The 57,671-nt window shown below is 67.1% G+C and carries 47 protein-coding genes and 1 tRNA gene (2 of these 48 only partly in view); 39 read left to right on the top strand and 9 right to left on the bottom strand.

Translation table 11 applies throughout. The annotated features are described in order from the left end of the window. The 22 genes from metK to E3O22_RS06920 form a co-directional block, all read left to right on the top strand. Positions 1–1,174: the 3' portion of a methionine adenosyltransferase gene (gene metK / locus E3O22_RS06815; RefSeq protein ID WP_134396115.1), read on the top strand. It extends 20 nt beyond the left edge of the window; only the last 1,174 of its 1,194 coding nucleotides appear in the window; the start codon falls outside the window, past its left edge; its stop codon occupies positions 1,172–1,174. 19 nt (positions 1,175–1,193) lie between these two features. Beyond that, positions 1,194–3,284: a primosomal protein N' gene (locus tag E3O22_RS06820; RefSeq protein ID WP_134396114.1), complete on the top strand. Its 2,091-nt coding sequence runs from the start codon at positions 1,194–1,196 to the stop codon at positions 3,282–3,284. Beyond that, the gene (gene fmt, locus E3O22_RS06825) at positions 3,285–4,202 is read left to right on the top strand and encodes a methionyl-tRNA formyltransferase (protein ID WP_134396113.1); all 918 of its coding nucleotides are present in this window, start codon (positions 3,285–3,287) and stop codon (positions 4,200–4,202) included. After that, complete coding sequence (locus tag E3O22_RS06830) at positions 4,199–5,647, top strand: RsmB/NOP family class I SAM-dependent RNA methyltransferase (protein WP_134396112.1); 1,449 nt, start codon at positions 4,199–4,201, stop codon at positions 5,645–5,647. Before fmt ends, E3O22_RS06830 begins: the two co-directional genes overlap by 4 nt. 671 nt (positions 5,648–6,318) lie before the next feature. Next, entirely contained in the window at positions 6,319–6,987 is a 669-nt protein-coding gene (gene rpe / locus E3O22_RS06835) for a ribulose-phosphate 3-epimerase (RefSeq protein WP_134342455.1), read from the top strand. 12 nt (positions 6,988–6,999) lie between these two features. After that, the gene (locus E3O22_RS06840) at positions 7,000–7,263 is read left to right on the top strand and encodes a phosphoribosyl-ATP diphosphatase (RefSeq protein WP_134396111.1); all 264 of its coding nucleotides are present in this window, start codon (positions 7,000–7,002) and stop codon (positions 7,261–7,263) included. A gap of 78 nt (positions 7,264–7,341) precedes the next feature. Beyond that, positions 7,342–8,181, top strand: coding sequence for an ATP phosphoribosyltransferase (gene hisG / locus E3O22_RS06845; protein ID WP_134396110.1), 840 nt, complete (start codon positions 7,342–7,344; stop codon positions 8,179–8,181). A 51-nt stretch (positions 8,182–8,232) separates the two neighbouring features. Next, positions 8,233–8,994, top strand: a complete 762-nt coding sequence (gene hisF, locus E3O22_RS06850; protein ID WP_134396109.1) for an imidazole glycerol phosphate synthase subunit HisF — start codon at positions 8,233–8,235, stop codon at positions 8,992–8,994. 38 nt (positions 8,995–9,032) lie between these two features. Further along, positions 9,033–9,452 carry a phosphoribosyl-AMP cyclohydrolase gene (gene hisI / locus E3O22_RS06855; protein WP_134396108.1) on the top strand — a complete coding sequence of 140 codons (420 nt, stop codon included), beginning with the start codon at positions 9,033–9,035 and terminating at the stop codon, positions 9,450–9,452. A 2-nt stretch (positions 9,453–9,454) separates the two neighbouring features. Continuing rightward, positions 9,455–10,996: an anthranilate synthase component I gene (locus E3O22_RS06860; protein ID WP_134396107.1), complete on the top strand. Its 1,542-nt coding sequence runs from the start codon at positions 9,455–9,457 to the stop codon at positions 10,994–10,996. Continuing rightward, positions 10,997–11,644 (top strand): Trp biosynthesis-associated membrane protein, encoded by a 648-nt coding sequence (locus E3O22_RS06865; RefSeq protein WP_134396106.1) that lies wholly within the window; start codon positions 10,997–10,999, stop codon positions 11,642–11,644. Positions 11,645–11,744: 100 nt separating this feature from the next. Beyond that, a complete protein-coding gene (locus tag E3O22_RS06870; protein WP_134396105.1) occupies positions 11,745–11,969 on the top strand; it encodes a DUF6704 family protein in 225 nt (74 codons plus the stop codon). Between the two features lie 4 nt (positions 11,970–11,973). After that, the gene (gene trpC, locus E3O22_RS06875; protein WP_134396104.1) at positions 11,974–12,744 is read left to right on the top strand and encodes an indole-3-glycerol phosphate synthase TrpC; all 771 of its coding nucleotides are present in this window, start codon (positions 11,974–11,976) and stop codon (positions 12,742–12,744) included. Continuing rightward, positions 12,745–13,962 (top strand): tryptophan synthase subunit beta, encoded by a 1,218-nt coding sequence (gene trpB, locus E3O22_RS06880; protein ID WP_134396103.1) that lies wholly within the window; start codon positions 12,745–12,747, stop codon positions 13,960–13,962. It abuts the gene before it with no gap. After that, a complete protein-coding gene (trpA, locus tag E3O22_RS06885) occupies positions 13,959–14,795 on the top strand; it encodes a tryptophan synthase subunit alpha (RefSeq protein ID WP_134396102.1) in 837 nt (278 codons plus the stop codon). The genes trpB and trpA overlap by 4 nt, the downstream gene beginning before the upstream one ends. Before the next feature lie 72 nt (positions 14,796–14,867). After that, positions 14,868–15,863 carry a prolipoprotein diacylglyceryl transferase gene (gene lgt / locus E3O22_RS06890; RefSeq protein WP_134396101.1) on the top strand — a complete coding sequence of 332 codons (996 nt, stop codon included), beginning with the start codon at positions 14,868–14,870 and terminating at the stop codon, positions 15,861–15,863. A 123-nt stretch (positions 15,864–15,986) separates the two neighbouring features. Next, a complete protein-coding gene (gene gltB / locus E3O22_RS06895) occupies positions 15,987–20,564 on the top strand; it encodes a glutamate synthase large subunit (protein WP_134396100.1) in 4,578 nt (1,525 codons plus the stop codon). Then, a complete protein-coding gene (locus E3O22_RS06900) occupies positions 20,557–22,014 on the top strand; it encodes a glutamate synthase subunit beta (protein WP_134396099.1) in 1,458 nt (485 codons plus the stop codon). Before gltB ends, E3O22_RS06900 begins: the two co-directional genes overlap by 8 nt. 110 nt (positions 22,015–22,124) lie before the next feature. Next, complete coding sequence (pyk, locus tag E3O22_RS06905) at positions 22,125–23,570, top strand: pyruvate kinase (protein WP_134396098.1); 1,446 nt, start codon at positions 22,125–22,127, stop codon at positions 23,568–23,570. 323 nt (positions 23,571–23,893) lie between these two features. Then, on the top strand, positions 23,894–24,388 hold the full coding sequence (locus E3O22_RS06910; RefSeq protein ID WP_134396097.1) for a hypothetical protein: 495 nt from the start codon (positions 23,894–23,896) through the stop codon (positions 24,386–24,388). A 122-nt stretch (positions 24,389–24,510) separates the two neighbouring features. Then, positions 24,511–25,431, top strand: a complete 921-nt coding sequence (locus tag E3O22_RS06915) for a DUF6545 domain-containing protein (RefSeq protein WP_134396096.1) — start codon at positions 24,511–24,513, stop codon at positions 25,429–25,431. Then, positions 25,428–25,907 carry a hypothetical protein gene (locus E3O22_RS06920; RefSeq protein ID WP_241976546.1) on the top strand — a complete coding sequence of 160 codons (480 nt, stop codon included), beginning with the start codon at positions 25,428–25,430 and terminating at the stop codon, positions 25,905–25,907. Before E3O22_RS06915 ends, E3O22_RS06920 begins: the two co-directional genes overlap by 4 nt. 93 nt (positions 25,908–26,000) lie before the next feature. Here the strand turns inward: E3O22_RS06920 and E3O22_RS06925 are convergent. Beyond that, a tRNA-Leu gene (locus E3O22_RS06925) sits at positions 26,001–26,086 on the bottom strand. A gap of 38 nt (positions 26,087–26,124) precedes the next feature. On the opposite strand from E3O22_RS06925, the gene E3O22_RS06930 reads away from it, so the two are divergent. Then, positions 26,125–26,730, top strand: a complete 606-nt coding sequence (locus tag E3O22_RS06930; RefSeq protein ID WP_104100541.1) for an ANTAR domain-containing response regulator — start codon at positions 26,125–26,127, stop codon at positions 26,728–26,730. A 63-nt stretch (positions 26,731–26,793) separates the two neighbouring features. Here the strand turns inward: E3O22_RS06930 and E3O22_RS06935 are convergent, their stop codons facing one another. Then, the gene (locus tag E3O22_RS06935) at positions 26,794–27,225 is read right to left on the bottom strand and encodes a hotdog fold thioesterase (protein ID WP_134396095.1); all 432 of its coding nucleotides are present in this window, start codon (positions 27,223–27,225) and stop codon (positions 26,794–26,796) included. A 56-nt stretch (positions 27,226–27,281) separates the two neighbouring features. On the opposite strand from E3O22_RS06935, the gene polA reads away from it, so the two are divergent. The 15 genes from polA (at position 27,282) to E3O22_RS07010 (ending at position 47,753) form a co-directional block, all read left to right on the top strand. Beyond that, positions 27,282–29,960 (top strand): DNA polymerase I, encoded by a 2,679-nt coding sequence (gene polA / locus E3O22_RS06940; protein ID WP_134396094.1) that lies wholly within the window; start codon positions 27,282–27,284, stop codon positions 29,958–29,960. Positions 29,961–30,035: 75 nt separating this feature from the next. Beyond that, positions 30,036–31,712 (top strand): DUF885 domain-containing protein, encoded by a 1,677-nt coding sequence (locus E3O22_RS06945; RefSeq protein WP_134396093.1) that lies wholly within the window; start codon positions 30,036–30,038, stop codon positions 31,710–31,712. A gap of 190 nt (positions 31,713–31,902) precedes the next feature. Continuing rightward, on the top strand, positions 31,903–33,360 hold the full coding sequence (rpsA, locus tag E3O22_RS06950) for a 30S ribosomal protein S1 (protein ID WP_134396092.1): 1,458 nt from the start codon (positions 31,903–31,905) through the stop codon (positions 33,358–33,360). Positions 33,361–33,459: 99 nt separating this feature from the next. Then, the gene (coaE, locus tag E3O22_RS06955; RefSeq protein WP_134396091.1) at positions 33,460–34,089 is read left to right on the top strand and encodes a dephospho-CoA kinase; all 630 of its coding nucleotides are present in this window, start codon (positions 33,460–33,462) and stop codon (positions 34,087–34,089) included. A gap of 10 nt (positions 34,090–34,099) precedes the next feature. Continuing rightward, entirely contained in the window at positions 34,100–36,163 is a 2,064-nt protein-coding gene (gene uvrB, locus E3O22_RS06960; protein ID WP_134396090.1) for an excinuclease ABC subunit UvrB, read from the top strand. Between the two features lie 99 nt (positions 36,164–36,262). Then, positions 36,263–39,130, top strand: coding sequence for an excinuclease ABC subunit UvrA (gene uvrA / locus E3O22_RS06965; protein WP_241973243.1), 2,868 nt, complete (start codon positions 36,263–36,265; stop codon positions 39,128–39,130). Between the two features lie 17 nt (positions 39,131–39,147). Further along, positions 39,148–41,016, top strand: a complete 1,869-nt coding sequence (gene uvrC, locus E3O22_RS06970; RefSeq protein ID WP_134396088.1) for an excinuclease ABC subunit UvrC — start codon at positions 39,148–39,150, stop codon at positions 41,014–41,016. A gap of 62 nt (positions 41,017–41,078) precedes the next feature. Beyond that, positions 41,079–41,954, top strand: a complete 876-nt coding sequence (gene rapZ, locus E3O22_RS06975) for an RNase adapter RapZ (protein WP_134396087.1) — start codon at positions 41,079–41,081, stop codon at positions 41,952–41,954. 98 nt (positions 41,955–42,052) lie between these two features. After that, positions 42,053–43,033 carry a DNA-binding protein WhiA gene (whiA, locus tag E3O22_RS06980; RefSeq protein WP_134396160.1) on the top strand — a complete coding sequence of 327 codons (981 nt, stop codon included), beginning with the start codon at positions 42,053–42,055 and terminating at the stop codon, positions 43,031–43,033. A gap of 125 nt (positions 43,034–43,158) precedes the next feature. Beyond that, positions 43,159–43,785, top strand: a complete 627-nt coding sequence (locus E3O22_RS06985; RefSeq protein WP_134396086.1) for a superoxide dismutase — start codon at positions 43,159–43,161, stop codon at positions 43,783–43,785. Positions 43,786–43,869: 84 nt separating this feature from the next. Beyond that, the gene (gap, locus tag E3O22_RS06990) at positions 43,870–44,874 is read left to right on the top strand and encodes a type I glyceraldehyde-3-phosphate dehydrogenase (RefSeq protein ID WP_134396085.1); all 1,005 of its coding nucleotides are present in this window, start codon (positions 43,870–43,872) and stop codon (positions 44,872–44,874) included. Between the two features lie 11 nt (positions 44,875–44,885). After that, positions 44,886–46,100 (top strand): phosphoglycerate kinase, encoded by a 1,215-nt coding sequence (gene pgk, locus E3O22_RS06995; RefSeq protein ID WP_134396084.1) that lies wholly within the window; start codon positions 44,886–44,888, stop codon positions 46,098–46,100. After that, positions 46,091–46,891 carry a triose-phosphate isomerase gene (tpiA, locus tag E3O22_RS07000; RefSeq protein ID WP_134396083.1) on the top strand — a complete coding sequence of 267 codons (801 nt, stop codon included), beginning with the start codon at positions 46,091–46,093 and terminating at the stop codon, positions 46,889–46,891. Before pgk ends, tpiA begins: the two co-directional genes overlap by 10 nt. Before the next feature lie 162 nt (positions 46,892–47,053). Further along, on the top strand, positions 47,054–47,305 hold the full coding sequence (secG, locus tag E3O22_RS07005) for a preprotein translocase subunit SecG (RefSeq protein ID WP_104170978.1): 252 nt from the start codon (positions 47,054–47,056) through the stop codon (positions 47,303–47,305). A gap of 79 nt (positions 47,306–47,384) precedes the next feature. Beyond that, on the top strand, positions 47,385–47,753 hold the full coding sequence (locus tag E3O22_RS07010) for an RNA polymerase-binding protein RbpA (RefSeq protein ID WP_134396082.1): 369 nt from the start codon (positions 47,385–47,387) through the stop codon (positions 47,751–47,753). 95 nt (positions 47,754–47,848) lie between these two features. Here the strand turns inward: E3O22_RS07010 and pgl are convergent, their stop codons facing one another. The 6 genes from pgl to tkt form a co-directional block, all read right to left on the bottom strand. Further along, entirely contained in the window at positions 47,849–48,619 is a 771-nt protein-coding gene (pgl, locus tag E3O22_RS07015; protein WP_134396081.1) for a 6-phosphogluconolactonase, read from the bottom strand. Beyond that, on the bottom strand, positions 48,616–49,584 hold the full coding sequence (locus E3O22_RS07020; protein ID WP_134396080.1) for a glucose-6-phosphate dehydrogenase assembly protein OpcA: 969 nt from the start codon (positions 49,582–49,584) through the stop codon (positions 48,616–48,618). Before E3O22_RS07020 ends, pgl begins: the two co-directional genes overlap by 4 nt. Beyond that, positions 49,581–51,122 carry a glucose-6-phosphate dehydrogenase gene (gene zwf / locus E3O22_RS07025; protein ID WP_134396079.1) on the bottom strand — a complete coding sequence of 514 codons (1,542 nt, stop codon included), beginning with the start codon at positions 51,120–51,122 and terminating at the stop codon, positions 49,581–49,583. Before zwf ends, E3O22_RS07020 begins: the two co-directional genes overlap by 4 nt. A gap of 69 nt (positions 51,123–51,191) precedes the next feature. Then, the gene (locus tag E3O22_RS07030; RefSeq protein ID WP_134396078.1) at positions 51,192–52,799 is read right to left on the bottom strand and encodes a glucose-6-phosphate isomerase; all 1,608 of its coding nucleotides are present in this window, start codon (positions 52,797–52,799) and stop codon (positions 51,192–51,194) included. Further along, complete coding sequence (tal, locus tag E3O22_RS07035; protein ID WP_134396077.1) at positions 52,796–53,932, bottom strand: transaldolase; 1,137 nt, start codon at positions 53,930–53,932, stop codon at positions 52,796–52,798. Before tal ends, E3O22_RS07030 begins: the two co-directional genes overlap by 4 nt. A gap of 59 nt (positions 53,933–53,991) precedes the next feature. Beyond that, entirely contained in the window at positions 53,992–56,085 is a 2,094-nt protein-coding gene (gene tkt, locus E3O22_RS07040) for a transketolase (RefSeq protein WP_134396076.1), read from the bottom strand. Between the two features lie 283 nt (positions 56,086–56,368). On the opposite strand from tkt, the gene E3O22_RS07045 reads away from it, so the two are divergent. Beyond that, on the top strand, positions 56,369–57,289 hold the full coding sequence (locus E3O22_RS07045; RefSeq protein ID WP_241976547.1) for a heme o synthase: 921 nt from the start codon (positions 56,369–56,371) through the stop codon (positions 57,287–57,289). Between the two features lie 76 nt (positions 57,290–57,365). Here the strand turns inward: E3O22_RS07045 and E3O22_RS07050 are convergent, their stop codons facing one another. Then, positions 57,366–57,671, bottom strand: partial view of a heme A synthase gene (locus tag E3O22_RS07050; protein WP_134397085.1) — the 3' portion only. 636 nt of this gene lie beyond the right edge of the window; only the last 306 of its 942 coding nucleotides appear in the window; the start codon falls outside the window, past its right edge; its stop codon occupies positions 57,366–57,368.

The raw sequence follows: 57,671 nt of genomic DNA on the forward strand, positions 1-57,671 counted from the left end.
CACTTCGGAGTCGGTAACCGAAGGTCACCCCGACAAGATCTGCGACCAGATCTCCGACAGTATTCTGGACGCGCTCCTGACGGAAGACCCGCACAGCCGGGTCGCCGTCGAGACCCTCGTCACCACCGGTCTCGTGCACGTAGCCGGCGAGGTCACCACCGAGGCCTACGTCGAGATCCCCTCAATCGTGCGCAAGTGCATCACCGATATCGGCTACGACTCTTCGGACGTCTGGTTCGACGGCCGTTCCTGCGGTGTGGAGATCTCCATCGGCGGCCAGTCGCCCGACATCGCGCAGGGCGTGGACAACGCCTTCGAGCGTCGGGAAGAGTCCAGCGTCGAGGACTTCGACCGCCAGGGCGCCGGCGACCAGGGCATCATGTTCGGATACGCCACCCGGGAGACTCCCCAGCTGATGCCGATCCCGATCTGGATCGCACACCGCCTCGCCGAACGCCTCGCCGAGGTGCGCAAGTCAGGCGAACTCGACTATCTCCGTCCCGACGGCAAGACCCAGGTCACCATCGGCTACGACGGCATCACGCCGCGCTCGGTCGAGACCGTCGTGCTGTCGACCCAGCACTCGCCGAAGGTGTCCAACGAGCAGCTGCGCGCGGAGGTCGAGGAACTCGTCATCCGACCGGTGCTCGCCCGCGTGGAACTGGACTCGTCCGAACTGAACACGCTGATCAACCCGACCGGGCGGTTCGAGATCGGCGGCCCTCAGGGCGACGCCGGCCTCACCGGGCGAAAGATCATCATCGACACCTACGGCGGTTCCAGCCGGCACGGCGGGGGCGCGTTCAGCGGCAAGGACCCGTCGAAGGTCGACCGCTCCGCAGCGTACGCGATGCGCTGGGTGGCCAAGAACGCCGTGGCGGCCGGGCTGGCCGACCGGCTCGAGATTCAGGTGGCCTACGCCATCGGCAAGGCCTCGCCCGTCGGGCTCTACGTGGAGACCTTCGGCACCGGGGTGATGGCCGACCGGGACATCACCGCGGCGATCCGCGCGGTCTTCGACCTGCGCCCGGCCGCGATCATCCATTCCCTCGACCTGCTGCGCCCGATCTACGCGCAGACCGCCACCTACGGCCACTTCGGCCGCGAGCTTCCCGACTTCACCTGGGAGCGCCTCGACCGGGTCGACGAGCTGAGAAGCGCTGCCGGACTGTGACCGGGCAGGCGCGGCGCCGATGACCCGCTCCGGCCTCGTGGCCCGGGTGCTCATCGACTCGCCGCTGCCGCAGCTCGACCACCTGTTCGATTACAGCATTCCCGACGAGCTCGCCGGCACCGCCCGACCCGGCGTGCGCGTGCGGGTGCCGCTGCGCTCGGCCGGTCGCGTCGCCGACGGATACCTGATCGAGGTGCTGGGTGCGGCCGAGGGGCGCGGTGCGGTCGGACCGGCCGCAGGCCCGGAGGTGCTGCCGGGTCTGGAGGCCGGCACCGACTTCCGGGGCGCGCTCAGCCCGATCGAGAGCGTGGTCTCCGCCGCCCAGGTGCTCACCCCCGAGGTCTGGGAGCTCGCCCGTCGGGTCGCAGACCGGGCCTCCGGGAACGCGAGCGACATCATCCGTCTGGCTGTGCCCCCGCGCCAGGTGCGGGTGGAGAAGGCCTGGCTGGCGGCGCGAACAGCGGATCCGTCCGCCCCGGCCGACGGGACGGCGGGTGCTGCTACCGTGGCCGAGCCTGGCACTGTGGCCGACCCCGCCACCCCCGCCGGGCCGGCCTGTGCCGACTACCCGGCCGGTACCCTCGACACGGCCGTCGCCACAGGGGCGCGCCTCTGCGTGGCCGCGGTGCCCGAGCTGCAACGGCTGCCGGACGGGCAGACCATCGGGAAATGGGCGCTCACCCTGGCCGAGCTCGCGGTGGCCGGCCTGGCCGCCGGGCGAAGCGCCATCCTCGTCGTGCCGGACTACCGCGACCAGGACCAGCTTCAGGCCGCCCTCGACCTGCTGGCCCCGGCCGGCTCGGTCAGCCGGGTCGATGCACGCCAGCCCAACCCGGAACGCTATCGGGCCTTCCTGGCCGCCCTCGCCCCGGAACCCCGGATCGTGCTCGGCAATCGGTCGGCCGTCTACGCGCCGGCCCACGACCTCGGTCTGATCGCGCTCTTCGACGACGGCGACCCGCTGCACGGCGAACCGCTCAGCCCCTACGCGCACTCCCGCGACGCCGCGCTCGTGCGCCAGGGCCAGTCCGGCTGTGCCCTCGTCTTCCTCGGCCACACCCGCACCGTCGAGGTGCAGCGCCTGGTCGAGCTGGGCTGGCTCACTGCCGTGCACCCCGCGCAGAACCGGCATCCGCGGATCATTCCCACCGACTTCCAATCCGAGCCCGACCAGCAGGCCCGCGCCGCGCGCATCCCGACGGCCGCGTGGCGGGCCGCCAAGGAGGCGCTGGCCCACGGCCCCGTGCTGGTGCAGGTGGCCAGCCCCGGCTACGCCCCGATGCTCGCCTGCCAGAGTTGCAAGAAGGCCGCCCGCTGCACCACCTGCCAGGGGCCGCTCGGTTTGGCCTCCAAGGACTCCACCCCGTCGTGTCGCTGGTGCGGGGCGCTGGCCGCCAACTGGAACTGCACGCACTGCGAAGGGCGCGCCCTGCGGGTCGTCACCCTGGGAACCGGGCGAACCGCCGAAGAACTCGGCCGGGCGTTCCCCGGCGCGCGCATTATCGTCGCCGACGGCGACCATCCGCTGCAGCACCTCGGCGACGCCCCGGCCCTGGTGATCGCCACCCGCGGCGCGGAACCCATCCCGACGGGTGGGTACCGGGCCATCCTGCTGCTCGACGGCGAACGGATGCTCGCCCGGGAATCCCTGCGGGTCGGGGAGGACTGCCTGCGCTGGTGGTCCAACGCCGCGGCACTGGCGGCCCCGGGGGCCGCTGTGGTACTGGTCGGCGTGGGCGGGCTCGTCGCCCGGGCGCTGAACTCCTGGCAGCCCGAGATGCTCGCCGCGTCGGAACTGGCCGATCGCCGCCAACTGCGATTCCCGCCCGCGGTGCGGGCGGCATCCGTCACCGGCTCCGACGCCGACGTCGCCGTGGCCCTGGCAGAGCTGGCCGGGATGGACGGCGTGGATGTACTCGGCCCGGTCACCACGGAGGACCCCCTGGTGCGTGCGATCGTACGGCTGCCCTATGCCAGCGGTGACGACGTGGCCCGTGCGCTCAAGGCCGCGATCGTAAGGAATGCCGCCCGCCGCCGGCGCCCGAAGGGGGCGGCCTTCCGCCCCGCGCCTACACTCAAAGTACGATTCGACGACCCGGAGCTGCTCTAAATGAAACTCGTCTTCGCCGGCACGCCGCAGGCGGCCGTGCCCAGCCTGGTCGCCCTGGCTCAGTCCCACCACGACCTCGCGGCCGTGATCACCCGGGCGGATGCCCCGTTCGGCCGCAAACGCGTGCTCACCCCCTCGCCGCTCGCGCGAGCCGCCGTCGAGAACGGGCTGCACGTGATCAAGGCCAATCGCCTCGACGAGGCCGCGACCGTGGAGATCGCCGCACTGCGACCCGACCTCGGCGTCATCGTCGCCTACGGCGGGCTCGTGCGCGAACCGCTGCTGTCGGTGCCCCGGCTCGGTTGGATCAACCTGCACTTCTCCCTGCTCCCGCGCTGGCGCGGCGCCGCTCCCGTGCAGCACGCACTTATGGCCGGCGATGAGCAGACTGGCGCCGCCGTGTTCCAGCTGGTTCCGGAACTCGACGCGGGCGCCGTGTTCGCGCAACTGACGCGGGCGATCGTCGAGGACGACACCGCGGGCAGCGTGTTGCGGGCGCTCAGCGACAGCGGCGCGCGCCTGCTGCTTCAGGTGATCGACGCCCTTGAAGCCGGCGGCGCGCAGGCGAACCCGCAGTCCGGTCCGGTCACCCTGGCCCCCAAACTGACTCTCGCCGATGCCCGTATCGACTGGTCCGAACCGGCCGTCTCGGTGCGCAACCGGGTGCGCGGGGTCACCCCGGAGCCGGGCGCGTTCACGGTGCTCGGCGACGCCCGCCTCAAACTCCAGGGCGTTGCCCTGACCCAGGGAGCCGAGCCGCAACCGGCCGGCCTGATCCGTGAGATCGACAAGAAAGTGCTGATTGGGACGGGGACCGAGCCGCTCGAGCTGGTCACCGTGCAACCGGCCGGAAAGACGCAGATGAAGGCAATCGACTGGTGGCGCGGAGTGAATTGGACGGAGGTGGTCGCCTCATGAGCGACGATCGTCGCCAGGGGCGAAAGAACGACGTCCGTGCTCAGGGCGGACACGGCCTGGAGCGCCCGCAGACCGACTTCGTGCAGCCGGCCCGGCGGGTGGCCTACGAGGTCATCGCCGCCGTGCGGGAATCAGACGCCTACGCGAACCTGCTGCTGCCCAGCCGCATCAAACGGGCGGCGCTCAGCACCGCGGATGCCGCATTGGCCACCGAGCTGACCTACGGCACCCTGCGCATGCAGGGCTTCTATGACCGGGTGATCGCCGACGCGGCCGGTCGGCCCGTCACCGCGATCGACCCGGCCATCCTGGACGTGCTGCGTCTCGGTGCGCACCAGTTGCTCGCCACCCGGGTGGCCACCCACGCCGCCGTGAACGAGTCCGTCGAACTCGCCCGTCAGGTGGGCTCCCGCGCCGCCACCGGCTTCACCAACGGTGTGCTGCGCACCATCTCCCGCTCCAGCGCCGACGAGTGGCGCGAACGCGTGCTCACCGAAGCCACCAGTGATGATGACCGCCTTGCCGCGGAGCACTCACACCCGGTCTGGGTGGTGCGGGCGTTCCGGCAGTCGCTGCGCCTTGAGGGCCGTGAGGCCGAGCTCGAGGAGCTGCTGTCGGCCGACAATGCCGCGCCCAAGGTGAACATGGTCATTCTGCCCGGACTCAGCAACACCGAAGACACCGACGGTCTCGGCGTTGCCAACGACTTCTCGCCCATCGGTTTTGTGCTGGCCGGCGGCGACCCCGTGCACCTGATGCAGGACAGCGGCGGACGCCTCCGCGTGCAGGACGAGGGATCTCAGCTGGCGGCCCTCACGCTCAGTCGCGCCCGCCCGGTCGCGCCGGGGGAGCGTTGGCTCGACCTGTGCGCGGGCCCCGGCGGCAAGGCCTCCCTGCTTGCCGCCGAGGCGCTGGCCGGCGGGGCCAGCCTCGTCGCCAACGAGCTCGTCCCGGCCCGGGCCACCCTCGTGCGTAAGGCGCTGGCCGCCGTGCCCGGCGAGGTGCCCGTCTGGGAGGAGGACGGCACCCGGTTCGGAGACGAACATCCGAAGGAATTCGACCGGATCCTGCTGGATGCTCCCTGCACCGGGCTCGGCGCGCTACGTCGGCGCCCGGAGGCCCGTTGGCGCAAGCAGCCCAAGGACGTCGCCGAACTCTCCGACCTGCAGTCCGGGCTGATCCACGCGGCCCTCGGCGCGCTCAAGCCGGGTGGGGTGCTGGCCTACGTCACCTGCTCACCGCACATCGCGGAGACTCGCGGGATCGTGGCCACCGCGCTCAAGAAATGGGAGGGCCATGTGCGCACTCTCGACACGGCATCCGTGCTGCAGGGGCTGAGCAGCTCCGAGCTCGACCTGCCCGGCGACGGGGGCAGTGTGCAACTGTGGCCGCATCGGCACGGCACCGACGCTATGTTCATCACCCTGCTCGAGCGCACGGAGTAGTCCGCGACCCGGGCCCGTGCTTTCGTGTCCCTGCGCATTCGGGCCCCTGCCTTCGGGCCCGCGTATTCGGGCCCCTGCCTCGACCCGATCTGACGGAGATTCTGGCTCCCCTGGTTTTTCCGGGGGCATGGCCCGGCCGAGCCCGCGCGTCGCGTGGCCAACTCAGGACATCCGTCGGCCGGGCTGCCCAGCCGCCGCGAATCAGTGCGGAACCGGGATAGATATCCGACCCGGCCGGCGGGATCTCCTGAGTTGACCACGACACTCGCGAATGCGCAGCGTGACTTGTGCGGGCGGGGCGGCGTCGCGTGGCCGCGCCCGCGCGTCGCGTGGCCAACTCAGGACATCCGTCGGCCGGGCTGCCCAGCCGCCGCGCACCAGTCCGGGACCACTGCGGATGCCGCTGCAGCCGGCCGGATCTCCTGAGTAAGCCACAACGCGCACCCGATCCGCGGCAGGGCTTGCGAGCTCCAGGCACCCAAGTCCCTTTCCGTCGCAGCCCGAATGAAGTCGACGGAAAGTCTGGTTGAAAACAACTTTTGTGAAAGGTTCTGGACCCATTTCGGCGAAATCTCCGTCGCCTTCGTTCGGGACGGCATCGCTCCAGGGCCGTGGACTCGACCGGCATGGGACTTTCGAGCCGCCGGGGCTCGCCGCAGTAGGGTGAAGGCATGGTCACACGGATTAACCCCAGCATCCTCGCCGCCGACTTCGCCAATCTCGAACGGGACCTGGGGCGCATCCGCACCGCCGACCTGGTGCACGTCGACATCATGGACAACCATTTCGTACCGAATCTGACGTTCGGACCGCCCGTCGTCGACCGCCTCGCCCAGGTCTCCCCGTTGCCCTTCGACCTGCACCTGATGATCGAGAATCCGGAGCGTTGGGCGCTCGGCTACGCCGAAGCCGGCGCGTTCTCGGTCACCTTCCACGCGGAGGCCACGACCAACCCGGTCGGCCTGGCCCGCAAGCTGCGCTCGATCGGCGCCCGGGCCGGCATCGCGCTCAAGCCCGGCACGGCCATCGAGCCCTACCTCGAGCTACTGCCCGAATTCGACCAGGTGCTCGTGATGACCGTCGAACCCGGCTTCGGGGGGCAGAGCTTCATGCCCTCCACCATGCGCAAGCTTCGCACCCTGTCGGAGGCCGTGAAGAAGTCCGGCCTGGACGTCTGGCTGCAGGTCGACGGCGGCATCACCGAGGACACCATCGTCATCGCCGCCGAGGCCGGGGCGAACACGTTCGTCGCCGGCTCCAGCGTGTTCAACGCTGCGGACCCGGCGAAGCAGATCGCCCTGTTGCGCGCCGCAGCGACCGAACACCAGCATGCGCACTAGTACCCTAGTCAGGTGAAGACTTTTGACAACCTGTTCGCTGAACTGAGCGACAAGGCACGGACCCGCCCCGACGGCTCGGGAACCGTGCGCGAACTCGACGCCGGCGTACATGCCATCGGCAAGAAGATCGTCGAAGAGGCCGCCGAGGTCTGGATGGCCGCCGAGTTCCAGAGCGACGACGAAACCGCCGCCGAGATGAGCCAGCTGCTGTACCACGTGCAGGTGATGATGCTGGCGAAGGGGCTGACCCCCGCCGATCTGTATCGCCATCTGTGACGCGCCATCAGAGAGACTCCACCCGGTTGACCCCGTGAGACCTGTTCGCCAGAACGTGAAGACGCAGAGAGTGCCCAAATGCTGAGAATTGCCGTGCCCAATAAGGGCTCCTTGTCCGAAACCGCCGCGCAGATGCTGTTCGAGGCCGGCTACACGGGCCGCCGCGACCCGCGCGACCTCGTCGTGGCCGACCCCCGCAACGACGTGGAGTTCTTCTACTTGCGTCCCCGCGACATCGCCACCTATGTGGGCTCCGGAGCCCTCGACGTGGGAATCACCGGGCGCGACCTGCTGCTCGACTCGGGCTCCACCGCCCAGGAGATCGCCAGCCTCGACTTCGGCGACTCCACCTTCCGCTTCGCCGGCCCCGCAGGCCGCTTCACCGACCTGGCCGACCTATCCGGCCTTCGCGTCGCCACCAGCTACCCCGGACTGGTCGAGGCCTTCCTCGCCGAGCACGACGTCAGCGTGACTCTGGTCACCCTCGACGGCGCGGTCGAGTCCGCCGTCCAGCTCGGCGTTGCGGATGCCGTCGCCGACGTCGTCTCCACCGGCTCCACTCTGCGCAAGGCCGGCCTCGAGATCTTCGGCCCGGTCATCCTGCAGTCAACAGCCGTGCTGATCAGCTCCGAAAACGACAAGCCCGGCATCGCGACCCTCCTGCGCCGCTTGCAGGGCGTGCTCGTGGCCCGCCAGTACGTGCTGATGGACTACGACATCCCGCAGACGCTCCTCGACGACGCCTGCCTGCTGGCGCCCGGCATCGAGTCGCCCACCGTATCGTCCCTGCACGACCCGGAATGGGTTGCCGTGCGTGTGATGATCCCGCGCCTGAACACGAACCACGTCATGGACGCCCTCTACGAGCTCGGGGCGCGCGCCATCCTGATCAGCTCCATTCACAACGCCCGCTTGTAACGGGCTGACCGGCGGTACCCAGATGCGGCGACACACAATGGAGGCACAATCGTGAGTCTTTCGGTGCGGGTCATACCCTGTCTCGACGTGGCCGACGGCCGCGTGGTCAAGGGAGTGAACTTCCAGAATCTGCGAGACGCGGGCGATCCGGTCGAACTCGCCCGCCGGTACTACGAGCAGGGAGCCGACGAACTCACCTTCCTCGATGTGACCGCCACGGTGGACAACCGTGCCACCACCTATGACGTCGTGCGCGCCACCGCAGAGCAGGTCTTCATCCCGCTTACGGTGGGCGGCGGCATCCGCACGGTCGAGGACGTGTCCCGGCTGCAGGCCAGTGGTGCCGACAAGGTCGGAGTCAACAGCGCCGCCATCACGCGGCCCGCCCTGATCGGCGAGATCGCCGACCGGTTCGGCTCCCAGGTTCTCGTGCTTTCTCTTGACGTGAAGCGCAGCGGGCGCACCGAGTCCGGCTTCGTCGTCACTACCCACGGTGGCCGCACCGAAACCGACCTGGACGCTCTCGCCTGGGCGCAGACGGCCATCGGGCTGGGGGTCGGCGAGCTGCTCGTCAACTCCATCGACGCCGACGGAACGAAGGCGGGCTTCGACGTCGAACTCATCACGCTGATGCGCGCCCTGAGCACCGTTCCGGTGATCGCCTCCGGCGGCGCCGGCCGGGTCGAGGATTTTCCCCCGGCCATCGCCGCGGGGGCGGATGCCGTGCTTGCGGCATCCGTGTTCCACAGCGGCCAGCTGACCGTCGGCGACGTCAAGGCGGAGCTCAGGCGCGCCGGAATGCCCGTGCGCTGATGATGCTGTGCCTTACCCGACCCGAAACGGCTCCGTAAATGACCGATGTGCTCTCCACCCTCGACGACGCCCTGGCCAGGGCCGTCTTCAACTCCGACGGCCTGTTACCGGCGGTGATCCAGCAGTGGGACACCGGTGAGGTGCTCATGCTCGGCTGGATGAACCGGGAAGCGCTGCGCCGCACGCTCACCGAGGGGCGCGTGACGTTTTGGTCGCGCAGTCGCCAGGAATTCTGGCGCAAGGGCGACACCTCCGGCCACGGCCAGTATGTGAAGTCCGCCGCGCTCGACTGTGACGCGGACACCCTCCTGGTGCAGGCGGACCAGATCGGAGCAGCCTGCCACACCGGCTCCCGCACCTGCTTCGACGGGCGCGGCATCGAGGTCGTGACCGGCGCCCGCCCCGCGGCACCCGACGTGGCAGCAGACCGGGCAACCACCCAAAAACCGAGGGACTGACCATGGCACCGAACAGCTCCGGCACAGCCCCGTCGACCACCGCCGGGCAGTTCGCGCGTCAGATCGACGACCACCGGGTGTTCCCCGTGGTGCGCGAACTCTTCGCCGACGGCGAAACCCCGGTGGGCATCTACCGCAAGCTTGCTGCCGGCCAGCCCGGTAGCTTCCTGCTCGAGTCCGCCGAGCAGGGCGGCATTTGGTCGCGGTTCTCGTTCGTGGGCGTGTCCTCGTTCGGCGTGTTGACCCAGCAGGGCGACGAGACCCGCTGGCTCGACTACGGCCTCTCGGCCGAGCGCGCCCTCGGCGACGCCGCCGGCCTAGGCCCGCTGGCGGCTCTCGCGGCCCTCCACGAACGCTGGGAAACCCCGCGCATGCCCGGCCACCCACCCCTGACCGGCGGCCTCGTCGGATTCATCGGCTGGGAGGCGATCCGCCAGATCGAGCGCCTGCCGAATCGCCCGCCGGCGGACTACGACGTGCCGGGCCAGGCCTTCAGCTTCGTGGCCGACCTCGTCGTGATTGACCACAAATACGGCACCGTGCAGCTCATCGCCAACGTTCTCAACGACGGCCACGACGAACCGGGCGCCCTCTGGGAGGCCGCCCAGGACCGGCTCGACGCCCTGCAGGCTCGCCTGGCCGAGCCGTCCGAGACCTGGCTCGCCGAGGTCGACCTCGCCACGCCCGCCTCCCCGGCGAACCGCACCCGGCGTGAGGACTTCCTCGCCGCGGTCGACATCGCCAAGGAGCACATCGTCGACGGCGACGTGTTCCAGGTGGTCGTCTCCCAGCGGTTCGACCAGGAGTGCACGGCGGACCCCATCGACGTCTACCGGGTGCTGCGCAGCCTCAACCCGTCGCCCTACATGTACCTGCTGAGCCTGGAATCGCCGGAGAAGGAGACCTACTGGATCGTGGGCTCCTCCCCGGAGGCCTTGGTGAAGGTGCAGAACGACCGCGTGTTCACGCATCCGATCGCGGGCTCGAAGCCGCGCGGCACGACCCCGGAGGCCGACGCCGACTTCGAAGCCGAGCTCGCGGGCGACGCCAAGGAACGCGCCGAGCATCTGATGCTCGTGGACCTGGCCCGCAACGACCTGCTCAAGGTGTGTGCACCAGGCTCGGTCGAGGTGACCGAGTTCATGCGCATCGAGCGGTTCAGCCACATCATGCACCTCGTCTCGTCGGTGGAGGGGAACCTGCTGCCGGGCCGGTCCGCTATCGACGTCTTCCGCGCCACGTTCCCGGCCGGCACTCTCTCCGGGGCCCCGAAACCGCGCGCCCTCGAGATCATCGACGCGCTCGAGCCCGCGCAGCGCGGCGTGTACGGGGGAGTGGTCGGCTACTTCGGGTTCGCCGGGGACGCGGACCTGGCCATCGCCATCCGGACCGCCACGATTATGAATGGCGTCGCCCGCGTGCAGGCAGGCGGCGGCCTCGTCGCGGACTCCGACCCGGCGTCGGAATACCTGGAGTCACAGAACAAGGCCGCGGCGCCCCTCCGCGCGGTCGCGGTCGCGAACGCCATGAAACGGGTGCGCTAGGTGGCATCCGCACGGCGCCTCAAGCTCGGGCACATCCTCGTGGTGCTGGCGGCCAGCGGTCTGGCCCTGCTGGCCTGGACCCAAGTCTGGGTGAACGTCATCGTGGGGCAGTCCGGCTCGGCCGTGCACAGTCTCGAGGTGGCCGGCTCCACGGCCGCCCCCGGGGTGACAGCCCTCGCCCTCGCCGGACTGGCCCTCGCCGGTGCCCTGAGCATCGCCGGTCCCGTCATCCGGGTGGTCCTCGGCCTGCTGGAGGTTCTGCTCGGCTTCTCCGTATGCCTCTCGGCTTTTTTGGCCGTCACCGATCCGGCGGCAGCCAGTGCCGGCGCGGTCACCGATGCCACCGGGATCTCTGGCGCAGGCTCGGTCGTCGACGCCGTCGCCTCGGCGGCCGTGACGCCATGGCCGTTCATCGCGCTGTTCGCCGGCGTGGTCATGGGCGGCGCCGGGGTCGGGGTGCTCGTCACCTCCAGGCGTTGGCCCGGACCGACGTCCCGCTACCAGGCCGTGCGATTCGAAGCGGCCGAGTCGGCCGAGGCGACGGATGCCGACGGTCCCGACGCCGCGGACGTTTCCGCACCCGAACGTGACGCCGTCGACGACTGGGACGGGCTGAGCCGCGGCGAAGACCCCACCACCCCGCACTGAATCGAGACCAGATTCCCGGTTGCACCTGGTGCGCTGGGGAGGCCGGGGAACCGTGGGGCCGCTAGACTTGGCTAGCCCGTCAACGCACAAAAGGAGAACCATGAGCTTCGAATCGGTAGACCCAGGTGAAGGCCATTCGATCGCGGCCTGGACCGCCGTCACCATCATGCTTCTCGCCGTCGCGATCGGCACCGTCGCCTTCTTTCTGGTGATCCCATGGCTCGTCTGGGCATCCGTCGGCCTGCTGGTGGTTGGCCTGCTGGTCGGCTGGATCCTCGCCAAAATCGGCTACGGCGTAGCCGATACGGCTCACCTGGACCACTAGTCGAGTGCTGTCTGATCTTCTAGCCGGGGCCGTCGCCGACGCTGAACTTCGTCGGGCCGCCCGTCCGTTCTCCATCGTCGAGGCAACCGCTCTCGATCAAACTCCGGCGATCGATGCCCTGGCGGTGCTCGCACCCGCGGATCAGGTCAAGATCATCGCGGAGGTCAAGCGCGCCAGCCCGTCTCGGGGCACCCTGGCCGAGATCTCGGACCCTGCCGCCCTCGCCGTCTCCTACGAGTTCGGCGGCGCCAGCGCGATCAGCGTGCTCACCGAAGGCCGCAAGTTCCTCGGCTCCCTGTCAGACCTCGAGCAGGTTCGATCCGCCGTGCGCATCCCGGTGCTGCGTAAAGACTTCATCGGTCTGCCGTACCAGGTCTTCGAGGCCAGGGCGGCAGGTGCCGACATGGTTCTGCTCATCGTCGCCGCACTTGACCAGACCACCCTGGTCTCCCTGCACGACCTCGTGCGCCAGCTCGGCATGACCGCGCTGGTCGAGACCCACAGCGCCGAGGAGGTCGACCGTGCCCTGGCCATCGGCGCAAGCCTCGTCGGGGTGAACGCCCGCGACCTGTCCACGTTTCAACTCGATCAGGACCTGTTCGGCCGGCTCGCGGACCGGATCCCCTCGGGTGTCGTCCGCGTCGCCGAGTCGGCGGTCAAGACCGCCGCCGACGTGGCGCACTACCGCGCCGCCGGCGCCGACATCGTGCTCGTCGGCGAGGCCCTCGTCACAAGCGATCCCATCCGAACCCTCTCCGAATTCCTGGCGGTTTAAATGTCAACGTCCCTCAGAACAGAAGCAGGCCCGTACTTCGGCGACTTCGGCGGGAGGTTCGTGCCGGAGTCCCTCGTGGCTGCCCTCGACGAGCTGACCGACGAGTACGCGCTGGCACGGCAGGACCCGGCCTTCGCGGCCGAGTTGATGGAATTGCACCGGAGTTACACCGGGCGCCCGTCCATCATTACCGAGGTGCCCCGGTTCGCCGCGCACGCCGGCGGTGCCCGCATCATCCTCAAGCGGGAAGACCTCAACCACACCGGCTCGCACAAAATCAACAATGTGCTCGGCCAGGCACTTCTCACCAAGCGCATCGGCAAGTCTCGCGTCATCGCCGAGACGGGCGCCGGGCAGCACGGCGTGGCGGCCGCGACGGCGGCCGCCCTGTTCGGGCTCGACTGCGTCGTCTACATGGGCGAGGTCGACACGGAGCGCCAGGCCCTGAACGTGGCCCGGATGCGACTGCTCGGCGCCGAGGTCGTGCCGGTCAAGACCGGCTCCCGCACCCTGAAAGACGCCATCAACGACGCCATGCGTGACTGGGTCACCAACGTCGAGACCACCAACTACATCTTCGGTACCGTCGCCGGGCCGCATCCGTTTCCGGCCATGGTGCGCGACTTCCAGAAAATAATCGGCGAGGAGGCCCGCCAGCAGGTTCTGGACCTCACCGGCCGCCTCCCCGACGCGGTCACCGCCTGCGTCGGCGGTGGTTCGAACGCCATGGGTATCTTCCACGCGTTCCTCGACGACCCGGAGGTGGCTCTGGTCGGCTACGAGGCCGGCGGTGACGGCGCGGAGACCCTGCGCCATGCGGCGACGATCACCAAGGGGCGCCCCGGCATCCTGCACGGCGCCCGCAGCTTCCTGCTGCAGGACGAAGACGGTCAGACCGTGGAGTCGCACTCCATCTCTGCGGGTCTGGACTACCCGGGGGTGGGCCCGGAACATGCGTGGCTCGCCAGTATCGGCCGGGCCACCTACCTGCCGGTCACCGATGACGAGGCGATGAGCGCCCTCCGGCTGCTCAGTCGCACGGAGGGCATCATCCCCGCCATCGAGTCGGCGCACGCCCTCGCCGGCACCTTGGACCTCGGCAAGAAGCTCGGACGCGACGCCACCATCCTGGTAAACCTCAGCGGACGCGGCGACAAGGACATGGAAACCGCGGGTCGGTACTTCGACCTGCTCGACAAGGGTGCGGAACAGTCATGAGCACGGAAACAGGTACGGGCCCCAGGACCGGAACGACGAGCACGGTCGAGGCGACAATCGCCCGGCGCCGCTCCGAGGGCGGCGGGGCTCTGATCGGCTACCTGCCCGTCGGGTTCCCCACCCTGACCGAGAGCATCGACGCGGCCGTGGCACTCGCGCAGAACGGTGTCGACGTCATCGAGCTGGGCCTGCCGTACACCGATCCCGTCATGGACGGGCCAGTGATCCAGGCGGCCACCCAGCAGGCTCTGGCCAACGGCTTCCGGCTGCGGCACGGGATCGAGGCCGTCGCGGCGATCACCGCCCAGGTGAACGTGCCCGTTCTGGTCATGACCTACTGGAACCCGATCATGCAGTACGGCGTGGACCGGTTCGCCGACGACCTGCTCGCGGCGGGAGGCGCCGGGCTGATCACGCCCGACCTCATCCCCGACGACGCGGCCGCCTGGGTGGGAGCCAGCACGCGAACCGGACTCGACCGTGTCTTCCTCGCCGCCCCGTCGTCGTCCGACGCCCGGCTGCGTCAGGCAGTGGACGCCAGCCGCGGTTTCGTCTACGCGGTCTCCACCATGGGAATCACCGGCGCCCGCGCCGACGTGGACTCCGCCGCGCGGGTGCTCATCGACCGCCTCCGCGCCGTCGGGTCCACCAGCGCGTGCGTCGGGCTCGGCATCTCCACCCCGGAGCAGGTGCGGGAGATCCTCGCCTACGCCGATGGTGCCATCGTCGGTTCCGCCCTGGTCAAGGCACTGTCCGACGGGGGAGTGCCGGCCCTGGCCGCCCTCACCCGTGACCTCGCGGCCGGTGCCCGGGATCTGCGCCCCGCCGTCTGATACCCGCCATCGCAGCACCCAAAAGCTAAGGTAAGTTGTCCGAGGCGGTCACGGGGCCTCCCCGGCGCCACGATGAAAGGTAGTCCCCAGGTGTCTTTTCTTCTGAGCATCCCGAGCCCGAGCCCCGAATGGAGCTCCTTCACCCTCGGCCCGTTCACCATCCACGCCTACGCCCTCTGCATTCTGGCAGGGATCATCGCCGCCACCGTCATGACGAGCCGCCGACTGTCTGCGCGCGGAGGCGAGCCGGGCGTGGTGCTGGACATCATCCTGTGGGCCGTTCCGCTCGGCATCGTCGGCGCGCGCTTCTACCATGTGTTCACTCACCCGTCCGACTACTTCTTCGAGGGTGCCAACCCTCTCGAGGTGTTCGCCATTTGGAACGGCGGCAACGCCATCTTCGGAGCACTTCTGGGCGGGGCCGTCGGCGCGTACATCGGCTGCCGCATCTCGGGCATCCGGTTCTGGGCCTTCGCGGACGCCCTGGCACCGGGAATGCTGGTGGCGCAGGCCATGGGCCGTCTCGGCAACTGGTTCAACGAGGAGCTCTTCGGTCTGCCGACCGACCTGCCCTGGGGCCTCGAGGTTTCCGCGGCGAACCCGGCCCTCCCGATCGGACTTCCCCCCGAAACGCTGTTTCACCCCACCTTCCTCTACGAGATGATCTGGAACGTGGTCGGCGTCGTCCTGATCCTCGCGATCGAACGCAAGGTTGCGCTCCGCTGGGGCAAGGCCTTCGGCGTCTACCTGATCTGGTATGGCCTCGGCCGCAGCTTCTTCGAGTCGATCCGGGTCGACCCGAGCGAGATGTTCTTCGGCCTCCGCACCAATGTGTGGGCCGCCTTTGCCGCCATCCTGCTGGGCATCATCCTGATCGTCGTGCAGAGCAAGCGCCACACGGGCCTGCCCGCGAGCGTGTACGTTCCCGGCCGCGAGTGGAAGGGGCCCGACGCTGAGGTAGAATCTGATGAGTTTGATTCGGACCCCGAGGATCACGGTGATGAGGCCGTCGGTCCCGCCGGATCAGTCGACGTTGCAGCCACAAGCACCAGCAACTCGCGCCTCTAGGCTCAGGTTGACATCAACCTGTTCCACGGCTTGTGACCCGGTATGACGGGCCGCCGCGCACATGTCTACCTGAGCGGGCCAGCGTCGTCCCCACTCGCCAGTTACTTTCGTGAGGACGGTCCAATGCCGCAAACACCCCTCTTCTCGCGCTTCAGCGCAGTGCCGAAGCCGCAGGGCCTGTACAACCCGGCCGATGAGCGCGATGCCTGCGGCCTCGCCATGGTCGCCACGCTTCGGGGCACCGCCGGGCACGACATCATCACCCTCGCCCTCGACGCGCTCCGCAACCTCGAGCACCGCGGTGCGGTCGGATCGGATGCCGGAACCGGAGACGGCGCGGGCATCATCACTCAGGTTCCCGACGAGTTCCTGCGGGCGGTCGCCGATTTCGCCCTGCCCGCGGCGGGCCGCTACGCCGTCGGCAATGTGTTCCTGCCGGTCGATCCCACCAAGCGCAGCGGCATCAAGCGCCAAATCAACCGGATCGCCCTCGAAGAGGGACTGGTGATCCTCGGCTGGCGCGAAGTTCCCGTGCGCCCCGACGAGGTCGGCACCCTGGCGCGCGCAGCCATGCCCGCCATCCAACAACTGTTCGTGCAGAGCGTCCGCACGACTGAGGCCGGCGACACGCTCGGCAACATCGCGCTGGACCGCCAGGCCGTCAGGCTGCGGAAGCGCGCCGAACGCGAGCTGGAGATCTACTTCGCCTCACTGTCCTGTCGCACCGTGGTCTACAAGGGAATGGTCACGACGCTTCAGCTGGAGCCGTTCTACCCGGACCTGTCCGATCCGCGCTTCGTCTCCAAGCTCGCCCTTGTGCACTCCCGCTACTCCACCAACACGTTCCCGTCCTGGCCGCTCGCGCAGCCGTTCCGCATGATCGCGCACAACGGCGAGATCAACACGGTTCAGGGCAATCGCAACTGGATGCAGGCGCGCCAGTCCCAGCTCGAATCCGACCTGCTCGGCGATCTGGCGCCGCTGCTCCCGATCGTCACCCCCGGCGGCAGCGATTCGGCCTCGTTCGATGAGGTCGTTGAGCTGCTCAGCCTGTCGGGGCGTTCGCTCCCGCACGCCGTCATGATGATGGTGCCGGAGGCCTGGGAAAACCAGACCGACCTCGACGCCGAACGCCGCGCGTTCTACGAGTACCATTCCATGCTGATGGAGCCGTGGGACGGCCCGGCCGCGATCGTGTTCACCGACGGATCCCTCGTCGGCGCCACCCTCGACCGCAACGGGCTGCGCCCCGGCCGCTACCTCATCACCGACGACGGTCTCGTCGTGCTCGCCAGCGAGATCGGAGTGCTCGACATCGACCCCAACCGGGTGGTGCGCAAGGGCCGCCTGCGTCCCGGCAAGATGTTTCTGGTCGACACGGTCGCCGGACGCCTGATCGAAGACGACGAGATCAAGGCCGACCTCGCGGCGAGCGAGCCGTGGGGAACCTGGCTGGACGCCGGGCGCATCAACCTCAAGGATCTGCCCGAGCGGGAGCACATCGTGCACCCGCCGGCATCCGTCGTGCGCCGCCAGCGCACCTTCGGCTACACCGAGGAGGAGGTGCGCATCCTGCTCGCGCCGATGGCTCGCCTCGGCGGGGAACCGCTCGGCGCGATGGGCTCCGACACCCCTATCGCCGTGCTCAGCGACCGACCCCGGCTGCTCTTCGACTACTTCACGCAGCAGTTCGCCCAGGTGACCAACCCACCGCTCGACTCGATCCGCGAGGAAGTTGTCACTTCCCTCAAACTCGGGCTCGGTCCGGAACGCAACCTCCTCTCGGTGGGCCCCGAGCACGCCCGGCAGGTCGTGCTCGACTTCCCCGTGATCGACAACGACGAGTTGGCGAAGATCCAGCACATCGACACCGCGCCGGGCAGCCGCACCACCAGGACCATTCGCGGGCTCTACCGGTTCGAAGACGGGCCGGACGCCCTCGAGGCCCGCATCAAGGAGATGTGCGCCGAGGCCGACGCCGCCATCGACGACGGCGCGATGTTCCTCGTTCTCTCCGACCGGGATTCCAACAAGGACCTGGCACCGATCCCGTCGCTGCTGATGATTGCCGCGGTTCACCACCACCTGATCCGCACCGAGAACCGCATGAAGGTCGGCATCGTGGTCGAGACCGGCGATGTGCGCGAGGTGCACCACGTCGCCCTCCTGATCGGCTACGGCGCATCCGCCGTGAACCCGTACCTTGCGATGGAAACGTGCGAGGATTTGGTGCGCAGCGGCTACATCACGACCGGCACGCCCGAACAGGCCGTGCGCAACGTGATCAAGGCCCTCGGCAAGGGCGTGCTCAAGATCATGTCCAAGATGGGGATCTCGACCGTCTCCTCCTACGCCGGTGCGCAGACCTTCGAGGCCGTGGGACTGAGCCAGGAATTCATCGACCAGTACTTCACCGGCACCACGAGCAAGCTCGGCGGCATCGGCATCGAGGTGGTTGCGGCCGAGAATGAGGCCCGGCACCGGGCCGCCTACCCCGAGGATGCCGCCGTCACCGCGCACGAACGCCTCGCGACCGGAGGTGAGTACCAGTGGCGCCGCGACGGGTCTCCGCACCTGTTCAACCCGGACACCATTTTCCGGCTCCAGCACTCCACCCGCACGCGCAGCTACGACATCTTCCGCGAGTACACGAAACTCGTCGACGACCAGGCGTCGAGCCTGATGACGCTGCGCGGCATGTTCACCTTCACCACCGGCAAGCGCCACCCCGTACCGCTGGACGAGGTGGAACCGATCTCCTCGATCGTGAAGCGCTTCGCGACGGGGGCGATGAGCTACGGCTCGATCTCCGCCGAGGCGCACGAGACCCTCGCCATCGCAATGAACCGCCTCGGCGGCAAGTCGAACACCGGTGAGGGTGGAGAAGACCTTGACCGTCTGCTCGACCCGGAGCGACGCAGCGCCGTCAAGCAGGTGGCTTCCGGCCGGTTCGGTGTGACCAGCATGTACTTGTCCCACGCCGACGACATCCAGATCAAGCTGGCGCAGGGAGCCAAGCCCGGCGAGGGCGGCCAGCTGCCGCCCACGAAGGTCTACCCGTGGATCGCCCGCACCCGGCACGCGACCGCCGGCGTCGGCCTGATCTCGCCGCCCCCGCATCACGATATCTACTCGATCGAAGACCTCAAACAGTTGATCTTCGACCTGAAGCGGGCGAATCCGACCGCGCGCATCCACACCAAGCTGGTCAGCCAGTCCGGTATCGGCGCGGTCGCCGCCGGAGTGGCCAAGGCACTGTCCGACGTCATTCTCATCTCCGGTCACGACGGCGGAACCGGCGCGAGCCCGCTCAACTCCCTCAAGCACGCGGGGACTCCCTGGGAACTCGGCCTGGCCGAAACGCAGCAGACCCTGATGCTCAACGGGATGCGCGACCGGGTCGTGCTGCAGGTCGACGGCCAGTTGAAGACCGGCCGTGACGTCATCATCGGAGCGTTGCTCGGCGCCGAGGAGTTCGGCTTCGCGACCGCCCCGCTGATCGTGGAGGGCTGCGTCATGATGCGTGTCTGCCACTTGGACACCTGCCCCGTCGGGGTGGCCACCCAGAATCCCGAGCTGCGCAAACGTTTCACCGGCAAGGCCGAGCACGTGATCAACTTCTTCGAGTTCATCGCTCAGGAGGTGCGCGAGTACCTCGCCGAGCTCGGATTCCGCAGCCTCGACGAGGCCATCGGCCACCGGGAGGTGCTCGACGTCAACGGGGCGCTGACGCACTGGAAGGCCTCCGGACTCGATCTGTCGCCCGTCCTCGTCGGTCCGGACTTCTCCGCGGGGGAGCCCCGGCAGTCCGGTCGCCCTCAGGAGCACGAGCTCGAGCTCCACTTCGACAACGAACTGATCCGGCAGAGCGCCAGTGTGCTTGAACACGGTGGGCAGGTCTCGATCTCCCTGCCCATCCGCAACACCGAGCGGGCCGTGGGCACCATGCTCGGTCACGAGGTCACCGTGCGTCACGGCGAGAACGGGCTGCCGTCCGGTTCCATCGACGTCACCCTCACCGGCAGCGCCGGACAGTCCTTCGGCGCGTTCCTGCCGAGCGGCATCATCCTGCGGCTCGAGGGTGACTCCAACGACTACGTCGGCAAGGGTCTCTCCGGTGGGCAGATCACCGTGCGACCCGACCGGGGCAGCCTGTTCCCGGCCGAGCAGAACGTGATCGCCGGTAACGTCATCGGCTACGGCGCGACCCAGGGCAGCATGTTCATCCGCGGCATCGTGGGCGAACGTTTCCTGGTGCGCAACTCCGGCGCCACCGCCGTCGTCGAGGGCGTCGGTGATCACGCCCTCGAGTACATGACCGGGGGACTGGCGGTCATCCTGGGCGAAACGGGGCGCAACCTGGGTGCCGGCATGTCTGGCGGAACCGCCTACGTCTACGGTCTCCGTACCGAGGATGTCAACCGGCAGGCCCTCGACTCCGGCGAACTCACACTTCTGCCGCTCGGCGGCGCGGACCGCGAGATCGTGCGTGACTTGCTCGAACAGCATCATGACCAAACCGAATCCGCCCTGGCGGCCCGGCTGCTGGCCGATTTCGAGACCACCATGTCCACATTCGTCAAGGTGCTACCGCGCGACTACGCGGCCGTCCTGGCAACCAGGCAGGCCGCTGTCACCGAGGGCCTCGACCCCGATGGCGTCGTCGTTTGGAACCGCATTCTGGAGGCAACCAATGGCTGATCCGAAGGGATTCCTGAAGACCACGGACCGGGAGCTTCCGGCCCGCCGTCCCGTATCCGTTCGTCTGATGGACTGGAAAGAGGTCTACGAGCAGGGCGACGCGACGCAACTGAAACGCCAAGCCGGCCGCTGTATGGACTGCGGTGTGCCGTTCTGCCAGCAGGGCTGCCCGCTCGGCAACATCATCCCGGAGTGGAACGACCTCACCTGGCGGGACGAGGGCCGTCAGGCCATCGAACGTCTCCATGTCACCAACAACTTCCCGGAGTTCACCGGGCGTCTCTGCCCGGCACCCTGTGAGTCGGCCTGCGTTCTCGGAATCAGTCAGCCGCCGGTCACGATCAAGCAGGTTGAGGTCTCCATCATCGACCAGGCCTTCGCCAACGGATGGGTTCAGCCCCAGCCGCCCGGACGCCTCACCGGCAAGACGGTCGCGGTCGTCGGCTCGGGCCCGGCCGGCCTCGCGGCCGCGCAGCAGCTCACGCGGGCCGGTCACACGGTGGCGGTCTTCGAGCGCGACGACCGGATCGGTGGGCTTCTGCGTTACGGCATCCCGGACTTCAAGATGGAGAAGAAGCACCTCGAGACCCGACTCGGCCAGATGACGGCCGAGGGCACCCGCTTCCGCGCAGGCGTCACCATCGGCGTCGACATCACCTGGGATGACCTCCGGGCCCGCTATGACGCTGTGGTGGTCGCCACGGGTGCCCTGGTACCCCGCGACCTGCCGATCCCCGGGCGCGACCTGCCCGGAGTGCACTTCGCCATGGAATACCTCGTGCAGCAGAACAGGGTCGGCGCCGGCGACACGGTCGACCAGCAGATCACCGCCGAGGGCAAGCACGTGGTCGTACTCGGCGGCGGCGACACCGGCGCCGACTGCATCGGTACCGCTCACCGCCAGGCCGCGGCATCCGTCACGAATCTCGCCATCGGCCGCCAACCGGGCACGGAACGGGCGGAACACCAGCCGTGGCCGCTGTCTCCGACGCTGTTCGAGGTGTCGAGCGCCCACGAAGAGGGCGGCAACCGCGAGTACCTGGTGTCGACGGTGGAGTTCCTGGCCAACGAGGTGGGCGAGGTGCGCGCCATCCGCGTGGCCGAGACCGAATTCCGGGGCGGACGCCGGGTGCCCAAGGCCGGAACGGAGCGCGAGATCCCTGCGGATCTGGTTCTCCTGGCCATGGGCTTCACCGGACCTGAATCGCGCGAGCTGACGGACCAGCTGCACGTGCCGGTCGATGGGCGGAGTAATGTCGAACGTGACGTTAATTACCAGACCAGCCATGAAGGCGTGTTCGTTGCTGGTGATGCCGGCCGTGGCCAGTCGCTCATCGTCTGGGCGATCGCCGAAGGTCGGGCTGCTGCGGCAGCCGTCGACAAATTCCTCGAAGGCGAGACACAACTGCCTGCACCGGTCAAACCGACCGATCATGCCTTCGCAATCTGATTGGTCACTGATCCAGTGATTCGATTCCAAGAGATCCACCACCCCGTGGTCTCCCGACCATCAACAGAGAATATGCGCCGAAACAGCGCGGAAACCGGAGTTTTTTCAGTATGAGACGCGCCAAAATTGTCGCCACGCTCGGGCCGGCAGCAGCCAGCTACGATCAAATTCGTGCCCTTATCGATGCCGGTGTCGACGTCTGCCGGATGAACCTGAGCCACGGGGACTACCAGGTCCACGAGGGTGTTTATGCGAATGTACGCAAAGCAGCGAACGACTCCGGCCGTGCCGTCGCCGTAATGGTCGACCTGCAGGGACCGAAGATCCGTCTCGGGAAATTCGAAGGTGGCCCTTACGAACTGGCCTTCGGAGACATTTTTAAGATCACCACAGAAGAAATCCTCGGTACCAAGGAACTCTCCGGCACCACCTACAAGGGCCTGCCCCAGGACGTCAGGCCCGGCGACTTCCTGCTGATCGACGACGGCAAGGTCAAGGTCGAGGTGGTGGCCACGAACGACACCGTCGTGACGACCAAGGTGATCGTCGCCGGTCCCGTGTCGAACAACAAGGGCATCAACCTGCCCGGTGTCGCCGTGAACGTGCCGGCCCTGTCCGAAAAGGACGAGGCCGACCTGCGCTGGGGTCTCCGCCTCGGCACGGACCTGATCGCGCTGTCGTTCGTTCGGGATGCCGCCGACATCACCCGCGTGCACGAGATCATGGCCGAAGAAGGACGCCGCGTTCCCGTGATCGCGAAGATCGAGAAGCCGCAGGCCGTGGAGAACCTCGAGGGCATCGTCGACGCGTTCGACGCCATCATGGTGGCCCGTGGCGACCTGGGCGTGGAGCTGCCGCTCGAGGCCGTTCCGATCGTGCAGAAGCATGCGGTCGAGCTCGCTCGTCGCATGGCCAAGCCGGTCATCGTGGCGACCCAGATGCTCGAGTCCATGATCCACAGCCCGGTGCCGACCCGCGCGGAGACGTCTGACGTCGCCAATGCCGTGCTCGACGGCGCGGATGCGGTCATGCTCAGTGGCGAGACCAGCGTCGGCGAGTACCCCGTCGTCACGGTCCAGACGATGGCGCGGATTGTCGCGTCGACCGAGGACCACGGCCTGGAGCGTATCGTTCCGCTGACGAACAAGCCGCGTACCCAGGGCGGTGCCATCACCCTGGCCGCCATCGAGGTCGCCGAATTCGTCGAAGCGAAGTTCCTGTGCATCTTCACGGAGTCCGGTGACTCGGCCCGACGGATGTCCCGGCTGCGGTCGAAGATCCCCATGCTGGCCTTCACCCCGGAGCCCGGTATCCGTCGCCGACTGGCCCTCACCTGGGGAATCCAGACCTACCTGGTCGACCGGGTCACCCACACGGACGCCATGTTCGGACAGGTGGATGACATCCTGCTGGGCCAGGGTCTGGCCCAGCTCGGAGACAAGGTCGTCGTTATCAGCGGTTCCCCTCCCGGAATCGCGGGTTCCACGAACGACATCCGTGTGCACCGCGTCGGCGATGCCCACAATGAAGTTCACCCGGCGTACGCGAAGAAGTAGCGCCGCGACGAAGAAAGCCCCGCCGCCCGGCTTCGGGTGGCGGGGCTTTCTCGAGCTGTCCAGATCTGCGCGGCACAGCCCAGCACCGGGAATCTGTGACCCACCGCCCCCGGGCGACACCCTGTTCCCCTTCAGTGTCGCCCATGAGGCTGTGCGCGTGAACACTCCGAGCCGGAGCACGACTGGACGGTCCGTGGCGTGCGCGGGTCCCCCGACCCGGTAGCGTGGACATGTCCAACCATATTTCAGGCTAGCACCTGTTGGACATGTCTAATGTCACGGTCCGGCACCACGGGGCAGCGGCGCACAGGGGGGAGCGGGACGTGAACTACGGAGCACGCACGGAGCGGGCGCGCGAACTGGTGGCCACCCTCACCCTCCCGCGTCCGCTGACCGCCGCGACGCTGCACCGGTACATGGAAGGTCTGCGCGGCAAGGCGATCATGATTCGTGCGGCGAGTCCGCGGCTCGTGGAATTCGGAGTCTGCGGGCTGTGGATCGAGGTCGCCGGAGAGAATTTCGAGCGCATCCACCATGCACCGACGACCTCCGCCGTGCACCGCCAGCAGTTCATCAACCATGAGTTCGGCCACATGATCCTGCGGCATGAGAAGCAGCTGATTCCGGCCTTGCGGGTCGCGTTGCTCGCACCCCTGATCCCGCTCGACTCGATCGCGTACGCGCTGTCCCGCAGCAACTTCACCGACGAGCAGGAAGCCCTCGCCGAGGCGATCGGCGACCGGCTGGCCCTGATCATGCTCGGAGACAGCGCCGACACGGCCAACGGCCCCCGAACCGGTTTCGGCCGGGTGCTGTAGTGCAGATCATCCTGCTATCGGTGTCGGCGTTGATCTGGATCGCCACAATATCGTGCGTGCCGTCAGTCCTTCGCGGTCGTCGTCGCCGTCTCTTCTGGGTCCTCGTTGCTTTCGGGACGACAATGAGCCTGCAGCCTTACGTCGTGTACAACGCCGTCGACGGACTGCTGGGTGGGGACAACGTCGCCTACTTCAGCTTTCATGCAACGGCGATCGTTACCATTGGTCTCCTGGACGGCATCGTGCAGGAGGCCGTGTCCGTGGGCGGTCTCACGCGGCGTAGGAATCAGGTGACCGCACTCGTCACGGGCGCAATTGTCACCGCCCAAGCTGTCCTATTCTTCGGCGGCGACTGGCGTTTTCGAGAGCAGATCCACGAGGCTTTTCCGAATCGTTGGGATTTCGCCGCCTACTCGTCCACCACGTGGATTGCGATGGCCCTCTTCTCCGTGTCGGTCGGTGCGGCATGCGTGTCCGATCTGCGCCATCAGCATCGGTTGATCACTCGGGCGTCTCTCGCTCTCGTTGTGCTCGGTTGCCTCGGGGCGCTGGTCTACACGATCGTCAGCTTCGCGAGCGTGACCGCAGCCCTTCTCAGTCCGGACTTCTCCTTCGACGGGTGGCCCTACACCGCTTACCACATCGCCCTCGCCACCGCTCCCGTCTGCCTCGGCCTGGGTTTGGGTCTGACTGCCATGGAAGCGGGTATCCGGGCCCTGGCGAAGACCAGCCGCGACCGGGTGCTGCTGTGGCGGATCACTCCGTTGTGGGAGCGCCTGCTGGCCGGGTCTCCGGAGCTGAGCATCGAGCGCGACCTCTCGCGCGCCGGGCTACTCCTCGTGCGGGCTCCCGGCGCTCACCTGTACCGGCGTTACGTCGAGGTGCGGGATAGCCTGTTCCTCGACCCAGACCAGAGCCTGACGGTATCCGAACGGGTACTGATCGACGCCACCGAGGACCACGTGCGGGCCATCCCCGCCGCAGCTTCGATCGTCACCACCCTTGCCCGCCCCGTGACACCCCGACAGGACCACACATCGTGATTGACCCGCGAGCAGCCGACGACAGGCGCAGCATCCCCGGCGAACCGATCAGTCCGCAGCGGGAACTGGCACGCAAGCTCAACCTCCTGCTTGACGTGGTCGTCGCCGAGGGCAACACGCCGCATACTTACAAGCAGATCGCCGCTGGACTGCAGGCGCGGGGCCTGTCACTGTCCCGAGCACGGTGGGCCTACATGATCACCGGGGACGGACCTCTCGTGACAGACGTCGACCTGCTCACGGGCATCGGCGAGTTCTTCCGTATCCCGCCGGAGTACCTGCTGGGCTCTGACGGCGACCTCCCGGACCGCGTCGACTCCCAGCTCGCGTTCGTGAAAAGCCTGCGCGCCCAGCGCGTGGTGAACTTCGCGGCACGCACGCTCGGGGATGTGTCCCCGGAGACGCTGCGGTCGATCACCGCGCTCCTTGAAGAGGACATGCAGCGCGGCGAAGCCGCGCGACCCGCTGAGGGCTGACGGACTGACGGGCTGGCCGACGCGCCGACGGGCGCTGACGCCCCGGCAGAGCCGAAGCGGCCCGTCGCGGCGGGAATTTCTGCCTGGGGGTGTTGGTACCGGTGGTGGGACTCGAACCCACACGTCCTTGCGAACAAAGCATTTTGAGTGCTCCGCGTCTGCCATTCCGCCACACCGGCTCACAACACCTGCATCAGAATACCGTAGGCTTTCCCCCGTGACCGACCAAGACTCCACCCCAGTACCTCCTCGCCGCGTTGTCGTTGCCGAGGATGAGTCCCTCATCCGCCTCGACATCGTCGAAATCCTTCGTGACGCCGGATTCGAGGTGGTCGGTGAAGCCGGCGACGGAGAAACCGCTGTCGCCCTGGCCACCGAGCTGCGGCCCGACCTGGTCATCATGGACGTGAAGATGCCACACCTCGACGGAATTTCCGCGGCCGAGCGCATCACCAAGGCGCACATCGCCCCCGTCGTTCTGCTGACCGCGTTCAGCCAGAAAGAACTCGTCGAGCGCGCCACGGAAGCCGGCGCGCTGGCCTACGTGGTCAAGCCGTTCACCCCGAACGACCTGCTGCCCGCGATCGAGATCGCCCTCTCGCGCTACAGCCAGATCATCACCCTCGAAGCCGAGGTGGCCGACCTCGTCGAGCGCTTCGAGACCCGCAAACTCGTCGACCGCGCCAAGGGCCTGCTCAACGAGAAGATGGGCCTCACCGAGCCGGAGGCGTTCCGTTGGATCCAGAAAGCGTCCATGGACCGCCGGCTCACCATGCACGACGTCGCCCAGGCGATCATCGAGCAACTCAGCGCCAAAAAATAACCGTCGGCGGCCGGGCAGATCACCCGTCGGGGTTGATGCCCGGCCGTTTTTCGCGCTGGGGTCTTACGCCTCGGGCCGGTTCGGCAGTTCCTTGATCAGATTGGTGATCCGGATCGTCGAGCAGCGACGACCCTGATCATCCGTGACCGCGATCTCGTGCGTCGTGAGCGTACGACCCAGGTGCACCGGCGTGCAGACGCCCGTGACGAAGCCCGACGTCGCCGACCGGGTATGCGTGGCATTGATCTCGATCCCCACCGCCAGGCGGCCGGGACCGGCATGCAGATTGGCGGCCATCGAGCCCAGCGACTCGCCGAGGACCACGTAGGCCCCGCCGTGCAGGAGCATCGCGGGCTGCGTGTTGCCCTCGACCGGCATCCGTGCTACGGCCCGCTCAATCGTGAACTCCACGAACTCGATGCCCATCTTTTCGGCCAGGGAGCCGGCTCCGCGCTGCTGGACCCACTCGAGGGCGTCCGTGGTCTGCTGGATCATAGTCACCTTCGGTCGCTGCACCTGCCCGCGCCGGATGACGCTTGTAGGCTGTCTCTGTGTCAGATTCCGAAAAGCCTACCCTGATGATCATCGACGGCCATTCCCTCGCCTACCGGGCGTTCCACGCCCTCCCCGTGGACAGTTTCCAGACCCACGACGGGCAGCACACCAACGCCATCCACGGGTTCCTGTCCATGCTGCTCAGTCTGCTGCGCAACGAGAAGCCCACGCACATCGCCGTGGCGTTCGACATCTCGCGGTTCTCCTTTCGCACTCGCGAATACGCCGACTACAAGGGCACGCGGGCCAGCACGCCGAGCGAATTCATCGGGCAGGTGCCGTTGCTGCAGGAGGCCCTGGCCGCGATGAACATCACGACGCTGACCAAGGAAGACTTCGAGGCCGACGACATCCTCGCCACCCTGTCCGTGCGCGGCAACCAGGAAGGCTTCCATGTCCTGGTGGTCTCGGGGGACCGGGACACGATCCAACTCGTCAACGAAAACGTCACCCTGCTCTACCCGGCCAGCCAGGGCGTCTCGGCGCTCACCCGCTACGACCCGGCCCGGGTGCGCGAGAAATACGGCATCGAGCCGGCACAATACCCGGATGTCGCGGCCCTGGTCGGCGAGACCAGCGACAACCTGATCGGGATCTCCAAGGTGGGGGAGAAGACCGCCGTGAAGTGGCTCGGCCTCTACGGCAGCCTCGCCGGCATCCTGGATCACGCCGAGGAGATCAAGGGCGTCGTCGGCAACAACCTGCGCGAGCAGAAAGAGAACGCGATCCGCAATCGGCGGCTCAACCACCTCGTCACCGACCTCGACCTCCCGGTGGAGCTCCCCGACCTCGTGCGGTGCCCCATCGACGAACCGGCCGTGCGCGCCGTGTTCGGCCGGCTCGAGTTCCGCACCCTGCTTGACCGCGTGATCAAGCTTGAGGGCGCCGGCGCGACCGAAGGCGTCGCCGTGGTCGTGCCGGAGGAAGTGCTGGTCGCCGCGCCTCAGGCCCCCGCCGCCCAGGACCTGCTCGACGAGGAGCTGGCCGCGTGGATCGCCCGGGCCGCGGTCGCCTCCCCGCAGGGCCTCGCTCTCTCCGTAGAAGTACACGAGGGCAAGGCCATTGGCTTCGGAGTGTCCGGACCGACCGAGTCGGTCAACCTGCCCTGGCAGCCCGGACGCGCGGACTACCTCGCATTCGAGGCCTGGCTGGCCAGCGACTCGCCCAAGATCATGCACGACGCCAAGAGCCAGATCAAGGCGCTCCGCCGCAGCAACCTGGACTTTTCGGGGCTGGTGTTCGACAGCCTGATCGCGGGCTGGCTACTGCGCCCCGGGGTACCGGACAAAACCCTCGCCACCCTCGTCTTGCGATACCTGGGCGAAACCGTGCCGCTGACCGACCCCAACCAGCTGATCCCGGCCGAGAACGAGGCCGGGGGCGTGCCGGTGGAGTCCTGGTACACGTTCCGGGTGGCCGCGGCCATCGACGCACTGCTCGACGACGGGTCCCGCGAAGTGCTCACCACCATCGAGATGCCCACCCTGCTGGCCCTCTCCGACATGGAACTGGCCGGCGTGGCCGTCTCCCATGACCAGTTGTCGGCACTGTCCGGCCAGCTGGGCGAGCGCGCCGCCGGGTTGGCCGCCGGCGCCTACGCCGAGATCGGCCGCGAGGTGAACCTCGGTTCACCCAAGCAGTTGCAGGAGGTACTGTTCGATCAACTCGGCATGCCTAAGACCCGGGCGAACAAGACCGGGTTCTCCACGGATGCCGGGGCTCTGGCTGACCTGCAGACCAGCAACCCACATCCGTTCCTTGACATGCTGTTGCAGCACCGCGACGCCACCAAGCTGCGCCAGATCGTGGAGACCCTGGACAAGGCCATCGACGAGACGGGCCGTATCCACACCACGTACGTGCAGATCGGCACGGCCACCGGTCGGATCTCCTCCACCGACCCCAACCTGCAGAACATCCCGGTGCGCACCGAAGAGGGCCGCCGCATCCGGGCCGCATTCCACGCGGCCAACGGGGCCGAATGCCTACTCACCGCCGACTACTCGCAGATCGAGATGCGCATCATGGCGCACCTGTCCGGCGACGCGGGACTGATCGAGGCCTTCAACGCCGGCGAGGACCTGCACCGGTTCGTCGGCGCCAGCGTGTTCGGCGTGGCGCCGGAAGACGTCACGAACGAGATGCGCTCCAAGGTCAAGGCCATGTCCTACGGCCTGGCCTACGGGCTGAGCGCCTTCGGGCTGTCCCGGCAGCTGCGCATCGAGACGAAGGAGGCCAAGCAGCTCATCACAGACTACTTCGCCCGGTTCGGCGCGGTGCGGGACTACCTGCGCAATGTCGTCGAGCAGGCCAAAATGGATGGCTACACGGCCACCATATTCGGCCGCCGCCGCCCGTTCCCCGAGCTGCACAGCGCCAACCGGGTCGTGCGCGAGAACGCGGAGCGCGCGGCCCTCAACGCACCGATCCAGGGGTCGGCCGCCGACATCATGAAGATCGCGATGAACGGGATCGCCGTGGACCTGGTCGACCGCAATTTGGAGTCGCGCATGCTGCTTCAGGTACACGACGAACTGATCTTTGAGGTCGCCCCGGGGGAGTGGGATGCGCTCCGCCAGATCGTGACGCACCGGATGGAGACCGCAGCGGACCTGTTGGTGCCGCTTGACGTGCAGGTCGGCCGAGGCGACAACTGGGATGCCGCCGCCCACTAGGCAGCGACTGCCAGCCGCCCGAATGCGAGGTCCGGCGCTCCGCCCACGGTCGAGCGCGTGTTCTAGGCTCGGGTCATGACATCCGACAAGCAGCGCACCCCCACGGCGATCGACCGGATCGCCGAGGACTGGGTGGACACCCTCGTCGACATCGACCCGACCGTGGGCACGTACATCGGCCGCACCGAGGTTGACGGCCGCTTCGGCGACTACTCCCCGGACGGCCTGGACCGCAGGGTCGACGCGGCCCGATCCTTCATCACCCGCCTCGACGCGGCCACGGCCGTCGACGACGTCGACGTCGTCACCCGCACCGACCTGCGCAGCTCGCTCGCCCTCGACGTCGAGAGCGCCGAAGCCGGACTGCCGCTGCGCGACCTGAACGTGATCGCGTCGCCGGCCCAGGGCATCCGGGAGGTCTTCGACCTGATGCCCACCGCCACCGTCGGCGACTGGGACACCGTTTCCGCCCGCCTGCGCGCCCTGCCCGGGGCCATCGACGGCTACATCCAGACCCTGCGTCTCGGCATCGAGCGCGGCAGTATGCCTGCCCGGCGTCAGGTGCAGGAAGTCATCCTGCAGGCGCGGCGCCACGCGGCGAAGGACGGCTTCTTCGCCGAGTTCGCCGCCAACGCCGGCCATGGCACGGGATCCCTCCCGGCCTCGCTGGCCAAGGATCTCGACACCCGGGCGCGCGCCGCGGCCGCGGCCTACGGAACGCTGGCGGATTTCCTCGGCACCGAGCTCGAGGGCAGGGCCCCCACCCGCGACGCCATCGGTCGCGACCTCTACCTCCTGCAGTCCCGCCGTTTCCTCGGCGCGACCATCGACCTCGACGAAACCTATGAGTGGGGCGTGGAGGAGCTGGCTCGGATGGTCGCCGAGCAGGAGAGCATCGCCGACCTGATCAAGCCGGGCGCGAGCGTGCACGAGGCCATTGCGTTCCTCGACACCGAACCCAGCCGCAAGCTGCACGGAACCGACGCCTTGCAGAAATGGATGCAGGAGACCAGCGACCGAGCCGTCGCCGAGCTTTCCGAGACCCAGTTCGACATCCCTGACGAGATCAAACGCCTCGAGTGCCTGATCGCCCCCACCCAGGAAGGCGGCATCTACTACACCGGGCCTACGGACGATTTCTCCCGCCCGGGCCGGATGTGGTGGTCGGTGCCGGCCGGGATCACCGAATTCGACACCTGGCGCGAATTGACCACCGTCTACCACGAGGGCGTGCCCGGCCACCATCTGCAGATCGGCCAGGCCGTCTACAACCGGGCCAAGCTGAACACCTGGCGCCGCCAGCTGGCCGGCACCTCGGGTCACGCCGAGGGCTGGGCGCTCTACGCGGAACGTCTGATGGAGCAGCTGGGCTACCTCGACGACCCGGCCGACCGTCTCGGAATGCTGGACGGGCAGCGGATGCGCGCCGCCCGCGTCGTCCTCGACATCGGCGTGCACCTCGAGAAGCAGCTGCCCGACGGTTCGGGCCCCTGGACCGCCGACTACGCCCTGGAGTTCCTGGGTCGGAACGTGAACATGAACGCGAGCTTCGTCAAGTTCGAGGTGAACCGGTACCTCGGCTGGCCGGGGCAGGCCCCGTCCTACAAGGTCGGCCAGCGCATTTGGGAGCAGCTGCGGGACAGGTACAGGGAGCGCGAGGGCGACGCCTTCTCGATCAAGGAGTTTCACCGCAAGGCCCTCGATCTCGGCGGGGTCGGCCTGGACACCCTCCAGGCGGCGATGCTCGGCTAACGTTCGGGGTCGATCGGGGTCGATCGGGGTAGTTTCGGTGGGGGGACGGGCAAGTTGCCGGCCTCTCCCGCAAACAGCTAAGCTTAGCTGTCACGTTTGTGACGAACTGTCCACCGCCATACATGGTGCACGAGAACGAGTTTTTTCCCGTGTGTGGCCCGAACTATGTCCATCCTGGAGCAACTACTACATGACAAACGCAACGACCGAACGGGCACCCAAGCAGGTCGCCATCAACGACATTGGATCTGCTGAAGACTTTCTTGCCGCGGTCGAAAAGACTCTGAAATTCTTCAACGACGGAGACCTCATCGAGGGCACCGTGGTGAAGATCGACCGCGACGAGGTTCTCCTCGACGTGGGTTACAAGACCGAGGGCGTCATTCCCTCCCGCGAACTTTCCATCAAGCACGACGTCGACCCCTCTGAGGTCGTCAAGGTCGGCGACCTGGTTGAGGCCCTCGTTCTTCAGAAGGAAGACAAAGAAGGCCGTCTCATCCTATCCAAGAAGCGCGCTCAGTACGAGCGTGCATGGGGCGACGTTGAGAAGATCAAGGAGTCGGATGGCGTTGTCACCGGTTCGGTCATCGAGGTTGTCAAGGGTGGCCTCATCGTGGACATCGGACTCCGCGGGTTCCTCCCGGCCTCGCTCATCGAGTTGCGACGTGTTCGCGACCTGACCCCGTACCTGGGCCAGGAGATCGAGGCCAAGATCCTCGAACTCGACAAGAACCGCAACAACGTCGTGCTGTCCCGTCGTGCGCTGCTCGAGCAGACCCAGTCCGAGAGCCGCACCACGTTCCTCAACAACCTTCAGAAGGGACAGGTCCGCAAGGGCGTTGTCTCGTCGATCGTCAACTTCGGTGCGTTCGTCGACCTGGGTGGCGTTGACGGTCTGGTTCACGTCTCCGAGCTCAGCTGGAAGCACATCGAACACGCCAGCGAGGTCGTCGAGGTTGGCCAGGAAGTCACCGTCGAGATCCTCGAGGTCGACCTCGAGCGCGAGCGCGTGTCGCTTTCCCTCAAGGCCACGCAGGAAGACCCGTGGCAGGTCTTTGCTCGCACCCACGCCATCGGCCAGGTTGCACCGGGTAAGGTCACCAAGCTCGTTCCGTTCGGCGCGTTCGTTCGCGTTGCCGAGGGCATCGAGGGACTCGTTCACATCTCCGAGCTCTCCGGCAAGCACGTCGAGCTCGCCGAGCAGGTCGTGTCGGTCGGCGACGAGGTCTTCGTCAAGGTCATCGACATCGACCTCGAGCGTCGCCGCATCTCGCTGAGCCTCAAGCAGGCCAACGACGGTGTCGACCCCGAGGGCACCGAGTTCGACCCGGCGCTCTACGGAATGCTCACCGAGTACGACGACCAGGGCAACTACAAGTACCCCGAAGGCTTCGACCCGGAGACCAACGAGTGGCGCGAAGGCTTCGAAACCCAGCGCGAGAAGTGGGAGCAGGACTACGCTGCAGCCCAGGCTCGTTGGGAAGCCCACAAAAAGCAGGTTGCCTCCGCGAACGACGAGATCACCGCCGTCGGCGATGTCCCGTCCGCCGCAGGCAACACCTTCTCGAGCGAGACGGCCGGCGCCGGCACGCTCGCGGACGACGAGGCCCTCGCAGCACTGCGCGAGAAGCTCTCCAGCTCCAACTAGCAACGAGCTGACTGAAGGCCGCACCCTCCGGGGTGCGGCCTTTTTTCGCTTCGCCGGCGGATGCCGGTTCGCCCATCGAGGGCCGTTAGCATGGCACGTGTGTACTTGATTGGACTGACCGGCGGGATCGCATCCGGAAAAAGCACCGTCGCGCGGCGGCTCGTGCAGCACGGGGCCGTGCACATCGACGCCGACCAACTCGCGCGGGTCGTGGTCGCGCCCGCCACCCCGGGGTTGGCCAAGATCGCGGATGCTTTCGGTGACGGGATGCTGCTGCCCGACGGCAGCCTGAACCGGATGGCGCTCGGCGCAGTCGTGTTCCGCGATCCGGAGGCATTGGACCGCCTCAACGCGATCGTGCACCCCGAGGTGCGTGCGCGCTCGAACGCACTGATCCGCGAGGCGGAAGATGCCGACCGCGACGCGATCGTCGTGTACGACGTGCCCCTGCTGGTGGAGGCCCGCGTCGACCATCCTTTCGACCTCGTGGTCGTCACCCAGGCCGACGAGCCGACCCGGGTGCGCCGCATGGTGGAGCTGCGGGCGATGGATGCCGGCGAAGCGGAGCGCCGGATCCGCGCCCAGGCGAGTGACGCCGACCGTCACAGGATCGCCGACGTCGTCATCGACACGGGCGGCACTCTTGAGCAGACCCTGGAGCAGGTCGACGTGCTGTGGGACCAGGTGCGGGGTCAAGGCCAGCAGCGCATTGTCAGAGGCGCTCCGTAGACTGACGAGCATGGAACCCACGCGCTCTGTAAATCCGTTCGAGGTGGTGAGCGAGTACACGCCGAGCGGCGACCAACCCACAGCGATCGCCGAGCTGGCCGGCCGCATCAACGCCGGAGAGACCGACATCGTGCTGCTCGGCGCCACCGGTACGGGCAAATCGGCGACCACGGCCTGGCTGATCGAACAGGTGCAGCGGCCGACCCTGGTGCTCGCCCATAACAAGACCCTCGCCGCGCAGCTCGTGAACGAATTCCGTGAGCTGATGCCCAACAATGCCGTCGAGTACTTCGTGTCATATTACGACTACTACCAGCCCGAGGCCTATGTGCCCCAGACCGACACCTTCATCGAGAAGGACTCCTCGATCAACGCGGAGGTCGAGCGCCTACGGCACTCCACCACGAACTCCCTGCTCAGCCGGCGCGACGTCATCGTGGTCTCCACGGTCTCCTGCATTTACGGCCTCGGCACGCCAGAAGGCTACCTCGAGGCCATGGTCGCTCTACAGGTCGGTCAACAGGTCAACCGGGACTGGCTGATCCGGAAGTTCGTTGCCATGCAGTACCAGCGCAACGACATCGACTTCTCCCGCGGCCACTTTCGGGTGCGCGGCGACACCATCGAGATCATCCCGATGTACGAAGAACTCGCCATCCGCATCGAGATGTTCGGAGACGAGATCGAGGCGCTCTACAGCCTGCATCCGCTCACCGGCGACATTGTGAGGAAGCTCGACTCCGTCGCCGTCTTCCCCGGCTCGCACTACGTGGCCAGCACGGACGTGATGCAGCGCGCCATCGGCACCATTCAGGAGGAGCTCGTCGAACGGCTTGAGCAGCTGGAGCGCGAGGGCAAACTGCTCGAGGCCCAGCGCCTGCGCATGCGCACGCAGTTTGACCTGGAGATGATGGAGCAGATCGGTTTCTGCTCCGGCATCGAGAACTATTCCCGGCACATCGACCAGCGTCAACCGGGTGAGGCGCCGCATTGCCTGCTCGACTATTTTCCCGACGACTTCCTGATGGTCATCGACGAGTCCCACGTCACGGTGCCGCAGATCGGCGCCATGTATGAGGGCGATTCCTCGCGCAAGCGCACACTCGTCGACCACGGCTTCCGGCTCCCGAGCGCCCTCGACAACCGACCGCTCAAATTCGGAGAGTTCAAGGGGCGCGTCGGCCAGACCGTCTACCTCTCCGCCACCCCCGGCAAATACGAGTTGGGCATCGCCGACGGCATCGTTGAACAGATCATCCGTCCCACCGGGCTGATCGACCCGCAGATCATCGTCAAGCCCAGTAAGGGCCAGATCGACGACCTTCTCGAGGAGATCCACAAGCGCGTCGACCGCAACGAACGCGTCCTGGTCACCACGCTCACCAAGAAGATGGCCGAGGAACTCACTGACTTCCTCACCGAGGCCGGCGTGCGGGTGCGCTACCTGCACTCGGATGTCGACACGCTGCGTCGCGTCGAACTCCTCACTGAGTTGCGGGCCGGCGTTTACGACGTACTCGTGGGCATCAACCTGCTCCGCGAGGGGCTTGACCTGCCCGAGGTGTCGCTCGTCGCCATCCTCGACGCCGACAAGGAGGGCTTTCTCCGTTCGGCGACCTCGCTGATCCAGACCATCGGCCGCGCGGCCCGCAACGTCTCCGGCGAGGTGCATATGTACGCCGACCGGCTCACGGCCTCGATGGAGCGCGCGATCGACGAGACCGACCGCCGCCGCGAGAAGCAGGTGGCCTACAACACCCTTCACGGCATCGATCCCACCCCGCTGCGCAAACGAATCGCTGACATCACCGAGGTTCTCGCCCGGGAAGAGGCGGACACCGCCGAGCTCCTGGCCGGCCGCGACACCCGCCGCAAGGGCGTCGCGGCGACTCCGCGCCGCCAGGGACTGGCCGCGAACGGCGCGAACGACCTCGAGTCGATTATCGCCGACCTCAACGGCCAGATGCTCGAGGCGGCAGGGGAGCTCAAGTTCGAGCTCGCGGCCCGGCTCCGCGATGAGGTGTCCGAGCTGAAGCGGGAGCTGCGCCAGATGGAGAAGGCCGGCCACATCTGATCGGATGATCGGACGCGGCTGGGTAAACTTCGAACATTTGTTCGCTTAGGGCGTGCTGATTCGCAGGCTTGGGCGCGTGGCGCTGCATAGAATCAGATGGTGTCAATTTCCAAGGTAGAGACCGGATCAAAACTCAACGTTCGTGGCGCCCGTGTGCACAACCTGCACAACGTGGACCTCGAGATCCCGCGCGATTCACTCGTCGTCTTCACGGGACTGTCCGGCTCGGGCAAATCGTCGCTCGCGTTCGACACCATCTTCGCGGAGGGCCAGCGGCGCTACGTAGAATCGCTGTCCGCGTACGCGAGGCAGTTTCTGGGCCAGGTCGACCGACCCGACGTCGACTTCATCGAGGGCCTGAGCCCTGCCGTCTCCATCGACCAGAGGTCGACCAACCGCAACCCGCGGTCGACCGTGGGCACCATCACCGAGGTCTACGACTACATGCGGCTGCTCTGGGCGCGCATCGGTGTGCCGCACTGCGCCGTCTGCGGCGAAGTCATCCAGGCACAGACCGTGCAGCAGATCGCCGACCAGCTGATGGGACTCGATGAGGGCGTCCGCTACCAAGTGCTCAGCCCGGTCGTATCCCAGAAAAAGGGCGAGTTCGTCGACCTGTTCAAGGAACTGGCAGCCGGCGGCTATTCCCGCGCCATCGTCGACGGCACCCCGATCCAGCTCAACGAGCCGCCCGTTCTGAAGAAGCAGCTCAAGCACGACATCTCCGTGGTCATCGACCGTCTGGTCGCCGGCCCCGACCTGCTGAGCCGGCTCACCGACTCCCTTGAGACGGCGCTCAAGCTGACCGACGGCATCGTGCAGATCAACTACGTCGACCGGGAGGGCGACGAGGCCTGGCAAAGCTACTCGGAGAAGCTCTCCTGTCCCAACAACCACCCCGTGCAGCTCACCGAGATCGAGCCGCGCACGTTCTCCTTCAACGCGCCCTTCGGCTCCTGCCCTGAGTGCTCCGGGCTCGGCACGCGCATGTCGGTCGACGCAGACCTGCTGCTCGGCGACCCCGAGCTCAGCATCGCGGACGGCGTCGTGCTGCCCTGGACCACGCAGGGCAAGGGACTATTCCAGTACTACGAGAAGCTCCTCGACGGGCTCGCCCGCGACCTGGACTTCTCCCTCGACACCCCGTGGGGCGAACTGCCCGCCGAGGTGCAGGACGCCGTTCTGCGCGGCGACAACTTCGAGGTCAAGGTGAAGTGGAAAAACCGCTACGGCCGGGAGATGAGCTACACCTCCGGTTTCGAGGGCGTCGTGCCCTACATTGAACGTCAGTACCTGCAGGCGGAGTCCGACACCCAGCGCGCCCGCTGGGGAGAATACCTGCGCGAAGTGGACTGCCCCGTCTGCTCCGGAACCCGGCTCAAGCCCGAGGTCCTCGCCGTGCTCGTGCACGGGGCCAGCATCGCGGATGTCTGCACCCTCAGTCTCACCGACGCCCGCGATTTCATGAACAAGCTCGAGCTGACCGACCGGGAGGCCGTCATCGCCGCGCAGGTGCTGCGAGAGATCAAGGCGCGCCTGGACTTCCTGATCCGCGTCGGCCTGAACTACCTCAACCTGGCCCGGGCCGCGGCGACCCTGTCCGGCGGCGAGGCGCAGCGCATCCGTCTGGCCACCCAGATCGGGTCCGGCCTGACCGGGGTACTGTATGTGCTCGACGAACCGAGCATCGGCCTGCACCAGCGCGACAACCGGCGACTGATCGAGACCCTGGTTACCCTGCGCGACCTCGGGAACACCCTGATCGTGGTCGAGCACGACGAAGACACCATCAAGACGGCCGACTGGGTCGTCGACATCGGCCCGGGCGCCGGCGTCAACGGCGGCCATGTCGTGCACTCCGGCTCCTACGCCGACCTGCTCACCAACACGGAGTCGCTGACCGGGGACTACCTGGCCGGCCGCAGGTCCATCCCGACCCCGGCCACTCGGCGCGAAATCGACCCGGCGCGCGAAATCTCGGTTATCGGCGCGGAGGCCAACAATCTCAAGAAGGTGTCGGTCAGTTTCCCGCTCGGCACGTTCACGGCCGTGACCGGCGTCAGCGGATCGGGCAAGTCGTCTCTCGTCAACGACATCCTGTACCGGGTACTGGCCAACCGGCTCAACGGCGCCCGCAAACTCCCCGGCCGGCACACCCGCGTCACCGGGCTCGAGCAGCTCGACAAGGTCATCCACGTCGACCAGGCCCCGATCGGGCGCACGCCGCGCTCCAACCCTGCCACCTACACCGGCGTCTTCGACAAGATCCGCACCCTTTTCTCCGAGACGATCGAGGCTAAGGCGCGCGGCTACCTGCCCGGTCGGTTCAGCTTCAACGTCAAGGGCGGCCGCTGCGAAGCCTGCTCCGGCGACGGCACGATCAAAATCGAGATGAACTTCCTGCCCGACGTCTACGTTGCCTGCGAGGTCTGCGGGGGAGCGCGCTACAACCGCGACACCCTGACCGTGCACTACAAGGGCAAAAGCATCGCCGAGGTGCTGGACATGCCGATCAGCGAGGCCGCCGATTTCTTCGAGGCGATCTCGTCCATCCACCGGTTCCTGAACACCCTCGTCGAGGTCGGCCTCGGCTACGTGCGACTCGGCCAGAGCGCCACGACGCTGTCCGGCGGCGAGGCCCAGCGCGTCAAACTGGCCACCGAGCTGCAGCGCCGGTCCAATGGCCGCAGCGTGTACGTGCTCGACGAGCCCACGACCGGCCTGCACTTCGAAGACGTGCGCAAACTGCTGCTCGTGCTGAACAGCCTGGTCGACAAGGGCAACACCGTGATCGTGATCGAGCACAACCTCGACGTGATAAAGTCCGCCGACTGGGTGATCGACCTCGGTCCCGAGGGCGGTTCCGGCGGGGGCCGCGTGCTTGCCACCGGAACCCCGGAGCACGTCGCCACCGTGAAGAAGAGCCACACGGGCATGTTCCTGAAGGAGATCCTGGCGGCACACTGACCGCCTCAGGAACCATCATGTCCGATGCGCTGAGCTACCGTCCCAAGACGGGCGAGATCCCCACGAGTCCCGGGGTGTACCGATTTCGTGACGAGACCGGGCGGGTACTCTATGTCGGCAAGGCCAAGAACCTGCGGGCGCGGCTCGCGAACTACTTCGCCCCGCTGAGCAGCCTGCATGAGCGCACCCGGCGCATGGTCACCACGGCCAGTTCGGTTGAGTGGACGGTCGTCGGCACCGAGGTCGAGGCCCTTCAGCTGGAGTGGACCTGGATCAACGAGTTCGATCCGCCCTTCAACGTGCGGTTCAAGGACGACAAGTCCTACCCGTACCTCGCGGTGACCCTCGCCGACGAGGCGCCGCGGGCTCTCGTCACCCGCACCACCGGCATCCGCGGCGCCCGGTACTTCGGACCGTACCCGAAGGTCTGGGCCGTGCACGAGACAATCGAGCTGATGCTCAAGGCCTTTCCCATCCGCACCTGCAACAACGCCAACTACAAACGTGCCATTCAGTCCGGCAAGCCCTGCTTCGGCGGGCAGATCGGGCGGTGTTTCGGCCCCTGCTCCGGCCTGGTCTCCATCGAGGAGCACCGGGTGATCGTGAATGAGTTCGTCAGCTTCATGGGCAGCCAGGATCGCAAGCTGATCAACCAGCTGACCGCGGAGATGAAGGATGCCGCGGTGGGCCAGAACTACGAGGTCGCCGCCAAACGGCGCGACCAGGTGCGGGCGCTGAACGCCGTTCTGGAGAAGAGCGCCGTCGTGCTTCGCGACAGCGTCGACATCGACCTGTTCGCCATCGACCAGGATGAACTCGCCGCGGCGGTGCAGCTGTTCATCGTGCGGGGCGGCCGCATCCGCGGTGTGCGCGGCTGGATGGTCGACAAGGAACTCGACCTCACGACGAGCGACCTGATCGACTCGATCATGCTGACGGCCTACGGCTCCGGAGCCGTGCCTCCGCGGGAGATCGTTGTGCCGGAGTTGCCCGACGACGCCGCGGCGCTGGAAACCTGGCTGGCCGGCGTCGGCAAACGCAAGGTCCGGCTTGTCGCTGCCCAGCGGGGCGAGAAGGCCGCCCTACTCGCCACGGCGACCCAGAACGCCAAGCATGCCTTGATGCTCTACAAGACCCGGCGGAGCTCCGACTTCGTCGCCCGGTCCAAGGCCCTCGAAGACATCCAGGAGGCGCTGGAGATGCCCTCCGCGCCGCTCAGGATGGAATGCTACGACGTCTCGCACCTGAGCGGCACCAACATCGTCGCCTCCATGGTGGTGTTCGAAGACGGGTTGCCGCGAACCGACGAGTACCGCCGGTTCAGCATCCCCGAGTCCACGGATGACACGGACTCCATCTACCGCACGCTTACCCGCCGCCTGGCCTACCTGATCCCCGACGAGGAAGCGGCGCCGGAGGGCGAGGCCGATGCCACGGTGAAGCGCAAGAAGTTCCGATACCAGCCGAACCTGCTCATCGTCGACGGCGGCCAGCCTCAGGTGGCCGCGGCGGCGCGGGCGCTGCGCGAATCCGGCGTCACCGGTATCCAGCTGTGCGGAATCGCGAAGCGGCTCGAGGAAATCTGGTTGCCGGACTCCGACTACCCGGTGATCCTGCCGCGCAACAGCGACGCCCTGTTCCTGATCCAGCGCATCCGCGACGAGGCACACCGGTTCGCGATCATGCACCAGCGCTCGAGAAGAAAGCGGGATATCACGTCGGTGCTGGGCGAGGTCCCCGGTCTCGGCCCGGCCAGAGTCAAGGTGCTCCTGCAGCATTTCGGCTCCGTCACCCGGCTCAAGGAGGCGCCGGCGGAGGCGATTGCCGACGTTCGCGGCATCGGTCCGGTGCTGGCCGAGGCGATTCATCGCCACTTGCGCGCCTGAACGGTCCGGCTGATCGGTAGGCTGGACACTAAGGTTCCACCCGATCGAAGGCGCAGTCCAGAATGACAACGGAGAACGACAGGCAGGAAATGCTTATCGTGACGGGGATGTCCGGCGCAGGCCGCTCCACCGTGGCCAACGCGCTGGAAGACCTGGGCTGGTACGTCGTCGACAACCTTCCGCCGCAGATGCTGCGCCCACTGGCCGAACTCGTCGGCCGGGCCGGCACCAGCCTGCCCAAGATCGCCTCCGTGGTCGATATCCGCGGCCGGGACTTCTTCACCGATTTCCAGGAAATCGTGCACTCGCTGCGGAAGACGTCCCAAGTGCGGGTCATTTTCCTCGAAGCCCGCGACGACGTGCTCGTGAGACGGTTCGAATCCGTGCGACGACCGCATCCGCTGCAGGGCGACGGCACGATTCTTGACGGCATCGCGGCCGAGCGCGTCAAGCTCAGCGCCGTGCGCGAGTCCTGCGACCTCGTCATCGACACCTCAGATCTCAACATCCACCAGTTGGCCACGTCGATCTCGGACCGCTTCGCCGCCGAGGATGCCGCCGGGGTGCACGTCACGCTGATGAGTTTCGGCTTCAAATACGGCCTTCCCACCGACGTCGACATGGTCGCCGATGTGCGTTTCCTTCCCAACCCGTTCTGGGTTCCCGAGCTGCGCAGCCACAACGGCCAAGACTCCGAGGTGCGGGATTTTGTTCTCGCCCAGACCGGGGCGCGGGAGTTCATCTCGCACTACGCGGCGGCCCTGGAACCGGTCCTCGCGGGGTACCAGCGGGAGAACAAACGCCACGCGACCATCGCGGTCGGGTGCACGGGCGGCAAGCACCGCTCGGTCGCCATGGCCGCGGAAATAGCGGCCCTGGTCAAGGACTTCCCCGGTGTCGCGGTCAGCGTCAAGAATCGCGACCTCGGACGGGAATAACCCGGCCACGGGCGACTGCATCCAGCAGACGCCCACTCCGGCCAGAACGACTACAACTCGGCCCCACTTCAGGCCAGGACGACAGAATGGACAAGCGATTGGCACTCACCGCCGACGTCAAAGACGAGCTTGCTCGCGTCGAAATTTCAAAGACCACGGTGCGTGCAGCGGAACTGGCCACCATTCTCCGATTCTCCGGCGGACTGCACATGATTTCCGGCCGGATCGCCATCGAGTCGGAGCTCGACACCCCCCTCCTTGCCAGGAGGGTGCGCAAAGACCTCGCCGAGCTCTACGGTGTGCGCAGCGACGTGACCGTGATCCCCGCCGCCGGCCTGCGGCGCGCCAGCCACTACCTGGTGCGAGTGCTTGACGGCGGCGAGACCCTCGCGCGCCAGACCGGGCTGCTCGACGCGAGACGGCGCCCGATTCGCGGTCTGCCGAACCGGCTCACCACGGGCTCGAAGGAAGAGATCGCCGCCGTTTGGCGTGGAGCCTTCCTCGCCCACGGCTCTCTGACCGACCCGGGTCGTTCGGCGGCGCTGGAGGTCACCTGCCCCGGGAATGAATCTGCCATGGCCCTTGTGGGAGCCGCCGGACGCCTCGGAGTCGTCGCCAAGGCGCGTGAGGTTCGGGGCGTGCACCGTGTCGTCATCCGTGACGGCGACGCCATCGGCGCCATGCTCGTGCAGATGGGGGCGCAGGAGACCGTGCTCAACTGGGAGGCCCTCCGCCAGCGTCGCGAGGTGCGCGCGACTGCGAACCGACTGGTCAACTTCGACGACGCGAACCTGCGCCGCTCCGCTCAGGCCGCGGTGGCCGCGTGCGCGCGCGTGCAGCGCGCCATGGAAATCCTTGACGAGGAGATCCCGGAGCACCTCCGCTATGCGGGTGAGCTGCGCCTCGCCTTCCGCGACTCCAGCCTCGACGAGCTCGGTCACCACGCGGATCCGCCCATGACGAAGGATGCCGTCGCCGGCCGCATCCGTCGCCTGCTGGCCATGGCCGACAAGAAGGCCGCCGACCTGGGCATCCCGGGCACGGACTCGAACCTCCCGGCCGACCTCGATGACGTCTGATCTGCCCGGCGTTCAGCGTTCATCCACGTTCGTCACAGCCACAGCGCATCCTGAGTAGACTGGAATGGTTGCTCACGAACGGGTGGCGGAGCGTTTCGCGCCGACAACTACAGAGGAGATGCACCTTGGCTGAATACACACTTCCGGCTCTGGCCTACGACTACTCGGCCCTTGCGCCGAGCATCAGCGGCACCATCATGGAACTTCATCACGGCAAGCACCACCAGGCCTACGTCACCGGGGCCAACACCGCCCTGGCCCAGCTGGCCGAGGCTCGCGACAGCGGCAACCTCACCAACGTGAACAAGCTCGAGAAGGACCTCGCGTTCAACCTCGGCGGCCACGTCAACCACTCGATCTTCTGGACCAACCTGTCGCCCGATGGCGGAGACAAGCCTACCGGTGACCTGGCTAGCGCGATCGAGGACAACTTCGGTTCCTTCGACAAGTTCCAGGCCCACTTCGCGGCCGTGGCCCTTGGCGTACAGGGCTCCGGCTGGGCGGTGCTCGCCTGGGACTCGATCGGCCAGCGCCTGATCATTCAGCAGTTCTTCGACCAGCAGGCCAACTTTGCGGCCGGCACGATTCCGGTGCTGATGCTCGACGTCTGGGAGCACGCGTACTACCTCGACTACCGCAACGTCCGTGCGGACTATGTGAAGGCGTTCTGGAACATCGTCAACTGGGCCAACGTCCAGGAGCGCTTTACCATCGCACGCGAAAAGACCACCGGACTGCTGCTCCTCTCCTGAGAGGAGTCGGCCCCTACGGGGGCCCGCAGCCCGTCCGATTCACCCACCACAACGCGCTTCGGCGCACAAGAATAGGAGACATTCGTGTCTGTAAAGATTGGTATTAACGGATTTGGCCGCATTGGCCGTAATTATCTTCGCGCCGTCCTGGCCCAGGGCAGCGACATCGAGATCGTCGCCGTGAACGACCTCACCGAGGCGAAGACGCTGGCTCACCTTCTTAAATATGACTCCATCACCGGTCGCCTTCCCGCCACCGTCGAGGTCGATGGAGACACCATCCTCGTCAACGGCAAGCCGATTAAGGTCCTTGCCGAGCGCGACCCCGCCAACCTGCCCTGGGCAGCCCTGGGCGTCGACATCGTGATCGAATCCACCGGACGCTTCACGAAGGCCGAGGATGCGCGCAAGCACATCACCGCCGGTGCCAAGAAGGTCATCGTTTCCGCTCCGGCCTCCGGCGATGCGGCAACCATTGTCATGGGCGTCAATGAGGCGGACTACGACCCGGCCAAGTTCGACATCATCTCCAACGCGTCGTGCACCACGAACTGCCTCGCGCCCCTCGCGAAGGTGTTCAACGACAACTTCGGCATCAAGCACGGTCTGATGACCACGATCCACGCGTACACGGCCGACCAGAACCTGCAGGACGGCCCGCACTCTGACCTGCGTCGTGCCCGCGCGGCCGCTCTGAACATCATTCCGACCTCGACCGGTGCCGCCAAGGCCCTCGGCCTGGTTCTGCCCGAGCTCAAGGGCAAGCTGGACGGCTTCGCGCTGCGCGTTCCGGTTCCCACCGGCTCCATCACCGACCTCACCGTCGTTGCCGAGCGTCCCGTCACCGTCGAGGCCATCAAGGCCGCGTACAAGGCTGCCGCTGAGGGTCCCCTCAAGGGCATCCTCATGTACACGGAAGACGAGATCGTCTCCAGTGACATCGTCACCGACCCGCACTCCTCGATCTTCGACGCCGGCCTGCTTCGCGTCATCGGCGACCAGGTCAAACTGTCCGCATGGTACGACAACGAATGGGGCTACTCCAACCGCATGGTTGACCTCACCGCGCTCGTCGCCAAGAGCCTCTAACGGGGTCCGCAGTGACGCTGCGTACTATTGATTCACTGGGGCAGCTCGGCGGAAAGCGCGTCATCGTCCGTTGTGACCTGAATGTGCCGTTGCAAGACGGTCAGATCACCGACGATGGGCGCGTCCGGGCATCCTTGCCCACCATCAAGGCCCTCATCGAGCAAGGCGCGCGAGTTGTGATCGTGTCGCACCTCGGTCGCCCGAAGGGCGCACCGGAAACCAAATACAGCCTGGCTCCCGTTGCCGATCGTCTCGGCGAGCTCCTGGGCGCGGACGTGGCATTCGCCACGGACACGGTCGGCGCGTCGGCTCAGGCTGCCGTTGCCGCCCTCACCGACGGTGAGGTGGTTGTTCTCGAGAACCTCCGCTTCAACGCGGGGGAGACCGCCAAGGATGACGCCGAGCGCGGCGCCTTCGCCACGGAGCTCTCCGCTCTGGGCGATGTGCTCGTCTCGGACGGCTTTGGCGTCGTGCACCGCAAGCAGGCCAGTGTGTACGACCTCGCCGGGATCCTTCCCAGCGCGGCCGGCCTTCTGATCGCCGCTGAGCTCGAAGTCCTGGATCGCCTCACCGAGAAGCCCGAAGCGCCGTACGCGGTCGTTCTGGGTGGCTCGAAGGTGTCCGACAAGCTCGGCGTCATCGGGCACCTGCTGCCCCGCGTCAACTCGCTACTCATCGGCGGCGGCATGGCGTACACGTTCCTCGCTGCTCAGGGACACACGGTGGGTGCAAGCCTGCTGGAGGTCGACCAGATTGAAACCGTTCGCGGTTACCTTCAGGAAGCGGAGCGCCTGGGCGTGCGGATCGTGCTGCCGACGGATATCGTCGTCGCCTCCAAATTCGGGGCAGACGCCGAGGTAGCGGTCACCCCGGCCGACGCGATCGAGAGCACCACGTTCGGCGCCTCCGGTCTCGGCCTGGACATCGGACCGGCAACCGGTGCGGTGTTCGCCGACATCATCCGGTCGTCGAAGACGGTCTTCTGGAACGGTCCGATGGGCGTGTTCGAGTTGGCGCCATTCGCGGAGGGCACCCGTGCGGTGGCCGGCGCGCTGACCGAGGTCGACGGCCTGAGTGTCGTCGGTGGTGGAGATTCGGCCGCGGCCGTGCGCATTCTCGGTTTCACCGATGACCAGTTCGGTCACATTTCTACCGGCGGCGGCGCGAGCCTCGAGTTCCTCGAAGGTAAGCGCCTGCCAGGACTGGAGGTCCTCGGATGGCAGTAAACGAACACCCACGGCGCACTCCGCTGATTGCCGGCAACTGGAAGATGAACCTGGACCACCTCCAGGCCATCGCGTTCGTCCAGAAGCTCGCCTGGAATCTCAAGGATGCGAAGCATGATGTCGCAGCGGTCGAGGTCGCGGTGTTCCCACCGTTTACCGACCTCCGCTCCGTGCAGACGCTCGTCTCCGCTGACAAGCTCCCGATCGCCTTCGGCGGGCAGGACCTGTCGGCCCAGGATTCGGGCGCGTACACCGGTGAAATCTCCGGCTCGTTCCTCGCGCAGCTTGAGTGCAAGTATGTGTTGATCGGTCACTCCGAGCGCCGCACACTGCACGCCGAGACTGACGAGATCGTCGCGGCGAAGGTCACGGCAGCGCTCAAGCACAACCTGGTTCCGATCATCTGCGTCGGCGAGTCTGCCGCGGACCTGGAACTGCACGGCCCGAGCGCCGTACCGGTCGCCCAGCTGCGCGCGGCCCTGGCCGGCGTGACTAACGCGGCCGACCTCGTCGTCGCCTACGAGCCCGTCTGGGCGATCGGTTCCGGTAAGGCGGCAACGCCGGAGCAGGCCGAGCAGGTGGCGGCGCAACTGCGTCTCGTGCTCACGGAGACGCTGGGCCAGGATGTGGCCGACAAGACCCGCATCCTGTACGGCGGTTCCGTGAAGGGTTCGAATATCGCGGGCTTCATGCGCGAGCCGAACGTGGACGGCGCCCTGGTTGGCGGCGCCAGCCTGGATATCGACGAATTCTCGAGCATCGTCCGGTTCCAGCAGCACGTCGGTCTGTAGCAAGACAACTGCACCACATCTGCTGTCTCAACTCGGCAGCAGGCCTCGAACCAGCCCACCGGCCCCCAACAGGGGGTCGGTGGGCTGGTTCGTGAGTCAGGCTATGATTATCACTGATCTTGATGGGTTTTTTTAGGCTCATCGCACTGTGAAAGGTTTCGCGTGGAGATTCTCCAGGTTGTGCTGCAGGTGTTGCTCGGAATTACGAGTCTCCTGTTGACCATGCTCATTTTGCTACACAAGGGGCGTGGTGGCGGTCTGTCCGACATGTTCGGCGGAGGTGTCACCTCCAACCTCGGTGCGTCCGGTGTGGCGGAACGCAACCTCAACCGCATCACCGTCATCCTGGGGTTGCTCTGGATTACCTGCATCGTAATCCTGGGACTCATCACCAAGTTCGACACGGGGCTTTAGCCTCCCGTTTCACAGAGTCGACGAGCTCTAGCTCAACCGGTCAATCGGCTACAACGCCCTTTTCAAGCGGAGGAACATAATGGCATCTGGTGGCAGCGCAATCAGAGGATCCCGGGTCGGTGCCGGCCCCATGGGCGAGCAGGACCGCGGATTTCACGCGGACCGCATCAGGGTGTCCTACTGGGACGCCCTCGGCAACGAGACCGTGCGTTACTTCGCGGCGAACCTCCCCGATGAGGAGATCCCGGTGACCATCGACTGCCCGTCGTCGGGGCTCCCGGCCGGGCGCGACAAAGAGAACCCACCGTCGGTGGTCAAGCTCGAACCGTACAAGACACACCTGGCCTATGTGAAGGAACGCCGCACCGAGGAAGAGGCAGAGTCGCTTCTCGAAGAAGCGTTGCAGCAGTTGCGCGTGCGCCGGGGCAAGCTGTCCGCAACGAACTGACGTTTGGACCCGCGCGCCCGTCGTGCACTGAGAAAGGCCCCGACTCCGGTCGGGGCCTTTCTCAGTGTGCGGGTCTGCCCGAGCGGGTGACTGTTCTAGAACGTCGACGCGGTGAGGTTCTCGGGAACCTCCGCAGCGGCCTCCCGGTCGACGAAGAAGTTCGTGTACCGGCGGCCCTTGATGCCCGCCACGGGCACCTCGTCGCGGCTGGCGCCGGCCAGGGCGAGACCGAGCGCCGATGCCTTGTCCGGCCCGGCCAGCACCATCCACACGCATCGTGAGGAGTTGAGGGCCGGTCGGCTGAGGCTGAGCCGCTCCGCGGGGGGCTTGGGAGAGTTGCGCACGGCGAGCACGCTCTTGCTGTGTTCGCGGATGCCGGCCTGGTGCGGGAACAGGGAGGCGACGTGGCCGTCCGGCCCCACGCCGAGGAAGGTGATGTCGAAGCGCGGCAGGTCGGTTCCCTCGATCGAGGCGGACTCGAGCAGCGCGGCGTAGCTCTCGACTGCGGTGTCGAGGTCGACTCCCTCGTCCGAGGCGGCGAAGGGGTGGATGTTCGCTTCCGGGATCTGGATGTGGTCGAGTAGGGCGGTGCGCGCCTGGCGCTCGTTGCGGTCGGAGTGCTCCTTGGGTACCCAGCGCTCGTCACCCCACCAGAACGTGACCAGGCCCCAGTCGATGGTGTCGCGGGCCGCGGAGGCGTTGACAGCTTCCAAGACCTCGATCGCGACGCTGCCGCCGGCCAGGACCACGTTTACTTCTCCCTGTTCGTGCAGGAGATCCACGGTCGTTGTGATGAATCGGGCCGCCACCGAGGCGGCCAGGGCCGCGCGATCGGTGTGCACGAGTACGCGTCGTTCGTTGGTCACGGTCGTCCTTCGTTGTGTTCTGCGACCACATTGTCAAGGTGCGGTAGGCCGCGCGTGATGACCTCACCATACAGCTCATCGGGGTCGAGGCGGCGCAGCTCGTCGCTGAGGCAGTCCCGCAGGCTCCGGCGCTTGAGGGTGAGGTCCTGAACGGGTTGGCCGGGCTGGGTGAGTCTGGCGACGTCGGGCACGTCTCGTTCGAGCGAGATGAGCCCGGCCGAGCGCGTCAGGTGCACACTCCGGATGCCGTGGGACAGCGGTCCCGTCGTGAACTCGTAGTCCACCGAGACCTGCAGTTGCAGGGCGAGCCAGGCGGCGAGCAGGGTCGTGGACGGCGAGTCCGCGGCACCGGCCACCTGCACGGCGGTCACGGGCAGGTAGGGCGGCTGGTCGAGGACCGCCGCCAGCTGGGCGCGCCAGAGGGTCAGGCGGGTCCAGGCGAAGTCCGTGTCGCCGGGACGGTATGAACTGCAGAGGTGATGAAGCGCGGCCTGCGGGTCGGGCTGCGCGGAAGCATCCGTGATACGCCGTTGGGCGATGCGTCCGAGGGGCGAATCCGCTGGCACAGTGGGCGCCACACCGGGCCACCAGGCCACGACGGGGGCGTCGGGCAGGAGCAGGCCGGTGACCAGGCTTTCCGGGTCGCTGGCGGCCTCACCGAAGGCGCGCAGCACGATGACCTCGCTGGCGCCCGCGTCCCCGCCGACACGGATTTCCGCGTCGACGCGGGGGGCGAGTGGGGAGGCCGTGTCATCCTGGTCCATCGTCGACAGCACGATCACGCGCATGGGGTGTTCTCTGGACGCGTCGTTCGCGGCCTCGATGGCCTCTTCCTCGCGGCCCATGGTGGACGCGATGATGAGCGTAAGTACGCGGCCGAGGGCCACCGCGCCGCCTTCTTCGCGGATGCGCACCAGGGCCTTGGAGATTTTGGAGGTGGTCGTGTTGGGCAGATCGACGATCATGGGCGTCTCCAGTGTCGGCCGTCGCGGGACAGCAGTTCGTCGGCCGAGACCGGACCCCAGGTTCCCGGCCGGTATTGCTCGGGTTGGCCCTGCTTCGCCCAGAACTCCTCGATCGGGTCGAGAATCTTCCACGAGAGCTCGACCTCCTCGTGCCGGGGAAAGAGCGGTGGGTCGCCCAGGAGCACGTCGAGGATGAGCCGCTCGTAGGCCTCGGGGCTGGCCTCGGTGAAGGCGTGGCCGTAGCCGAAGTCCATCGTCACGTCGCGCACCTGCATGCCGGCGCCGGGCACCTTGGAGCCGAAACGGATGGTGACGCCTTCGTCGGGCTGCACCCGGATGACCAGGGCATTCTCGCCCAACGGTGCGGAGTTCCCCTTGCCGAAGAGGTGCTGGGGGGCTCGTTTGAACACCACGGCGATCTCGGTCACCCGGCGGCCCAGGCGCTTGCCCGCACGCAGGTAGAAAGGCACCCCCGACCACCGGCGGTTCTCAATGGTCAGCCGCAGCGCGGCATACGTTTCGGTGCGGGATTCGGGGTCCATCCCGTCCTCGTCCAGAAACCCCACGACCTTCTCGCCGCCCTGCCAACCGCCGGCATACTGGCCGCGGGCCGTGCCACGGGCGAGGTCGTCGGGAAGCCGGACGGAGGCGAGAACCTTCTCTTTCTCCGTGCGCAGGTCGGCAGCGTCGAAGGAGATGGGTTCCTCCATGGCGGTTAGCGCCAGAAGCTGCAGCAGGTGGTTCTGGATGACGTCCCGAGCTGCGCCGATGCCGTCGTAGTAGCCGGCCCGACCGCCTACGCCGATGTCCTCGGCCATGGTGATCTGCACGTGGTCGACGTAGTTGGCGTTCCAGATCGGTTCGTACAACTGGTTCGCGAAGCGGAGGGCCAGAATGTTCTGCACCGTCTCCTTGCCCAGGTAATGGTCGATGCGGAAGACCGAGTCGGGCGGGAAGACCGACTCGACCACGGCGTTCAGTTCGCGCGCCGTCTGCAGGTCACTGCCGAACGGCTTTTCGATTACGACCCGCCGCCACTGCCCGTCCGTCTGCTCGGCCAGGCCGGAGCGGCGCAGCTGCTCCGTGACCTGCGGGAATGCCTTCGGCGGGATCGACAGGTAGAACGCATGGTTGCCCATCGTCCCGCGCTCCCGATCGAGTTGCGCGATGGTGTCCTTGAGCAGTTGGAACGACGCGGCGTCGTCGAACGACCCCGGCACGAAACGGATGCCCTCGGCCAGCTGGGTCCAGACGTCCTCGTTGAACTCGGTGCGCGCGTACTCCTTGACCGAGTCGTGCACGACTTTCATGAAGTCCTCGTTGGTCCAGTCGCGGCGTGCGAATCCGACGAGCGCGAAACCCGGCGGGAGGAGGCCGCGGTTGGCGAGGTCATAGACGGCCGGCATGAGTTTCTTCCGCGACAGGTCACCGGTGACGCCGAAGATCACCAAGCTGCTGGGCCCGGCGATGCGATTCAGACGGTAGTCGTTCGGTGAACGCAGTGGATTGAACTCCGGGGTGATTTCCACCGGGGACATGCAACTCCTTCGAGGTGTGGCGTTCGAGCACGTTGTTCGGCGCCGGCCCGCGGACCGGCGCCGAACGGGTTAGCGCAGTGCGTCGAACAGGGTGGCGATGTTCATGGCCGGGTCGGTCAGCGTCAACGTCAGTACGGGGCGACCGTGGTCCGCCAGTACGCTGGCGTCACCGCTAGCCTGGGCCTGGATGAGTTCCCCGAACGTGAAGGGGCGCTCCGGGATGTCGAGGTCGACGTCCGGGGTGGTGAGGATCTGCAGGAACACCCCGGTGGCCGGTCCGCCCTTGTGCAGCTGGCCGGTGGAGTGCAGGAACCGCGGTCCCCAGCCGAACGTGACCGGGCGCTTGGCCAGTGCGGCTAACAGATCACGGATTTCGGCGAGCTGGGGCAGTTCCAGCCGGTTGACGTAGGCCTGCACGGAGATGTAGCCGTCCGTGCCCAGCTCCTCGATCAGGGCATCGATAGCGGAGGGCAGGTCGCTGGCGGCGCCGATCACGTGCGCGGTGCCGCGGATCTCGATTCCGTCCGTGATGAACGCGGCGGGGACCGGTTCGGGACGGGCGTCGAGGAGACCGCGGGTCGCGTTCTTGGCGGCCTCGACATCCGGCTGGTCGAACGGGTTGATGCCCAGCAGGCGGCCGGCGACGGCGGTGGCATACTCCCAGACGAGGAACTGCGCGCCGAGGGTGCCGCTGACCCGGATCTCGTCGTGTCCGCCGTTGTCGGAGAACACGTCGAGGCCGGCGTCGGAGACCAGGCGAACAACCTGCAGGTCAGGCAGGTCCAGGGTCAGCTCGGGGGCGTCCAGGTCGAGCACGACGGGAAGGATGCCGATGCCCTGTTTGCCGGTGGATTCGGCGATCAGCTGTTCGGCCCAGTCGGCGAAACCGACGATGTGGGTGCCATCTTCGACGATTGCGAGCTTGTCGCGGCGCGGGGTGGTCGCGGCGATGGCCGCACCCAGGATGAGCCCCGGGTTCTCGGCGGTGTCCACGGCGAGGGAAAGCGAAATGGCCTCGGCCTCGTCAAGCAGCCCGGCGATGTCCACGCCGGCAAGGCCGGACGGAACGAGTCCGAACGCGGTCAACACCGAGAAACGTCCACCGACCGTGGGGTCCGCGTTGAAGACGCGGTAGCCCACCGAGCGGGCATCCGCGTCGAGGGGGGAGCCAGGGTCGGTCACGATGATGATGCGCTCGACCGGGTCGATGCCGGCCTCGTGGAAAGCGCGCTCGAAGACACGGCGCTGGCTGTCGGTCTCGGCCGTTGAGCCGGACTTCGACGACACCACGAGCGCGGTGGCGGCCAGGTTCTCGCCGAGGGCCGCGAGGACCTGACCGGGGTCGGTGGAGTCGAGCACGGTGAGGTTCACGCCCGCGGTGCGGGTGATGACCTCGGGGGCCAGCGACGAGCCACCCATGCCGGCGAGGGCGATACGGGTGACTCCGCCGGCCCGCAGGGAGTCGCGCAGGGCAAGGATCTCCGCGACCAGTGGACGGGAATCCGTGACGGACTCGGTCCAACCGAGTCGTTTCGCGGCTTCGGCTTCGGCTTCGGGGCCCCAGAGGGCCGGGTCGAGGGCGGTGATCCCGGATGCGACGAGGTCGGCCACCAGGGTCGGGACGGTGGTGCGAACGGCCTCGGCCGCCGCGCCGCTCACGGAGATGTGGAAGCTCACAGTGCCGCCCCGGTCTTGGTCGTCGTGGCGGTCTCGAGGGCAGTGGTCACGGTCTCGAGGAGTTCATTCCACGAAACGATGAACTTGGCCACGCCTTCGGCCTCGAGAACCTGGGTGACGTCGTTGTACGAGATACCCTCGTTCGCGAGTGCGTCGAGAACCAGGTTGGCTTCGTCGTACGCGCCGGTGATGGAGTTCGCGGGGATGACGCCGTGGTCGAGTGTGGCCTCGAGGGTCTTCTCCGGCATGGTGTTGACGACCCCGGGCGCGACCAGGTTGGTCACATACAGGGTGTCGGGGAGGCTGGGGTCCTTGACGCCGGTGGAGGCCCAGAGCGGGCGTTGCTTGTTGGCTCCGGCGCTGATCAGGCCGAGGGCGCGCTCGGTGGAGAAGGCTTCCTCGTAGACCTGATAGGCGAGCTGGGCGTTCGCGACGCCGGCCTTGCTCTTGAGCGCAAGCGCGGCTGTCGTCCCGATGACCTCGAGGCGGGAGTTGATCTCGGTGTCGACCCGCGAGACGAAGAACGACGCAACGGAGTGGATCACGCTGAGGTCGAGGCCGGCCGCCTTGGCCTTCTCCAAACCGGACAGGTACGCGTTGATGACCTGGCGGTGACGTTCGAGGCTGAAGATCAGGGTGACGTTGACGCTGATGCCGAGGGCGATCGTCGCGGTGATCGCTTCGAGGCCTTCCACCGTGGCGGGGATCTTGATCATGGCGTTGGGTCGATTGACCTTCGCCCACAGTTCCTGGGCCTGCGTGACCGTGCCGGCCGCGTCGTGGGCAAGCCCGGGCTCGACCTCGATCGACACGCGCCCGTCGACGCCGCGGGTGCGATCGTAAACCGGGCGGAAGATATCGCTGGCCGCGGTCACATCGTCGGTGGTGATCTCGAACACGGCGTCGTGCACGCTGGTGCCGGCGGCGGCAAGCGCGGCCACCTGCTCCGCGTAGGCCTCGCCCTTGCTGAGGGCGCCGGCGAAGATCGTCGGGTTGGTGGTCACGCCGACGATGTTCTTCGTGTCGATCAGGTTCGCCAGGCCGCCGGAAGTGATGCGTTCCCGGGACAGGTCGTCCAGCCAGATGCTGACGCCGGCCAGTGACAGCTCGGCGAGGGGAGTGTTCTCAGTCATAATTCGTATCTCCTTGGAATGCAGGGTATTCAGGTGTGTGGTGTCGCGGCGTGGCGGGTTCAGTGCGCGGCGAGGGATTCCTTGGCGGCGGCGACGACGGCATCCGTCGTGATGCCGAATTCACGGAACAGGGTCTTGTAGTCGGCCGACGCGCCGAAGTGCTCGATCGAGACGCTGCGGCCGCGGTCGCCGACGTACTTGTCCCAGGTCAACGCGATTCCCGCCTCGACGGATACCCGGGCGGTGATCGATGCGGGCAGGACAGACTCGCGGTACTCGGCGCTCTGCTCCCGGAACCATTCGAGGCTGGGGGCCGACACGACGCGCGCGCTGATGCCTTCGGTCTGGAGCTGCTCGCGGGCCGCCAGGGCCAGCTGCACCTCGGAGCCGGTGCCGATCAGGATCACCTCAGGGGTGCCGCCCGCAGCCTCAGCGAGCACGTAGGCGCCCTTCGCCACGTTCCGGGCGGATGCGAGCACGTCGCCGGTGGCGTCGCCCTCGCCGCGGTCGAACACGGGAATGTTCTGGCGGGTCAGCACGATACCGGCCGGTCCCTGGCGGCGCTCGAGGATGGTCTTCCACGCCCAGGACACCTCGTTGGCGTCGCCGGGGCGCACCACGTCGAGTCCGGGGATGGCGCGCAGGGTCGCGAGCTGCTCGATCGGCTGGTGGGTGGGGCCGTCCTCGCCGAGGGCGACGGAGTCGTGGGTCCAGACGAAGATCGAGGGGGCCTGCATCAGCGCGGCCAGGCGGATGGCCGGGCGCATGTAGTCGCTGAAGATCAGGAAGGTGCCGCCGAAGGGGCGGGTGTTCCCATGCAGCACAATACCGTTCAGGATGGCGGCCATGGCGTGTTCGCGGATGCCGAAGTGCAGCACTCGGCCGTAGGGGTTGCCGGTCCATTCGCCGGTGGAGTGCTCGCTCGGAATGAAGGAGGCAGCGCCACCAATGGTGGTGTTGTTCGATTCTGCGAGGTCGGCGGAGCCACCCCACAGCTCGGGGACGACCGTGCCGAGCGCGGTGAGGACCTTGCCGGACGCGGCACGGGTCGATACCTCCGTGCCGGCGGGGAAGACGGGCAGGGCGGCCTCGACGCCGTCGGGCAGGTCGCCGGAGAGCACCCGATCGAGCAGGATCTTGCGTTCGGGGTTGGCGGTCGCCCAGGCGTCGAACTCGAGGTTCCAGGCGGAGTGGGCGGCGGCGCCGCGGTCCACGGCCTGTCGGGTGTGCGCGATGACGTCGTCGGCGACCTCGAAGGCCTGTGCGGGGTCGAAGCCGAGGACCGTTTTGACGGCGGCCAGCTCTTCGGCGCCGAGCGCCGAACCGTGGATCTTGCCGGTGTTCTGCTTCTTCGGGCTGGGCCAGCCGATGATGGTCTTCAGGATGATCAGCGACGGCTTGTCGGTGACGGCCTGGGCCGCCTCGATCGCGTCGTTGAGCGCGGCGACGTCTTCGACGTAGGCGCCGGTCTTCTTCCAGTCGACCGTCTGCACATGCCAGTCATAGGCCGAGTAGCGGGCCGCGACGTCCTCGGTGAAGGCGATGTTGGTGTCGTCCTCGATGGAGATCTGGTTGCTGTCGTAGATCGCGATCAGGTTGCCGAGCTGCTGGTGGCCGGCCAGGGAGGAGGCCTCGCTCGTGATGCCTTCCTGCAGGTCGCCGTCGCCGGCGATCACGTAGACGAAGTGATCGAACGGGCTTGTGCCGACCGGCGCATCCGGGTCGAATAACCCTCGTTCGAAGCGTGAGGCGTAGGCGAAGCCGACGGCGGAGGCCAGACCCTGGCCCAGGGGACCGGTCGTGATCTCGACCCCATCGGTGTGGCCGTACTCCGGGTGCCCGGGGGTCTTGGAACCCCAGGTGCGCAGAACCTTCAGGTCGTCGAGCTCGAGTCCGTAGCCACCGAGGTACAACTGCACGTACTGGGTGAGCGAGCTGTGGCCGACCGAAAGGATGAAACGGTCACGACCGATCCACTCGTTGTCGGACGGGTCACGCCGCATCACCTTCTGGAACAGGAGGTAGGCCGCGGGAGCGAGGCTCATGGCGGTACCGGGATGCCCGTTCCCGACCTTCTCCACGGCATCGGCCGCGAGGAGGCGTGCGGTGTCGACCGCCGTGCTGTCAATCGAATCCCACTGCAGTGCTGCCACTTGATATTGACCCTTCTGAAGACGAGGGAGAAGGTTGCTGAGAACCCGCACCCGCTATTGTGCGCGCCCGAGGACATCAGCGTCATCACGGTGTCGCAGCAGATGCCCGGTTCCGGTGGATCAGCATGCATGCACCGAGATTGGCGAGCACCCCCAGTATAGGCAACGCCGGTTCGGACCCGTGATGTGTCGTCTCGTGACGCATCCCCGGCGGCCCGGCGACGGTTTCGGATCCGACAGTTCGCCTAGAATCACAGTCACTGTCACCAGCGTTGGAGGAGCCTTGCCCGGAGCCGCCGAAACCCACACCCTGAGCACCCCACGCACGCTCCGGCGCACGGCAAGGGCCTACCTCTCGCTAACCAAGCCGCGGGTCGTGGAACTGCTCCTGGTGGTCACCGCTCCCACGATGATCCTGGCCGAACAGGGCATCCCGAGCCTGTGGCTGGTCGTGGCAACCCTGATCGGTGGTTCGCTTAGCGCCGGCTCTGCCGGGGCGTTCAACTGCTACATCGACCGGGACATCGACCGGCTGATGAAGCGTACCCAAAATCGCCCGCTCGTCACGGGGGAACTCACCGACCGGCAGGCCCTGGTGTTCGCGTGGCTGGTCGGTCTGGCATCGATTCTCTGGCTGCTGGCCTTCACGAACTGGCTCGCCGCGGCCCTGTCGCTGGGTGCCATCCTGCTCTATGTCGTCCTCTACACGATGGTTCTGAAACGCCGCACGGCCCAGAACATCGTCTGGGGCGGCATCGCGGGCTGCATGCCCGTGCTCATCGGCTGGGCCGCCGTGACCGGCGACCTGTCATGGCCGCCCTTCGTCCTGTTCCTGATCATCTTCCTGTGGACGCCGCCGCACTACTGGCCGCTGTCCATGAAATACCGTGACGACTATCAGGCCGCCGGCGTGCCGATGCTGGCCGTCGTGCGCGGCCGCAGCCAGGTGGGCCTACAGGTCATCCTGTACGCCTGGGCGACCGTCGCCTGCTCGCTCCTGCTCGTGCCGATCGCCGGCATGGGCCTGCTGTACCTCTTCGTAGCCCTGGTGACCGGCGCCTGGTTCATCTACGAGACGCACCGGCTGTACGGCCTGGCGATCCGCCACGCGGAGGTGTCGCCGATGCGCGTCTTCCACGGTTCGATCGCCTATCTCACCCTGTTGTTCCTGGCCGTCGGAGTTGATCCGCTGCTCCCGTTCTAGCCCGCAGCTGCCATTCGACACCGGGCACGGCGTTCGGGCTGTGATGACCACACCCAAACGACGAGGACTGACGTCGCTACCGGCGACCGACCAGGTCGGGGGTGGTCGCACTGGGGGACACCCGCATGTCCATCGGTGTGCTGAGGTTCAGGACGAGCGCGGTCAGGATGGCCACGAGCACGCAGGAGAGCACCATGTGGATGCCGACCAACCCGGCAGGCAGGCCCGTGTTGGACTGGATCAGGCCGACGCCGACCTGCATGGCCTCGACGAGCAGAAGGAGAAGTGCCCAGCCCTGCGTCGGCAGAGCGCGAGAGAAGGCCGCGACCAGGAGAACCACGGTGAGGGCAACGGTGACGTAGGCCGGCCAGCTGTGCACGTG

This window comes from Cryobacterium sp. TMT2-18-2, from assembly GCF_004402245.1.
In the GTDB taxonomy this organism is placed as follows: domain Bacteria; phylum Actinomycetota; class Actinomycetes; order Actinomycetales; family Microbacteriaceae; genus Cryobacterium; species Cryobacterium sandaracinum.

Excerpts from the sequence above, each read along its gene's own strand:
- E3O22_RS06820 (WP_134396114.1), top strand. The coding sequence starts at position 1,194 with ATGACCCGCTCCGGCCTCGTGGCCCGGGTGCTCATCGACTCGCCGCTG.
- fmt (WP_134396113.1), top strand. The coding sequence starts at position 3,285 with ATGAAACTCGTCTTCGCCGGCACGCCGCAGGCGGCCGTGCCCAGCCTG.
- E3O22_RS06830 (WP_134396112.1), top strand. The coding sequence starts at position 4,199 with ATGAGCGACGATCGTCGCCAGGGGCGAAAGAACGACGTCCGTGCTCAG.
- rpe (WP_134342455.1), top strand. The coding sequence starts at position 6,319 with ATGGTCACACGGATTAACCCCAGCATCCTCGCCGCCGACTTCGCCAAT.
- hisG (WP_134396110.1), top strand. The coding sequence starts at position 7,342 with ATGCTGAGAATTGCCGTGCCCAATAAGGGCTCCTTGTCCGAAACCGCC.
- hisI (WP_134396108.1), top strand. The coding sequence starts at position 9,033 with ATGACCGATGTGCTCTCCACCCTCGACGACGCCCTGGCCAGGGCCGTC.
- E3O22_RS06860 (WP_134396107.1), top strand. The coding sequence starts at position 9,455 with ATGGCACCGAACAGCTCCGGCACAGCCCCGTCGACCACCGCCGGGCAG.
- E3O22_RS06870 (WP_134396105.1), top strand. The coding sequence starts at position 11,745 with ATGAGCTTCGAATCGGTAGACCCAGGTGAAGGCCATTCGATCGCGGCC.
- trpB (WP_134396103.1), top strand. The coding sequence starts at position 12,745 with ATGTCAACGTCCCTCAGAACAGAAGCAGGCCCGTACTTCGGCGACTTC.
- trpA (WP_134396102.1), top strand. The coding sequence starts at position 13,959 with ATGAGCACGGAAACAGGTACGGGCCCCAGGACCGGAACGACGAGCACG.
- lgt (WP_134396101.1), top strand. The coding sequence starts at position 14,868 with ATGAAAGGTAGTCCCCAGGTGTCTTTTCTTCTGAGCATCCCGAGCCCG.
- gltB (WP_134396100.1), top strand. The coding sequence starts at position 15,987 with ATGCCGCAAACACCCCTCTTCTCGCGCTTCAGCGCAGTGCCGAAGCCG.
- E3O22_RS06900 (WP_134396099.1), top strand. The coding sequence starts at position 20,557 with ATGGCTGATCCGAAGGGATTCCTGAAGACCACGGACCGGGAGCTTCCG.
- pyk (WP_134396098.1), top strand. The coding sequence starts at position 22,125 with ATGAGACGCGCCAAAATTGTCGCCACGCTCGGGCCGGCAGCAGCCAGC.
- E3O22_RS06915 (WP_134396096.1), top strand. The coding sequence starts at position 24,511 with ATGAGCCTGCAGCCTTACGTCGTGTACAACGCCGTCGACGGACTGCTG.
- E3O22_RS06935 (WP_134396095.1), bottom strand. The coding sequence starts at position 27,225 with ATGATCCAGCAGACCACGGACGCCCTCGAGTGGGTCCAGCAGCGCGGA.
- E3O22_RS06945 (WP_134396093.1), top strand. The coding sequence starts at position 30,036 with ATGACATCCGACAAGCAGCGCACCCCCACGGCGATCGACCGGATCGCC.
- rpsA (WP_134396092.1), top strand. The coding sequence starts at position 31,903 with ATGACAAACGCAACGACCGAACGGGCACCCAAGCAGGTCGCCATCAAC.
- uvrB (WP_134396090.1), top strand. The coding sequence starts at position 34,100 with ATGGAACCCACGCGCTCTGTAAATCCGTTCGAGGTGGTGAGCGAGTAC.
- uvrC (WP_134396088.1), top strand. The coding sequence starts at position 39,148 with ATGTCCGATGCGCTGAGCTACCGTCCCAAGACGGGCGAGATCCCCACG.
- rapZ (WP_134396087.1), top strand. The coding sequence starts at position 41,079 with ATGACAACGGAGAACGACAGGCAGGAAATGCTTATCGTGACGGGGATG.
- tpiA (WP_134396083.1), top strand. The coding sequence starts at position 46,091 with ATGGCAGTAAACGAACACCCACGGCGCACTCCGCTGATTGCCGGCAAC.
- E3O22_RS07010 (WP_134396082.1), top strand. The coding sequence starts at position 47,385 with ATGGCATCTGGTGGCAGCGCAATCAGAGGATCCCGGGTCGGTGCCGGC.
- E3O22_RS07020 (WP_134396080.1), bottom strand. The coding sequence starts at position 49,584 with ATGATCGTCGATCTGCCCAACACGACCACCTCCAAAATCTCCAAGGCC.
- zwf (WP_134396079.1), bottom strand. The coding sequence starts at position 51,122 with ATGTCCCCGGTGGAAATCACCCCGGAGTTCAATCCACTGCGTTCACCG.
- tal (WP_134396077.1), bottom strand. The coding sequence starts at position 53,932 with ATGACTGAGAACACTCCCCTCGCCGAGCTGTCACTGGCCGGCGTCAGC.